This window comes from Cribrihabitans pelagius, from assembly GCF_048820915.1.
Lineage (GTDB): Bacteria > Pseudomonadota > Alphaproteobacteria > Rhodobacterales > Rhodobacteraceae > Cribrihabitans_A > Cribrihabitans_A pelagius.
The window spans coordinates 1-56,171 of sequence record NZ_JBMERR010000027.1; the positions used below are offsets into that span (position 1 = coordinate 1).

General features: G+C 65.7%; 53 protein-coding genes (1 of these 53 running past the window's edge). 13 read left to right on the forward strand and 40 right to left on the reverse strand.

Going from position 1 to position 56,171, the window contains the following annotated elements:
* Positions 1-255: 255 nt before the first annotated feature.
* Positions 256-621: a BrnA antitoxin family protein gene (locus ACOHX0_RS19270; protein WP_420678805.1), complete on the reverse strand. Its 366-nt coding sequence runs from the start codon at positions 619-621 to the stop codon at positions 256-258.
* Positions 622-938: 317 nt separating this feature from the next.
* Here ACOHX0_RS19270 and ACOHX0_RS19275 point away from each other — a divergent pair, with 317 nt between their 5' ends.
* From ACOHX0_RS19275 to ACOHX0_RS19290, 4 genes are all read left to right on the forward strand, one after another.
* Complete coding sequence (locus ACOHX0_RS19275) at positions 939-2,546, forward strand: peptide chain release factor 3 (protein ID WP_420678806.1); 1,608 nt, start codon at positions 939-941, stop codon at positions 2,544-2,546.
* A gap of 33 nt (positions 2,547-2,579) precedes the next feature.
* Positions 2,580-3,326 (forward strand): hypothetical protein, encoded by a 747-nt coding sequence (locus ACOHX0_RS19280; RefSeq protein ID WP_420678807.1) that lies wholly within the window; start codon positions 2,580-2,582, stop codon positions 3,324-3,326.
* A gap of 371 nt (positions 3,327-3,697) precedes the next feature.
* On the forward strand, positions 3,698-5,146 hold the full coding sequence (locus ACOHX0_RS19285; protein ID WP_420678808.1) for a DEAD/DEAH box helicase: 1,449 nt from the start codon (positions 3,698-3,700) through the stop codon (positions 5,144-5,146).
* 256 nt (positions 5,147-5,402) lie between these two features.
* A complete protein-coding gene (locus ACOHX0_RS19290) occupies positions 5,403-5,582 on the forward strand; it encodes an RSP_7527 family protein (RefSeq protein WP_420678809.1) in 180 nt (59 codons plus the stop codon).
* 196 nt (positions 5,583-5,778) lie between these two features.
* Here ACOHX0_RS19290 and ACOHX0_RS19295 read toward each other — a convergent pair whose 3' ends face one another.
* The 29 genes from ACOHX0_RS19295 to ACOHX0_RS19435 all read right to left on the reverse strand — a co-directional run bounded on the left by ACOHX0_RS19295 (position 5,779) and on the right by ACOHX0_RS19435 (position 34,545).
* On the reverse strand, positions 5,779-6,456 hold the full coding sequence (locus ACOHX0_RS19295) for a hypothetical protein (RefSeq protein WP_420678810.1): 678 nt from the start codon (positions 6,454-6,456) through the stop codon (positions 5,779-5,781).
* Positions 6,457-6,620: 164 nt separating this feature from the next.
* Positions 6,621-8,288, reverse strand: a complete 1,668-nt coding sequence (locus tag ACOHX0_RS19300) for a ribonuclease J (protein ID WP_420678811.1) — start codon at positions 8,286-8,288, stop codon at positions 6,621-6,623.
* On the reverse strand, positions 8,285-9,067 hold the full coding sequence (locus ACOHX0_RS19305; protein ID WP_420678813.1) for a type III pantothenate kinase: 783 nt from the start codon (positions 9,065-9,067) through the stop codon (positions 8,285-8,287). Before ACOHX0_RS19305 ends, ACOHX0_RS19300 begins: the two co-directional genes overlap by 4 nt.
* Positions 9,068-9,079: 12 nt before the next feature.
* Entirely contained in the window at positions 9,080-9,826 is a 747-nt protein-coding gene (locus ACOHX0_RS19310; protein ID WP_420678815.1) for a biotin--[acetyl-CoA-carboxylase] ligase, read from the reverse strand.
* Between the two features lie 71 nt (positions 9,827-9,897).
* On the reverse strand, positions 9,898-11,337 hold the full coding sequence (gene nuoN / locus ACOHX0_RS19315; RefSeq protein WP_420678817.1) for an NADH-quinone oxidoreductase subunit NuoN: 1,440 nt from the start codon (positions 11,335-11,337) through the stop codon (positions 9,898-9,900).
* 15 nt (positions 11,338-11,352) lie between these two features.
* A complete protein-coding gene (locus ACOHX0_RS19320) occupies positions 11,353-12,903 on the reverse strand; it encodes an NADH-quinone oxidoreductase subunit M (protein WP_420678819.1) in 1,551 nt (516 codons plus the stop codon).
* Positions 12,903-14,996 carry an NADH-quinone oxidoreductase subunit L gene (nuoL, locus tag ACOHX0_RS19325; RefSeq protein WP_420678821.1) on the reverse strand — a complete coding sequence of 698 codons (2,094 nt, stop codon included), beginning with the start codon at positions 14,994-14,996 and terminating at the stop codon, positions 12,903-12,905. Before nuoL ends, ACOHX0_RS19320 begins: the two co-directional genes overlap by 1 nt.
* A gap of 6 nt (positions 14,997-15,002) precedes the next feature.
* Complete coding sequence (gene nuoK, locus ACOHX0_RS19330) at positions 15,003-15,308, reverse strand: NADH-quinone oxidoreductase subunit NuoK (protein ID WP_008553673.1); 306 nt, start codon at positions 15,306-15,308, stop codon at positions 15,003-15,005.
* Positions 15,309-15,387: 79 nt separating this feature from the next.
* Positions 15,388-15,990 (reverse strand): NADH-quinone oxidoreductase subunit J, encoded by a 603-nt coding sequence (locus ACOHX0_RS19335; protein ID WP_420678823.1) that lies wholly within the window; start codon positions 15,988-15,990, stop codon positions 15,388-15,390.
* Positions 15,987-16,373, reverse strand: coding sequence for a carboxymuconolactone decarboxylase family protein (locus tag ACOHX0_RS19340; RefSeq protein WP_420678900.1), 387 nt, complete (start codon positions 16,371-16,373; stop codon positions 15,987-15,989). Before ACOHX0_RS19340 ends, ACOHX0_RS19335 begins: the two co-directional genes overlap by 4 nt.
* Before the next feature lie 96 nt (positions 16,374-16,469).
* Positions 16,470-16,964 carry an NADH-quinone oxidoreductase subunit NuoI gene (nuoI, locus tag ACOHX0_RS19345; RefSeq protein ID WP_420678825.1) on the reverse strand — a complete coding sequence of 165 codons (495 nt, stop codon included), beginning with the start codon at positions 16,962-16,964 and terminating at the stop codon, positions 16,470-16,472.
* Positions 16,965-16,967: 3 nt separating this feature from the next.
* On the reverse strand, positions 16,968-18,005 hold the full coding sequence (nuoH, locus tag ACOHX0_RS19350) for an NADH-quinone oxidoreductase subunit NuoH (protein WP_420678827.1): 1,038 nt from the start codon (positions 18,003-18,005) through the stop codon (positions 16,968-16,970).
* Between the two features lie 6 nt (positions 18,006-18,011).
* On the reverse strand, positions 18,012-18,398 hold the full coding sequence (locus tag ACOHX0_RS19355) for a hypothetical protein (RefSeq protein ID WP_420678829.1): 387 nt from the start codon (positions 18,396-18,398) through the stop codon (positions 18,012-18,014).
* Entirely contained in the window at positions 18,395-20,413 is a 2,019-nt protein-coding gene (gene nuoG / locus ACOHX0_RS19360) for an NADH-quinone oxidoreductase subunit NuoG (protein ID WP_420678831.1), read from the reverse strand. The genes ACOHX0_RS19355 and nuoG overlap by 4 nt, the downstream gene beginning before the upstream one ends.
* A gap of 3 nt (positions 20,414-20,416) precedes the next feature.
* Positions 20,417-20,845 carry a DUF5333 domain-containing protein gene (locus ACOHX0_RS19365; RefSeq protein WP_420678901.1) on the reverse strand — a complete coding sequence of 143 codons (429 nt, stop codon included), beginning with the start codon at positions 20,843-20,845 and terminating at the stop codon, positions 20,417-20,419.
* Positions 20,846-20,946: 101 nt separating this feature from the next.
* Complete coding sequence (locus ACOHX0_RS19370) at positions 20,947-21,324, reverse strand: hypothetical protein (protein ID WP_420678833.1); 378 nt, start codon at positions 21,322-21,324, stop codon at positions 20,947-20,949.
* The gene (locus ACOHX0_RS19375; RefSeq protein ID WP_420678835.1) at positions 21,324-21,740 is read right to left on the reverse strand and encodes an MAPEG family protein; all 417 of its coding nucleotides are present in this window, start codon (positions 21,738-21,740) and stop codon (positions 21,324-21,326) included. Before ACOHX0_RS19375 ends, ACOHX0_RS19370 begins: the two co-directional genes overlap by 1 nt.
* 5 nt (positions 21,741-21,745) lie before the next feature.
* Complete coding sequence (gene nuoF / locus ACOHX0_RS19380) at positions 21,746-23,044, reverse strand: NADH-quinone oxidoreductase subunit NuoF (RefSeq protein WP_420678837.1); 1,299 nt, start codon at positions 23,042-23,044, stop codon at positions 21,746-21,748.
* A 6-nt stretch (positions 23,045-23,050) separates the two neighbouring features.
* Positions 23,051-23,278, reverse strand: a complete 228-nt coding sequence (locus tag ACOHX0_RS19385; protein WP_420678839.1) for a DUF5337 domain-containing protein — start codon at positions 23,276-23,278, stop codon at positions 23,051-23,053.
* 44 nt (positions 23,279-23,322) lie between these two features.
* Positions 23,323-24,525, reverse strand: a complete 1,203-nt coding sequence (locus ACOHX0_RS19390) for an NADH-quinone oxidoreductase subunit E (protein ID WP_420678841.1) — start codon at positions 24,523-24,525, stop codon at positions 23,323-23,325.
* 82 nt (positions 24,526-24,607) lie between these two features.
* On the reverse strand, positions 24,608-25,843 hold the full coding sequence (locus tag ACOHX0_RS19395; protein WP_420678902.1) for an NADH-quinone oxidoreductase subunit D: 1,236 nt from the start codon (positions 25,841-25,843) through the stop codon (positions 24,608-24,610).
* Positions 25,843-26,448 carry an NADH-quinone oxidoreductase subunit C gene (locus ACOHX0_RS19400; RefSeq protein ID WP_420678903.1) on the reverse strand — a complete coding sequence of 202 codons (606 nt, stop codon included), beginning with the start codon at positions 26,446-26,448 and terminating at the stop codon, positions 25,843-25,845. The genes ACOHX0_RS19395 and ACOHX0_RS19400 overlap by 1 nt, the downstream gene beginning before the upstream one ends.
* A gap of 20 nt (positions 26,449-26,468) precedes the next feature.
* A complete protein-coding gene (locus tag ACOHX0_RS19405) occupies positions 26,469-27,002 on the reverse strand; it encodes a NuoB/complex I 20 kDa subunit family protein (protein WP_420678843.1) in 534 nt (177 codons plus the stop codon).
* Positions 26,993-27,358 (reverse strand): NADH-quinone oxidoreductase subunit A, encoded by a 366-nt coding sequence (locus tag ACOHX0_RS19410; protein WP_420678845.1) that lies wholly within the window; start codon positions 27,356-27,358, stop codon positions 26,993-26,995. Before ACOHX0_RS19410 ends, ACOHX0_RS19405 begins: the two co-directional genes overlap by 10 nt.
* 233 nt (positions 27,359-27,591) lie before the next feature.
* Positions 27,592-28,374, reverse strand: a complete 783-nt coding sequence (locus ACOHX0_RS19415; RefSeq protein ID WP_420678847.1) for a crotonase/enoyl-CoA hydratase family protein — start codon at positions 28,372-28,374, stop codon at positions 27,592-27,594.
* Positions 28,375-28,377: 3 nt separating this feature from the next.
* The gene (locus ACOHX0_RS19420) at positions 28,378-29,244 is read right to left on the reverse strand and encodes a hydroxymethylglutaryl-CoA lyase (RefSeq protein ID WP_420678849.1); all 867 of its coding nucleotides are present in this window, start codon (positions 29,242-29,244) and stop codon (positions 28,378-28,380) included.
* 66 nt (positions 29,245-29,310) lie between these two features.
* Entirely contained in the window at positions 29,311-31,248 is a 1,938-nt protein-coding gene (locus ACOHX0_RS19425; protein ID WP_420678851.1) for an acetyl/propionyl/methylcrotonyl-CoA carboxylase subunit alpha, read from the reverse strand.
* An 86-nt stretch (positions 31,249-31,334) separates the two neighbouring features.
* Complete coding sequence (locus ACOHX0_RS19430; protein WP_420678853.1) at positions 31,335-32,939, reverse strand: carboxyl transferase domain-containing protein; 1,605 nt, start codon at positions 32,937-32,939, stop codon at positions 31,335-31,337.
* 76 nt (positions 32,940-33,015) lie between these two features.
* Complete coding sequence (locus ACOHX0_RS19435; protein ID WP_420678855.1) at positions 33,016-34,545, reverse strand: AMP-binding protein; 1,530 nt, start codon at positions 34,543-34,545, stop codon at positions 33,016-33,018.
* Positions 34,546-34,694: 149 nt separating this feature from the next.
* On the opposite strand from ACOHX0_RS19435, the gene ACOHX0_RS19440 reads away from it, so the two are divergent.
* Positions 34,695-35,297 carry an OmpW/AlkL family protein gene (locus ACOHX0_RS19440; RefSeq protein ID WP_420678857.1) on the forward strand — a complete coding sequence of 201 codons (603 nt, stop codon included), beginning with the start codon at positions 34,695-34,697 and terminating at the stop codon, positions 35,295-35,297.
* A gap of 97 nt (positions 35,298-35,394) precedes the next feature.
* On the opposite strand, the gene ACOHX0_RS19445 is transcribed toward ACOHX0_RS19440, so the two are convergent.
* Positions 35,395-36,555 carry an isovaleryl-CoA dehydrogenase gene (locus ACOHX0_RS19445; RefSeq protein ID WP_420678858.1) on the reverse strand — a complete coding sequence of 387 codons (1,161 nt, stop codon included), beginning with the start codon at positions 36,553-36,555 and terminating at the stop codon, positions 35,395-35,397.
* A 206-nt stretch (positions 36,556-36,761) separates the two neighbouring features.
* Here ACOHX0_RS19445 and ACOHX0_RS19450 point away from each other — a divergent pair, with 206 nt between their 5' ends.
* A complete protein-coding gene (locus tag ACOHX0_RS19450) occupies positions 36,762-37,217 on the forward strand; it encodes a CreA family protein (protein ID WP_420678860.1) in 456 nt (151 codons plus the stop codon).
* Here the strand turns inward: ACOHX0_RS19450 and ACOHX0_RS19455 are convergent.
* Both ACOHX0_RS19455 and ACOHX0_RS19460 read right to left on the reverse strand, forming a co-directional pair.
* Positions 37,202-38,398, reverse strand: coding sequence for a DegT/DnrJ/EryC1/StrS family aminotransferase (locus ACOHX0_RS19455; protein ID WP_420678862.1), 1,197 nt, complete (start codon positions 38,396-38,398; stop codon positions 37,202-37,204). The genes ACOHX0_RS19450 and ACOHX0_RS19455 overlap by 16 nt on opposite strands.
* 79 nt (positions 38,399-38,477) lie before the next feature.
* Positions 38,478-39,140 carry an HAD-IA family hydrolase gene (locus ACOHX0_RS19460; RefSeq protein WP_420678864.1) on the reverse strand — a complete coding sequence of 221 codons (663 nt, stop codon included), beginning with the start codon at positions 39,138-39,140 and terminating at the stop codon, positions 38,478-38,480.
* 133 nt (positions 39,141-39,273) lie between these two features.
* Here ACOHX0_RS19460 and glmU point away from each other — a divergent pair, with 133 nt between their 5' ends.
* From glmU to ACOHX0_RS19475, 3 genes are read left to right on the forward strand one after another with little or no spacing between them, the layout of a single operon-like run.
* The gene (glmU, locus tag ACOHX0_RS19465) at positions 39,274-40,629 is read left to right on the forward strand and encodes a bifunctional UDP-N-acetylglucosamine diphosphorylase/glucosamine-1-phosphate N-acetyltransferase GlmU (RefSeq protein ID WP_420678866.1); all 1,356 of its coding nucleotides are present in this window, start codon (positions 39,274-39,276) and stop codon (positions 40,627-40,629) included.
* Positions 40,629-42,452, forward strand: coding sequence for a glutamine--fructose-6-phosphate transaminase (isomerizing) (gene glmS, locus ACOHX0_RS19470; protein WP_420678868.1), 1,824 nt, complete (start codon positions 40,629-40,631; stop codon positions 42,450-42,452). Before glmU ends, glmS begins: the two co-directional genes overlap by 1 nt.
* Positions 42,449-43,144 (forward strand): DNA alkylation repair protein, encoded by a 696-nt coding sequence (locus tag ACOHX0_RS19475; RefSeq protein ID WP_420678870.1) that lies wholly within the window; start codon positions 42,449-42,451, stop codon positions 43,142-43,144. The genes glmS and ACOHX0_RS19475 overlap by 4 nt, the downstream gene beginning before the upstream one ends.
* Positions 43,145-43,203: 59 nt before the next feature.
* On the opposite strand, the gene ACOHX0_RS19480 is transcribed toward ACOHX0_RS19475, so the two are convergent.
* Positions 43,204-43,650 (reverse strand): hypothetical protein, encoded by a 447-nt coding sequence (locus ACOHX0_RS19480; RefSeq protein ID WP_420678873.1) that lies wholly within the window; start codon positions 43,648-43,650, stop codon positions 43,204-43,206.
* 90 nt (positions 43,651-43,740) lie between these two features.
* On the opposite strand from ACOHX0_RS19480, the gene moaA reads away from it, so the two are divergent.
* The 3 genes from moaA to ACOHX0_RS19495 are packed head-to-tail and all read left to right on the forward strand — an operon-like array spanning position 43,741 to position 47,120.
* Positions 43,741-44,748, forward strand: a complete 1,008-nt coding sequence (moaA, locus tag ACOHX0_RS19485; RefSeq protein ID WP_420678875.1) for a GTP 3',8-cyclase MoaA — start codon at positions 43,741-43,743, stop codon at positions 44,746-44,748.
* Position 44,749: 1 nt separating this feature from the next.
* A complete protein-coding gene (locus ACOHX0_RS19490) occupies positions 44,750-46,075 on the forward strand; it encodes a 3-deoxy-D-manno-octulosonic acid transferase (protein WP_420678877.1) in 1,326 nt (441 codons plus the stop codon).
* Complete coding sequence (locus tag ACOHX0_RS19495; RefSeq protein WP_420678879.1) at positions 46,062-47,120, forward strand: glycosyltransferase family 4 protein; 1,059 nt, start codon at positions 46,062-46,064, stop codon at positions 47,118-47,120. The genes ACOHX0_RS19490 and ACOHX0_RS19495 overlap by 14 nt, the downstream gene beginning before the upstream one ends.
* 156 nt (positions 47,121-47,276) lie before the next feature.
* On the opposite strand, the gene ACOHX0_RS19500 is transcribed toward ACOHX0_RS19495, so the two are convergent.
* From ACOHX0_RS19500 to ACOHX0_RS19525, 6 genes are all read right to left on the reverse strand, one after another.
* Entirely contained in the window at positions 47,277-48,440 is a 1,164-nt protein-coding gene (locus ACOHX0_RS19500) for a M20 aminoacylase family protein (protein WP_420678881.1), read from the reverse strand.
* A gap of 70 nt (positions 48,441-48,510) precedes the next feature.
* The gene (locus ACOHX0_RS19505; protein ID WP_420678883.1) at positions 48,511-49,674 is read right to left on the reverse strand and encodes a M20 aminoacylase family protein; all 1,164 of its coding nucleotides are present in this window, start codon (positions 49,672-49,674) and stop codon (positions 48,511-48,513) included.
* Between the two features lie 11 nt (positions 49,675-49,685).
* Positions 49,686-50,852 carry a M20 aminoacylase family protein gene (locus ACOHX0_RS19510; protein WP_420678885.1) on the reverse strand — a complete coding sequence of 389 codons (1,167 nt, stop codon included), beginning with the start codon at positions 50,850-50,852 and terminating at the stop codon, positions 49,686-49,688.
* Positions 50,853-50,955: 103 nt separating this feature from the next.
* Positions 50,956-51,420, reverse strand: coding sequence for a MarR family winged helix-turn-helix transcriptional regulator (locus tag ACOHX0_RS19515; protein WP_420678887.1), 465 nt, complete (start codon positions 51,418-51,420; stop codon positions 50,956-50,958).
* A 28-nt stretch (positions 51,421-51,448) separates the two neighbouring features.
* Positions 51,449-52,615: an acetylornithine deacetylase gene (argE, locus tag ACOHX0_RS19520; protein ID WP_420678889.1), complete on the reverse strand. Its 1,167-nt coding sequence runs from the start codon at positions 52,613-52,615 to the stop codon at positions 51,449-51,451.
* A 2-nt stretch (positions 52,616-52,617) separates the two neighbouring features.
* Complete coding sequence (locus ACOHX0_RS19525) at positions 52,618-54,438, reverse strand: ABC transporter ATP-binding protein (protein ID WP_420678891.1); 1,821 nt, start codon at positions 54,436-54,438, stop codon at positions 52,618-52,620.
* 363 nt (positions 54,439-54,801) lie between these two features.
* Between ACOHX0_RS19525 and ACOHX0_RS19530 the strand changes: the two genes are divergently transcribed.
* Positions 54,802-56,171: the 5' portion of a peptide ABC transporter substrate-binding protein gene (locus ACOHX0_RS19530; protein WP_420678893.1), read on the forward strand. It continues 331 nt past the right edge of the window; only the first 1,370 of its 1,701 coding nucleotides appear in the window; its start codon is at positions 54,802-54,804; its stop codon lies off the right edge, out of view.

A 56,171-nucleotide genomic window follows, 5' to 3' on the forward strand; every position in this document is an offset into this window, starting at 1 on the left:
GCGAATGACGTTCTGGCTGGTCAGCTCCCGGACGCCATCAGGAAGCGGAAACACCGACTTCGTAGAGAACCAGGACCCCGAACGGCAATAGAACCCGCACTTGACGATCCCGCAAACAGAGAACAGCACTTGGGACGCTGCCATGCAGCGGCAAGACGCTTCCCGCAAGTCTGACATGGGCCGTCGGGTCCTCTCGCGGCCTCTCCAGACCAAGACTTCGCAAAGGCCGCAACCGGCTCAGAACCGCCTCCCCCCTCACTCCCGCTCCGTCCCGTCCGCATTCTTCCCCATCGCGATATACCGGGCGGCGAGGCTGAGGCGGAGGATGGTGTTGTCTCCGTCATGGGCCTGGATGCGCCCCGCCATCAGCGCCATCCAGTAGGTGCGCAGGATCGAGTTGATGCGGCGGCTGTAGTTGGGGCCAAGCTTGCGGAACCATTTCACCATGTCCGCGTCGAGCCGGATCGTCACCCGGGTCTTCGGCTTCTCCAGCCGCTCCCAGCTGTCCATGCCGTCCCACTCCTTCGGCAGGCTCTTGTCGAACCAGTCGCGGCGCAGGGATTCCTGCAGGTCGTCCAGTTCCAGCTGCATCTCGTTGTCGTAATATTGCTTGCTGGGCATCGGCGGTGTCCTTCGCGGCTTGGGGAGGTGCCCTCCACCCTGCACAGGCCCGGTTAAGGTGCGGCAAGCGGGGCGTGTGGCGAGTGTGCAACGTTTCTTCAAAGGGCAGCGCCCGGCCGCGGGTGGGGGTGAAGCCTCCGCCCCGTTTTGCCGGAGGCAAACCTGCGGTTTGACAGGGCGGCCCAGGGCTGCCCGGCGGTGCCCGCCGGACCAAAGTGATATACAGCAAGCCGGTGCACAGGCGGTGCACGGGGGGTGCACGCGTGTCACCCCCTGTTTTTCTTGCCTCGCCCCGCATTCCTGCTATACGCGCGCACATGCTGGAAACCGTCACAAACCGCCCCGACCTGCCGCCCGAAATCGCGCGCCGCCGCACCTTTGCGATCATCTCGCACCCGGATGCGGGCAAGACCACGCTGACCGAGAAATTCCTGCTTTATGGCGGCGCGATCCAGATGGCCGGCCAAGTGCGCGCCAAGGGCGAGGCGCGGCGCACGCGGTCGGACTTCATGCAGATGGAGAAGGACCGGGGCATCTCCGTCTCGGCCTCGGCAATGTCTTTTGATTTCAGCGGCTTCCGCTTCAACCTTGTGGACACGCCGGGCCACTCGGACTTCTCCGAGGACACCTACCGCACGCTGACGGCGGTGGATGCGGCGGTGATGGTGATCGACGGCGCCAAGGGCGTGGAAAGCCAGACCCAGAAGCTGTTCGAGGTCTGCCGCCTGCGCGACCTGCCGATCCTGACCTTCTGTAACAAGATGGACCGCGAGAGCCGGGACACCTTTGATATCATTGATGAAATCCAGCAGAATCTGGCGATCGACGTGACCCCGGCGAGCTGGCCCATCGGCGTGGGTCGCGATTTCATCGGCTGCTACGACATGCTGCGCGACCGGCTGGAGCTGATGGACCGCGCCGACCGCAACAAGGTGGCGGAAAGCATCCAGATCAACGGGCTGGACGATCCCAAGCTGGCCGAACACGTGCCGGAGCACCTGCTGGAGAAGCTGCTGGAGGAGGTCGAGATGGCGCGCGAGCTGCTGCCAACGCTCGACCCGCAGTCCGTTCTCGAAGGCCACATGACCCCGATCTGGTTCGGCTCCGCGATCAACTCCTTTGGCGTGAAGGAGCTGATGGACGGCATCGGCACCTACGGCCCCGAGCCGCAGCCGCAATCGGCCGAGCCGCGCCAGGTCTCGCCCGAGGAAAAGAAGGTCGCAGGCTTCGTCTTCAAGGTGCAGGCCAACATGGACCCCAAGCACCGCGACCGGGTCGCATTTGTGCGGATGGCCTCGGGCCATTTCAAGCGCGGCATGAAGCTGACCCACGTGCGCACCAAGAAGCCGATGGCGGTCTCCAACCCGGTGCTGTTTCTGGCCTCCGACCGGGAGCTGGCGGAAGAGGCTTGGGCGGGTGACATCATCGGCATTCCGAACCACGGGCAGCTGCGCATCGGCGATACGCTGACCGAGGGCGAGGCAATCCGGGTGACCGGCATCCCGTCCTTCGCGCCGGAACTGCTGCAGGGCTTGCGGGCGGGCGATCCGATGAAGGCCAAGCACCTGGAAAAGGCGCTGATGCAGTTTGCCGAGGAAGGTGCAGCCAAGGTCTTCAAGCCCTCGATCGGCTCAGGTTTCATCGTCGGCGTGGTCGGCCAGCTGCAATTCGAGGTTCTGGCCTCAAGGATCGAGATGGAATACGGCTTGCCGGTGCGGTTCGAGGCGAGCCAGTTCACCTCGGCCCGCTGGGTCAGCGGGGACAAGGCGGCGGTGGACAAGTTCATCAACGCCAACAAACAGCACATCGCCCATGACCACGACGGCGACATCGTCTTCCTGACCCGCCTGCAATGGGACATCGACCGCGTCGTGCGCGACTATCCGGACTTGAAACTGACCGCGACCAAGGAAATGATGGCGTAACGCGCATTTTCCTTAAGGCTTTAGACACTCGCCATGGATTTCACCGACGAAAACTACCCTGGCGGGTTCTACCGGCTGATGCGCAGGCTCGAGCGCAAGGAGACGCCTTTCCTCGAGCCGCGCGCCGCCCTGCCTGCGGCGGATACCGACTTGGCCGCACTGTGGGAACGCAAGGTCCCGGCAGAGCCGGCGCCGGAACCCGCGGATGCCAGACCAGGGCATGTGCTGGGCAAGCTGGCCTCGATCCGCGAGGAATTCGCAGGCCAGCCCGAAATCTTCCCCGTGCACGGCATCTGCATCGCCATCCTGCGCCGCCGCGACCCGCCGCCCGAGGCACAGCAGCTATTCCTGAGAATCTGGGGGGAACACGGCACCCGCATGGCCGAAGAACTGCCGGTGCGCTGGCTGATCTCGGCCGCGACCACTTTTGCCGATCACGGCGCTTCGGCCGACCAGCGGCTGGGCGGTCAGGGGCTTTCGATGCTGTTTGACCTGATCAAGCTGCATGACAGCGAGCGCCGGCTGAGCGGGCGCGGCAATAAGGACGCCTTCTCCCGCAAGACCGGCGCGGAGCTGGACCGGCTGGGGCTGGGTCTCACCCCCTACATGCTGACGGGCGGGGATCTCGACATGCATATGCTGGCGCGGCTGTGGCGCCATGCGGAAAGTGACCCGGTCTTTGCACCGCTGGGGATGCACATGCTGCGCATGGTGATGCGCGACCCGCGCAGCATCTTCGGCCGCATCCAGCACTACAAGAAGCGCAGCCGCAAGGTCTGACCGCGCGGCCGGAGCCGAATCGGCACCGGTGCCGGCGTTCCCGGGCATCCCCCAGTGCGTTTTCCTGACGGAGGCGCGGGCGCTCGCGGGTTGCGCGGCACACATGGGCACACCGTGCCGCAAGCCAGCCATGCATGGCCGCAGAGGCCCACAGCGCCCACAGCGCCGCCCACAGGGCGCAGGCAGTCCAGGTTTGCCGGTTGCACCGCCGCCGCAGGGAAAATACTGCCAAATCCGCCTTTAATTGACGATGCTGCCGGATTTTGTTATGCCCCCGCAAGAACCGGAAACTGCCAGCCCGCATGACCCTGCGGGGCCGGGACGAACCAGACACGCGCGGGCCAGGTCAGTGTCCGCAATGACGGACACATATGACAAAATTCACCGATCTGAATCTGAACCCGAAAGTCCTCAAAGCTATTGAGGAAGCCGGATACGAAACCCCCACGCCGATTCAGGCGGGCGCGATTCCGCCCGCTCTGGAAGGACGCGACGTTCTTGGCATTGCCCAGACAGGCACCGGCAAGACCGCGTCCTTCACGCTCCCGATGATCACGCTTCTGGCCCGCGGCCGCGCCCGCGCCCGGATGCCGCGCAGCCTGGTGCTCTGCCCGACCCGGGAACTCGCCGCGCAAGTGGCAGAGAACTTCGACACCTACGCCAAGCACGTGAAGCTCACCAAGGCGCTGCTCATTGGCGGTGTCTCGTTCAAGGAGCAGGACGCGCTGATCGACAAGGGCGTCGATGTGCTGATTGCCACCCCCGGCCGCCTGCTTGACCATTTCGAGCGCGGCAAGCTGCTGCTGACCGGCGTGCAGGTGATGGTGGTGGACGAAGCCGACCGCATGCTGGACATGGGCTTCATCCCCGATATCGAGCGGATCTTCTCGCTCACCCCCTTTACCCGGCAGACGCTGTTCTTCTCGGCCACCATGGCGCCCGAGATCGAGCGCATCACCAACACCTTCCTCTCGGGTCCCGAGCGCGTCGAAGTGGCCCGCCAGGCCACCGCGTCCGAGACCATCGCGCAGGGTGTTGTGCTGTTCAAGGGCTCCCGCCGCGACCGCGAGGCCAGCGAAAAGCGCCGTGTGCTGCGCGCGCTGATCGACGCCGAGGACGACAAGCTGACCAACGCGATCATCTTCTGCAACCGCAAGACGGATGTGGATATCGTCGCGAAATCACTGAAGAAATACGGCTATGACGCGGCGCCGATCCACGGCGACCTGGACCAGAGCCAGCGGACAAAGACGCTCGACGGCTTCCGCGACGGCTCGTTGCGCATCCTCGTGGCGTCCGATGTGGCCGCACGCGGGCTCGACGTGCCGAGCGTGAGCCATGTGATCAACTTCGACGTGCCCGGCCACCCCGAGGATTACGTGCACCGCATCGGCCGCACTGGCCGTGCCGGGCGCGAGGGCAAGGCGATTACGATCTGCGTGCCCAAGGACGAAAAGGCGCTGGATGCGGTGGAGAAGCTGGTCCAGAAGGAAATCCCTCGCCTGGAAAACCCCGTGGAAGCCGCGCCCAAGCCGGAAAAGGACCAGACGCGCGAGAAGCCGGCCCGCCGTGAGCGCCGTCCGGCCAAAAAGGACGAACAGCTCGCCGAGCAGGCAGAGCCCAGGACTGTGAGCCGCGCAGCCGAGGCCGCACCCGAGCCGGACGCCGCGCCCAAACCGGAACGCAAGGCAGACAGGCCCGCGCCGAAATCCAGCCGCCGCGGCGGCAAGGGTGGCCGGGACGACAGGACCGTGGTCGGCATGGGCGATCACCTGCCCAGCTTCATCGCCCTCAGCTTCGCCGAACGCCGCGCCAGCTGAGCTGGCATATCAGATAAGGCCAAGGGCCGCTCCCGCAGGGGGCGGCCCTTTTCTTTTGCCCGGACCTGCGCGCCCGCGCCCTGCGCCCTTGTACCCTCCCGCTTATGCAATGCCCGCATGTCCCGGGATCTGAGCTTTGCAGTTGCAGCATGGCGGCCTTTCGAACTTGGCCGGCGTAAACCCCGGCAGAGAGGCGTAAATACCGTGGCAGATGAGAAACGCGCCATTGAAATGGCGCAACACATTGGGCATCACCATGAGCACCACCGAAACCGGCACCCTGTCCCCTGTCAACCTCCGCGAGATCGAAGCCCGCGCCCATCAGCTGCGTGCGGAAGCCTTCAACAGCATGCTGCGCGCTCTGTTCCGCGCCGTGTTCAATGCCCCGCGCAAGATGGTCTCCTGCCCCGCCTGCGCCCGCCCGCTGCGCGGCTGAGCCCTCCGCCGGACTCCGGCGAGCAGCATGGACTGCAAAACGCCGCGTGCCCTCAGGGGCCGCGGCGTTTCCTTTTGACACCCTATGTCACTGCTCCCGTTTCAGGAACTCAACGGGATTGAACACGTCCTCATAAGTCCCTGCATCCGCATACCAGCCCTCAAAGAAATTCTCTGGCCTAGCCATTTCTAGCGCTCTATCTGTCATGGCGATGATGGCCACCGTACCATCGAGACTCCAAGACATCATCACTCCGGGATCTGAAAGATGCAGCCCCCCAAACGGCCAAACTCGTGATGCCTTGCGGTAGCCAGTAGCAGGGCTCAGCTCTTCTAAACACCGAGAGCGGCACCATGTCACTGTGGTGCCTGAACTCATCCCGGGCCGTCACCTGCCGACAGCCGAGACAGGAGAGGAACTCCTGCACAGCGGGCTCCAGAATGGCCGGCAGCCCGTCGTCCTCTGGCAGATACAGCCGGCTTTCCTGGCAATAGGCGGCCAGCCGCTTCTGCAGGTCGACGCCGGCACGGTCCTGATAGCCGATGCAGGCCAGCAGCCAGATTGCCAGGTAAACCTCACTCCGCGGCAGCTCAGGCGCGACAGCCTGATGAACCTCCGCCCAGGAGACCGCTTCTCCGTGCCGTTTGACAGTGTCTTCAAAATCTTCAGGCCGGACGTCATTGAACAATGGCCGCTGGCTGTAAGACAGGAGGTTCTCGTCCCCCCCCTCCTCCAAGGTATGTGCAGAACCGGTAACCGCCCGGACCCGGAAAAAGGGATACAGCGCGACAAACACCTGGTCATAGATCCCTTCCCACCACGTCAACATAGACACTTTGCGGCTGGGATGCTGGATTGCTCTATTGCCCGTCATGAAATCTGCACTTCGGAAACACTTCTCGAGGAAGTTTAATTGGCCCGCTGCCAGATGCAACGGCGCCGCGGGCCCGTCAGGGTCCGCGGCGCCTGGCCCAACCGGGCCTGTTGCATCTTCGATGCGGCTTGGGCCGGGCGGGAGCGCCGCCCTGGCCTGGAGGTTCAGCGCATGCGGCTGACGACCACCGTCACTTCCGGCTTCTTGCCGATCTCGGACTGCGCGCTCTGGCGGGCGATGCGGCGCAGTTCCTGCTCCAGCTTGTCGTCGTCGCGCAGGGTCTTGGCGCCCGCCCGCATCAGGAACTGGTTCAGGTCCTCTTCCATCACCTCGACCAGCGCCGCGCCCGAGCTGCCGGTTTCCGGCAAGCCCTTGATGTCGCACCAGGGCTCGCCCAGCGGCTCGTCATCCTCGTCGAGAATCGCGGTCACCACCACATGGCCGTTGAGCGCCATCCGCATCCGGTCGCGCACCACCCCATCCAGCGCGCCGATCTTGACGCTGCCATCGAGATAGGTGCGGCCGGTATCGATGTAATCCGCCACCTTGGGCGCATCGCCGGTGATGTCCATCATCATGCCGTTAACCGCCACGGCCGAGGCGATGCCCTTCTGCTCACCCAGCCGCGCGTGCTGGCGCAGGTGGCGGTGCTCGCCGTGCATCGGGATCAGCATCTTCGGCTTCAGGAGCGCGTGCACCTGCTCCAGGTCCGGCCGGTTGGCGTGGCCCGAAACGTGATAGAGGCCGGAGCTGTCGTCGACCACATCGACGCCTCGTTCCGAGAACTGGTTGATGATCCGGATCACGCCCTTCTCGTTTCCCGGAATGGTCTTGGAGGAGAAAAGGAACAGATCGCCTTCCTTCAGCTCCAGCCCGCGGTACTTGCCGCGCGCCAGCTGGGCGGAGGCGGCGCGGCGCTCGCCCTGGCTGCCGGTGGTGATCAGCATCAGGTTTCCGCGCGGCACATCGCCCGCGTCTTCGGGGCTGAGCACCTTGGGGAAATCCACCAGCACGCCGGTTTCCACCGCGGCTTCGATCATCCGCCGCATCGCGCGGCCCAGCAGCACAACCGAGCGGCCCGCCCGCTCCCCCGCCTGCGCCAGCGTCTTCACCCGTGCCACGTTGGAGGCAAAGGTGGTCGCGGCCACCATACCCCTGGCCTCGGAAATCAGCCGGGTGATCTCCCCCGGCAGTTCCGATTCCGAACGGCCCGGGTGGGTGGAGAACACATTGGTGGAATCGCAGACCAGCGCCTGGATGCCCTTCTCTGCGATCCCGCCCCACATCTGCGGATCGAAAGCTTCGCCGACCAGCGGTTCCGGGTCCAGCTTGAAGTCGCCGGTATGCACCACCCGGCCTGCGGGGCTGTCGATCACCAGACCGCCGCTTTCGGGGATCGAGTGGCTCATCGGGGCAACCCCGATCGAGAACGGCCCGAGCTTGGTGACTTCGGGCCAGGCGGAGACGGTGGTGATCGCAGCCGGGTCGTGGCCTGCTTCCTCCATCTTGCGCCGGGCCAGGTTTGCGGTGAAGGCACGCGCAAAGATCGGCACGTTCAGGTCGCGGTACATATGCGCGATGGCGCCGATGTGGTCCTCGTGGCCGTGGGTGATGAAGATGCCCTCCAGCCGGTCCACGCGCTCCTTCAGCCAGGTCATGTCGGGCATGATGAGGTCGACACCCGGGGTGCCGTCCATGTCGGGGAAGGTCACGCCCAGGTCCACCAGCACCAGGCGTTCCTGATCCGGTTTGCCATAGCCGTAGACATAGGCATTCATGCCAATTTCACCCGCCCCGCCGAGGGGCAGATAGATCAATCTTTCACTGCTCATGCGTCAGTACCATTATCCTTGTTGTATTTATGGATGATCTGAAGCCCATGCATGGTGAGATCATCCTCATATGCGTCAAACAGATCGGCCGTTTGCTGGAACAAAGGCGCCAGCCCGCCTGTAGAGATAACTTTCATCGCAACTCCGCGTTCCGCCTTGATGCGGCTGCAGATCTCGCGGACGAGCCCGACATAGCCCCAGAACACGCCGGACTGGATGCAGGCCACCGTATTGGTGCCGATCACGTTCTGCGGTTTGGTGATGTCGACATGCGGAAGCGCCGCGGCGGCCTGGTGCAGCGCCTCGAGGCTGAGGTTCACACCGGGCGCAATCACGCCGCCGGTATAGGCGCCGTCCTCGGCCACCACGTCGAAGGTCGTGGCGGTGCCGAAGTCGACGATGATGAGATTGCCGCCATGCTGGTCGAAGCCCGCTACCGTGTTGACCAGCCGGTCGGGGCCGACCTGGGTGCCTTCGTCCACCCGCACCGCGACGGGCAGCAGGCAGTCGGGCTTGCCGACGACGAAAGGCCGGGTGTGGAAGTAGCGGTCGGCCAGGACGCGCAGGTTGAACACCACCCGCGGCACGGTGGAGGAGATGATCATGTCGGTGATGTCCGCCTCGATCCCCTGCAGCCGCATCAGCGTGCTGAGCCAGACGTAATACTGGTCAGCCGTGCGCCGCCAGTCGGTGGCGGTGCGCCACATGGCGATGAACTCTTCCCCGTCGTAGATCGAGAAGACGGTATTGGTGTTGCCGCAGTCGACTGCCAGAAGCATTGCTGCCCCTTCCTAGAAATAGATGTCCGCCGCCGGGATGCTGACGCGGCCCTTGGCGGTGTTTAGGACAAGGTTGCCGCCGGCGTCCACCGTCTCGAAGGTGCCCTCGGTTTCCGAGGTTGCGGTGCGCGCCGTGATCACCTCGCCCAGTTTGGCCGCGCGCGCAAGCCATTCGGTGCGGATCGGCTCGAAACCGTAGGCGGCGAACTGCGCCTCGTAGCGGGCGAAAGCCCCGGCCAGGGCTTCGAGGAAGGTTTCGGGGCTGACCTGGACGCCGGTCTCGGACAGCAGGGAGACGGGCCAGACAGCGCCGGGCTCCAGCCACTCCTGCATCGGAGTTTCCACCAGGTTCACGCCAATGCCGACGAAGAGGTGGTTCACGCCCTTGCCGCGGCCTGCACTCTCCAGCAGGATGCCCGCCAGCTTGCCGCCTTTCAGCAGCACGTCGTTGGGCCATTTCAGCGACAGGCCCTCGCTGCGGCCGGTGACCGCAACGCAGGCGTCGTAGACCGCAAGTGCTGCCACGAAGCTGCGCAGTGCCGCCTGATCGGGCGCGCCTTCGGGGCGCATCACCAGAGTGGCGGCGAAGTTGCCCTTTGGATCCTTCCACTCGCGCCCGCGCCGGCCTCTTCCTTGCGTCTGGCGCAGCGCCAGGATCCACTCCGGGCCTGCAAGCTCACCGGCGATGCGGGCGGCCTCGTTGAGGGTGCTGTCCACCTCGGTCAGCACCCGTTTTCCATATCCAGCTGGCCAGCTCATTTGCGCTCCTTAGAAAGTGCGAAAAGGCCCGGTCGCGTGACCGGGCCCTGTCAGCCTGCCTGAAAAGCAGATCACTTTACAAGCGTCGCGGCGGCGGCGGTGGCGGCCTCGGCCACGCCGAACTGATAGACCACGCCGATCAGCATCATCGCCGCCGAGACCGTCAGCGCCAAGCTCAGCACCGGGGTTGCGCGGGCATCGATCTCCTCCTCGGCGGTGCCGAAGTACATGTAGAAAACGATCCGCAGGTAATAGTAGGCGCCGATCACCGAGGCCACGGCCGAGGCCACCACCAGCCCGGTAAGCCCGGCGTCCACGCCCGCTTTCCACACGCCGAACTTGGCAAAGAAGCCCAGCATCGGCGGCACGCCCGCGAGCGAGAACATCAGCACCAGCACCGCCAGCGCCTTGCCCGGGTGGCGGGCGGCGAACTGGTTCAGCGCCAGGATGTCGGTGACCGGCTTGCCGTCCTTCTCCATCATCAGGATGAAAGAGAAGGTTCCGATGTTCATGGTGACATAGATCGCGAGGTACACCAGCATGGCGGAGATGCCCGCTTCGGTGCCCGCGGCCAGGCCAATCATCGCATACCCCATGTGGGCGATCGAGGAGAACGCCATCAGCCGCTTGATGTCCCGCTGGCCAATGGCGGCAAAGGCGCCGAGGTACATCGACAGCACCGAAAGCACCACCACAATCTGCTGCCAGTCTGCCACCGCACCACCGAAGGCGTCATGCAGTACGCGGGCAAACAGCCCCATCGCCGCGACCTTGGGGGCGGTCGCAAAAAAGGCGGTCACCGGCGTGGGCGAACCTTCGTAGACGTCCGGGGTCCACATGTGGAAGGGCACGGCGGAGACCTTGAAGGCCATCCCGGAGATCATGAAGACGAGGCCGAACAGCATGCCCAGGGACATCTCTCCCTGCCCGGCCACCTGGATGATGCCCGCAAACTGGGTGGTGCCGGCAAAGCCGTAGACCAGCGACGCTCCGTACAGCAGCAGGCCCGAGGACAGCGCGCCCAGCACGAAATACTTAAGCCCCGCCTCTGTCGACTTCACGCTGTCGCGGCGCAGCGCCGCCACCACGTAAAGCGCCAGCGACTGCAGCTCCAGCCCCATGTAGAGCGACATCAGATCGCCCGCGGAGACCATCATCATCATCCCCACGGCGCTGAGCGCCACCAGGATCGGGTATTCGAACCGCAAGAGCCCGCGGCGCGCCATGTAATCGCGGCCGACCAGCAGCACGGCAGAGGCGCCCAGAAGCAGCGCCACCTTGGCAAAGCGGGCAAAGCCGTCGTTGATGAACATGCCGTCAAAGGCGATCCGGGTGGCCGAGCCGCTGGTCGCGATCCACAGCGCCAGCACCGCCATCAGCGCTGCGGTGGACCAGACCAGCGCATCGGCCAGCTTGTCCTTGGTGGTGTAGACCGCCCCCATCAGCGCCGCCATGGCATAGAGCGCCAGAACGATCTCTGGCAGGATTACAGCAAGATCTGCTTCGATCATCTGCCTTGTGCTCCCTTAGTGCGAAGCAATCCGGGTCGCCGCGGGCGCAGTGTCCGCAGCAGCCAGAGATTGGTTGAAATTAGCCAGCAGCGCCTCGGTCGAGGGGCCGATAATGTCGGTGACCAGGGCCGGGTAGACGCCCAGGATCAGGGTCATCGCCACAAGCGGCGCAAAGATGAAGCGCTCGCGCGGGGTCATGTCCTGGATGGTCTTGAGGCTGCCCTTGATCAGGTCGCCAAACACCACACGGCGGTAGAGCCACAGCGCATAGCCGGCCGAGAAGATCACCCCGGTGGCGGCCACCGCGGTCACCCAGGTGTTCTTCTGGAAGGCGCCCATCAGGGTCAGGAATTCGCCGACAAAGCCAGAGGTGCCCGGCAGCCCGACGTTGCCCATGGTGAAGAACATGAAGACCAGCGCATAGGCAGGCATGCGGATCACCAGACCGCCATAGGCGTCGATCTCGCGGGTGTGCATGCGGTCATAGATCACGCCCACGCAAAGGAAGAGCGCGGCGGAGATGAAGCCGTGGCTCAGCATCTGGAAGATCGCGCCGTCAACGCCCTGCTGGTTGGCGGCAAAGATGCCCATGGTGACAAAGCCCATATGCGCGACCGAGGAATAGGCGATCAGCTTCTTCATGTCCTCCTGCACCAGCGCCACAAGCGAGGTGTAGACCACGGCAATTGCCGACATCCACAGGACGACATCGGTCATCACATCCGAACCCACCGGGAACATCGGCAGGCTGAAGCGCAGGAACCCGTAGCCGCCCATCTTCAACAGGATCGCCGCCAGCACCACGGAACCCGCAGTTGGCGCTTGCACGTGCGCATCGGGCAGCCAGGTGTGCACCGGCCACATCGGCATCTTCACCGCGAAGGAGGCAAAGAACGCCAGGAACATCAGCGTCTGCGCCCCGCCCACGATATGCAGCCCGAGGAAGTCGAACGACGCGGCCGAGAAGCTGTGGGTCAGCAGCGCCTCGATATCGGTGGTGCCGGCATCGACATACATGAACACCATGGCGACCAGCATCAGCACCGAGCCGAAGAAGGTGTAGAGGAAGAACTTGAAGGACGCATAGATCCGGTCCCTGCCGCCCCAGATGCCGATGATCAGGAACATCGGGATCAGCCCGGCCTCGAAGAACAGGTAGAACAGCACCAGGTCCAGCGCCATGAAGACGCCCAGCATCAGCGTCTCCAACAGCAGGAAGGCCACCATGTACTCCTTGACGCGGGAGGTGACGTTCCAGCTCGCCAGGATGGTCAGCGGCATGATGAAGGTGGTGAGCAGCACAAACAGCACCGAGATACCGTCGACACCCATCTTGTACTTCAGGCCGAACACCCACGCGCGCTCTTCCACGAACTGGAAGCCGGTATTGGCAGGGTCGAAGCCGGAATAGATCGCCAGGCTCACCAGGAAGGTGATCGTGGTGGCCAGCAGCGCCATCATCTTGGCATTGCGCTGTGCCGCCGCGTCATCGCCGCGCAGGAACAGGGCCAGGATGCCTGCCGCCAGCGCCGGGATGAAGGTGACGATTGAAAGGAGATTGTCCATCAGTGCGCTCCTCCGCCGATCGACATCCAGGTGACCAGGGCAGCAATGCCGAGCACCATCCAGAAGGCATAAGTAAAGATGTAACCGGACTGCGCCCGGCCCGCGAGGCGGGTGAAGAAGGGCACAATGCCCATGGCGACGCCGTTCAGGAATCCGTCGATGGTGCCGCCGTCGCCCTTCTTCCAGAAGAAGCGCCCGATGGCCACCGCCGGTTTCACGAAGATCGCGTCGTAGAGCTCGTCAAAATACCACTTGTTGAGCAGGAACAGGTAGAGGGGGCGCTGCTGCTCGGCCAAGCGCTTGGGCAGCGACGGGTTCCAGATGTAGAACCACAGCGCCAGCAGGAGACCGCCCAGCATCGCCGCGAAGGGGGAAACCTTCACCCATACCGGCGCCGCGTGCGCGTCTTCCAGCACGTGGTTGTCCGGCGCGATGTAAAGCGCGCCTTCGCCCGGCTCGCCTGCAAAGACGTAGTGATGCCCGCCACTGCCAGCCTCGGCGTCCTGGGCCGCCTCTTCGCCATGGCCCGCGTCCCCGCCATGGGCTCCGGCCGCGGCTTCTGCCACCGGGATGCCGTAGAACTTGCCGACCTGATCGGCGTGGCCGAAGAAGCTGCCGTACCAGATCATGCCCGCGGTGATCGAACCCACCGCCAGCACGCCCAGCGGCACCAGCATGGTCCAGGGGCTTTCATGCGCGTGGGCGTGCGTGTGCTTGTCGCCGCGCGCCTCGCCGTAGAAGGTCATGAACATCAGGCGCCACGAGTAGAAGGAGGTCATGAAGGCCGCGAGCACCAGCGCCCAGAAGCCGAACATCGACCCGCCCGCATAGGCGCTTTCGATGATCGCATCCTTGGAGACGAAACCGGCAAACCCGATCCAGCCGCTCAAGGGGATACCGACGCCGGTAATGGCCAGGGTGCCGATCATCATCGCCCAGAAGGTATAGGGGATCTTCTTGCGCAGGTTGCCGTAGTGGCGCATGTCCTGTTCGTGGTGCATCGCGTGGATCACCGACCCCGCGCCCAGGAAGAGCATCGCCTTGAAGAAAGCGTGAGTGAACAGGTGGAACATGGCGGCCGAATACATGCCGACGCCCGCAGCCACGAACATGTAACCCAGCTGCGAACAGGTCGAATAGGCAATCACCCGCTTGATATCGTTTTGAACCAGCCCCACCGTGGCGGCAAAGAAGGCCGTCGCCGCGCCGATCACGGTAATGAAGGCGGCGGCATCGGGCGCGAACTCGATCAGCGGGGACATCCGGCAGACCAGGAACACGCCTGCGGTCACCATGGTGGCGGCGTGGATCAGCGCCGACACCGGGGTCGGGCCCTCCATCGCGTCCGGCAGCCAGGTGTGCAGCAAAAGTTGCGCCGATTTGCCCATCGCGCCGACAAACAGCAGGAAGGCCAGGAGGTTCGCGGCATTCCATTCAGCCCACAGGAAGGAGACCTGAGTCTCCGCAAGCTGCGGCACGGCAGCAAAGATGTCGGAGAGGTTGATGCTGTCGGTCAGGAAGAACAGCCCGAAGATCCCCAGCGCAAAGCCGAAGTCGCCGACCCGGTTCACGATGAAGGCCTTTATCGCCGCCGCATTGGCGGAGGGCTTGCGGTAGTAGAACCCGATCAGCAGGTAGGAGGCGACGCCCACGCCTTCCCAGCCGAAGAACATCTGCACCAGGTTGTCCGAGGTCACCAGCATCAGCATCGCGAAGGTGAAGAAGGACAGGTAGGCAAAGAAGCGGGGCTTGTAACTCTCGCCCTCTTTCCACTGCGGGTCATGGTCCATGTAGCCGAAGGAATAGAGGTGCACGAGCGAGGAAACGGTGGTGATCACGATCAGCATGATCGCGGTCAGCCGGTCCAGCCGGATCGCCCAGTCGGTCGCAAGCGAGCCGCTTTCGATCCAGCGCAGGATCTGAATGGTCTCGGTGGTGCCGTCAAAGCTGAGGAAGGTGATCCAGCTGAGCAGCGCCGAAAGAAACAAGAGCGCCGTCGCGGTGACGATTGCAGCCTGCTCGCCGATGAATTTCCAGCCGAAGCCGCAGATCACGGCCCCCGCCAGCGGGGCAAAGAGAAGGATGGTTTCCATGTCGGCTTAGCCCTTCATCACGTTGACGTCTTCCACGGCGATGGTGCCGCGGTTGCGGAAGAAGCAGACCAGGATCGCAAGGCCGATGGCGGCCTCGGCGGCGGCCACGGTCAGCACGAAGAGGGTGAAAACCTGCCCCACCAGATCGCCCAGGAAGGAAGAGAAGGCGACCAGGTTGATGTTCACCGCCAAGAGCATCAGCTCGATGCTCATCAGGAGGATGATCACGTTCTTGCGGTTCAGGAAAAGCCCGAAGATGCCGATGACGAACAGCGTCGCCGCGACGGTAAGATAATGTTCAAGTCCGATCATGCGTTCATCCTGTGCATCCAGCGGGCGCCGAATTCCTGCAAGGAATTCGGGCCGAATTTTTTGCAAAAATTCGCAGCCCTCATAGGCCCTGCCCCGGTTTCACGTCCCTAAGCTCCATCGCGGCGGCCGGGTCGCGCATCATTTGCGCGATCACGTCCTGGCGCTTGATGTCCTGGCGGTGGCGCAGGGTCAGCACGATGGCGCCGATCATCGCCACCAGCAGGATCAGCCCTGCCAGCTGGAACAGAAGGAAGTATTGGTCATAAAGAATGAGGCCAAGCGCCTCGGTGTTGTGGCGGTCCAGCGGCACCGGCTGGGCCAGCAGGTCCGGCGCCCCGGGCGCGCTTTCCCAAACCCCGAAGGCCATTACGAACTGCATCAGGATCACGAGGCCAATCAGCAGCGCCAGCGGCATGTAGCGCGCCATCTCCGCCTTCAGTTCGGCAAAATCCACATCCAGCATCATCACCACGAAGAGGAACAGCACCGCAACCGCCCCCACATAAACGATGATCAGCAGCATCGCGACAAATTCCGCCCCCAGCAGCACGAACAGACCGGCCGAGGACAGGAAGGCCAGGATCAGCCACAGCACCGAATGCACCGGCTGGCGGCTGATCACCGTGAACAGCCCGCCGGTGATGGCGCTGACGGCGAAGAGGTAGAAGGCAAATACGCTCATGTCTCATCGTCCTTGTTGCCGTCGAGGACCTCCTGCGCCAGTTCCAGCGCGCGGGTCATGGCCGGAATGCCGGCAAAGACCGACATCTGTCCGATCGTCTCGACGATCTCTTGTTTCCTGGCGCCCGCCGCGAGGGCGTGGCGCACGGTCTGGCGCACCGCGGTCTCGGCCTGGGCGCCGTGCACGGTGAGCCCGGCCAGCGTCAGCAAGAGCCGGGTCTTGGCATCCAGCCCGTCCTTGTTGACGGTGTTGCCGAACATCATCTCCATGACCTCTTTCGGCATGGTGGGCCACAGCGCCTCGAACCCCTTGAAGGCCTCCGCGGGGGAGAAGCTCTCCAGGTTCGGGTTCATCGCCTTGGCCATCTGCTGGGCCTGGGCCATCATGGCCTCAAAAGGGTTGGGGGGCGTCTTGGTCACGTCATGTCCTCCGGCCAAGGCTCTTTCTAAAAGTCTTGGCAAAAGTTTTGCGGGTCGCGCTCATCGGTACGGCGCGTCGATTTCGAGGTTGCGGGCGATCTCGGCTTCCCAGCGCTCGCCGTTCTCCAGGAGTTTCTCCTTGTTGTAGAACAGCTCCTCGCGGGTCTCGGTCGCGAATTCGAAGTTCGGGCCCTCGACGATGGCATCCACCGGGCAGGCTTCCTGGCAGAAGCCGCAGTAGATGCATTTGGTCATGTCGATGTCATAACGCGTGGTGCGGCGGCTGCCGTCTTCGCGGGGTTCCGCGTCGATGGTGATCGCCTGCGCCGGGCAGATCGCCTCGCACAGCTTGCAGGCAATGCAGCGCTCCTCGCCGTTGGGATAACGGCGCAGCGCGTGCTCGCCGCGGAAGCGCGGGCTGAGCGGGCCCTTCTCGTGCGGGTAGTTCAGGGTCGCCTTGGGGGCGAAGAAATACTTCAGCCCCAGTTTGAAGCCGACCCAGAAATCCTGCAGCAGGAAGTATTTGGCGGCGCGGGTGTAGTCGATGTTCGCCATAGATCAGCCTCCCACGGTCCAGCGGGCGAAGATGCCCCAGAACCAGTCAAATTTTGCGGCAAAGGACACGAAGACCACCCAGACCAGCGAGAACGGCAGGAACACTTTCCAGCCCAGCCGCATCAGCTGGTCGTAGCGGTAGCGCGGGGTGATCGCCTTCACCATCGCGAAGAGGAAGAAGAAGAACGCCATCTTCAGCACCATCCAGAACACGCCATCCGGCAGCCCCGGGATCGGCGACAGCCAGCCGCCGAAGAACAGCAGCGAAGTGAGCGCGCACATCAGGAAGATGGCGATGTATTCACCGGCCATGAACAGCAGGAACGGGGTCGCGGAGTATTCCACCTGGTAGCCCGCAACCAGTTCGGATTCCGCTTCCGGCAGGTCGAAAGGCGGGCGGTTGGTTTCCGCCAGCGCCGAGATGAAGAACAGGAACACCATCGGAAAATGCGGGATCCAGTACCAGTTCAACAGCCCCAAATCGCCGTCCTGCGCGCGCACGATGTCGCCGAAGTTCATGCTGCCGGTGGAGATGATGATGCCGATGATGATGAGCCCCAGCGAAACCTCGTAGGAGATCATCTGCGCCGCAGAACGAAGCGAGCCGAGGAACGGGTATTTCGAGTTCGACGCCCAGCCGCCCATGATGACGCCGTAGACCTCCAGCGAGGAGACCGCGAAGACATAGAGGATGGCGACGTTGATGTCCGAGAGCACCCAGCCGTCGTTGAAGGGGATCACCGCCCAGGCGATCATCGCCAGCACGAAGCTGGTCAGCGGCGCGAGGATGAACACGGTACGGTCGGCGCCGGCGGGGATCACCACCTCCTTCACCACGTATTTCAGCGCATCCGCCACCGATTGCAGCAGGCCGAAGACGCCCACCACATTGGGGCCGCGGCGCATCTGGACCGCGGCCCAAACCTTGCGGTCGCCATAGACGAGGAACAGGAGCGAGATCATCACAAACGCGACAACGGCCAGCACCTGCGCCAGGATCAGAACAGCGATGCCGCCCGGAGTTGTAAAGAATTCAGCCATGGGTCCTCACACCGTAGGTATTCCGTTGGCCTCGCAATCCGCGACCACGACTTCGGCGTCGATGGTGCGCAGGCCGCGCGGCAGGGAGGGCGAAATCAGATAGACCGCATCGCCGATGCGGCTGCCCCCCGACTGTTTCACTGTCGTGCGCACGTGGCGCGCAAAGCCGTAGCCCCGGATCAGCGCATATTGCGCGGCGGCGCATTGGGCGTAATCGTCCAGATCGCCCGGCACCCGCGGCCCGCGCATGGAGACGCGGAACTGCACCAGATCGCCCTCCAGCAGGCTGGTCTCCACCCCCTCGTAGACGGGGGCGGGCCGCTCGCCGCCAGTGCCGGGCGCCATCGCGCAGGCCGCCAGCAACAGGGGCGTTATGAGGGCGAAGCGCTTCATTCGGCAGCCAGTTTCCCGTTTGCGCGCGCCCCTGCGCCTGCCGACAGCTCGGCCATCAGCTGGGAGGCGCGGGCAATCGGGTTGGTCAGGTAGAAGTCGCGGATCGCTGGCAGGAAGGCAGCATCCCCCAGCGGGCCGGGCTCCAGCGGCGCGCCTTCTTTGGCGGTGATCTCGTCAATGCGGGCGAGATAGGGCGCCTCGGCCACCAGCGCGGTGCGCAGCTGCGTGAGCGAGTCGTAGGCCAGCTTGGCGCCCGCCTCGGCGCTGAGTGCGCGCAGGATGGCCCAGTTTTCCTTGGCCTCGCCCGGTGCGAATGCGGCGCGCAACGCCAGCTGCGGGCGGCCCTCGGTGTTCACAAAAAGGCCGTTTTCCTCGGTGTAGGCGGCGCCGGGCAGGATCACATCGGCGCGGTGCGCGCCGCGGTCGCCGTGGCTGCCCTGGTAGATCACGAAAGCGCCGGGGGTGATCTCCACCTCGTCAGCGCCGAGGTTGTAGATCACTTCCGCCCCATCGAGCGCCGCGTCCATGCCGCCTTCGGTGACGGCGCCGATGTCCATCGCGCCGACGCGGGACGCGGCGGTGTGCAGCACCAGCAGTTTCGAGCCGGTATCCGCGGCCAGTTTCTGCGCGGCGGCCAGAACCGCCAGGCCGTCGGCTTCGCGCAGGGCGCCCTGCCCCACTATCACCAGCGACGGCGCGTCTTTCACCTCACCGTAGTCCCTGTCCAGCAGGCTTTGCAGGGCATCGCGGCCGCTGCCCACGTGAGCATAGTCGTAAGTGAGATCCGCGGCCGGACCCACCAGCCCCACATGGGCGCCGTTCAACCAGGCCTTGCGGATCCGGGCGTTCAGCACCGGCGCCTCTTCGCGCGGGTTGGTGCCGATCAGCTGGATGAATTTGGCGCTGTCGATGTCCTCGATCGTGGCGGTGCCAACGTAACCTGCACGGTTGCCGATCGGCAGGCGGGCATTGTCGGTGCGGCACTCGACCTTGCCGCCCAGCCCCTCGACCAGCTGCTTCAATGCAAAGGCGGCCTCGACCGGGACCAGATCGCCGATCAGCCCCGCAACCGTCCGGCCTTTCATTGCGCTGGCGGCAGCAGACAGCGCCTCGCCCCAGGTGGCGGGCTTCAGCTTGCCATTGACGCGCACATAAGGCCGGTCCAGCCGCTGGCGCCGCAGCCCGTCCCAGACGAAGCGGGTCTTGTCGCTGGTCCACTCCTCGTTCACGCCGTCGTGGTTGCGCGGCAGGATGCGCATCACTTCGCGGCCCTTGGTGTCGACCCGGATGTTCGACCCCAGCGCATCCATCACGTCGACGGTTTCGGTCTTGGTCAGCTCCCAGGGGCGCGCGGTGAAGGCATACGGCTTCGAGGTCAGCGCGCCCACCGGGCAGAGGTCAATGATATTGCCCTGCAGGTTCGATTGCAGGGTTTGGTTGAGGTAGGAGGTGATCTCCGCATCCTCGCCGCGCCCCGTCTGGCCCATCTGGGTGATGCCCGCGACCTCGGTGGTGAACCGCACGCAGCGGGTGCAGGAGATGCAGCGGGTCATCGCGGTATCGACGAGCGGCCCGAGATCCAGGTCATCGACCGCGCGCTTCGGCTCGCGGAAGCGGGAGAAGTCGACGCCGTAGGCCATCGCCTGGTCCTGCAGGTCGCATTCGCCGCCCTGGTCGCAGATCGGGCAGTCGAGCGGGTGGTTGATGAGCAGGAACTCCATCACCCCTTCGCGGGCCTTCTTGACCATCGGCGAGTTGGTGCGCACCTGCGGCGCCTGGCCTTCCGGGCCCGGCCGCAGGTCGCGCACCTGCATGGCGCAGGAAGCGGCGGGTTTCGGCGGGCCGCCCACGACCTCAACCAGGCACATGCGGCAATTGCCCGCGATGGACAGGCGCTCGTGATAGCAGAAGCGCGGGATCTCGACGCCGGCCTCCTCACAGGCCTGGATCAGGGTCATTGCCCCGTCCACCTCGATCTCGGTTCCGTCAATGTTGATCTTGCGGAGGTCAGACATGGTCTACTTCGCCCTCAGTAAAACGCCGATCGCGCTGTTTTTCTCAATCTCCGCGCGGCCATAGGCGCAGAAGGTTTCCGGCTCGCCGTATTCCACACCATTCTGCGCCAGGAGCTTTTCGCCCTTGGCGCGCATGCGGTCCTTCTCGGCATCGGCTTCGATGTAGGCGCGGATTTCCGCGTCGCTGTAGCCAAGCGCGTTGGCGCGCGCCTTGAGGCGGCGCAGCTCGCCAAGGCCCCGGAAATAGCGCGGCGCCAGGCTGCCGCAATGGTCCGCGACTTCCTTGGCAATGGCCACCGCGAACAGCGGATCCTCAATCTCCCGCACGTCGCGCAGCGACGGCTTGGCGGCAGGCGCCGCTGCCTTGGCATCGGAGGCAGCAGCAGGCAGCGCCAGCATGGCGGTCACGGCGGCGGCAATCAGGGTACGCATCATCGGAGACTCCTTGTTGAAGAAGCCTTCAGTGCGCGCAGCCCCGGCGCCGCTATGCAATAGCGGCCGCGCCAGGCGGCAGGGATATGCCGGTTGCCGGATCACGGATCGCAAGTGCCCCAGAAGACCGCATTGCTGCCGCTGAGCGCCAGGGGCGCGGTTTCGTCCCGCGGGTCGGCGCGCCAGTCGATGCGCGAGGAGCCGTAGTTCACCACGCAGTAGGTGGTGCCCGCATGATCCGCCGCCAGCCGCGCGCCGGTGAGCGAGCGGTTGGCGTTCCTGATCGTCACGCTGAAGGCCGCGCGCGAGGTCCGCTTGTCCACCGGCTTCGCCTTGGCGCGGAAGGCGACGCCATCGTAGGTGGTGCGCCCTTCGGTCACCGCACCGCAGGCGGTGAGCGCCGCGGCGGCGGCAAGGCACAGCGCGGGCAGCAGCCTGCGGGCGCCCGCGGGACGGAGGGAGGAGAACCGCGCCATCATCAGAACACCGCCAGAAGCGCGAGCAGCGCCAGAACGATCATGCAGGCCCAGCCCGCCACGTAGAAGACGGTGCGCAACCCGGTGTGCGGCTTGCCCGCGCCGGTCAGATGCACGGCGAGCATGGCGATCCGCGTGACCAGCACCAGCGACGCCAGCAGGTTCACCCAGAATGGTGCCGCGCCCGCCAGCATCGCCGCCACGGTGACGGTGAGAAAGGCAGGCAGCGTCTCGCAGCCGTTGAGGTAGGCGCGGTTCAGGCGGTAGGACCGGTCGGAATAATCCTCCGCCGGGGTGGCGCCGGGGGCGAGCCCGCGGTTCTGCTTGGCGAGCGCCGAGAACGGCGACAGCGCCAGCACGATCAGCGCAAAGGCAATCAGTGCGGCCAGAGCGTGGGAATATGCGGCAAGGGCCTCCATCCCGCTCACTCCGCCGCCATCGCGCCGATGCGGCCCGATTTCTGCGCCTTGATGCGGTCTTCGATTTCCCCGCGGAAGTTCTTGATCAGGCCCTGGATCGGCCAGGCCGCCGCGTCGCCAAGGGCGCAGATGGTGTGGCCTTCGACCTGCTTGGTCACGTCCCAGAGCATGTCGATCTCTTCCAGCTCGGCCTCGCCGCGGACAAGGCGGTCCATCACCCGCATCATCCAGCCGGTGCCTTCGCGGCAGGGTGTGCACTGGCCGCAGCTTTCATGCTTGTAGAACTTGGACAGGCGCCAGATCGCCTTGATGATGTCGGTCTGCTTGTCCATCACGATCACAGCCGCGGTGCCAAGGCCGGAGCCCAGCTCGCCGCGCAGGTAGTCGAAGTCCATGATCGCGTCGCGCATGTTCTCGCCGCGCACGCAGGGCACCGAGGAGCCGCCCGGGATCACCGCCAAGAGGTTGTCCCAGCCCCCGCGGATGCCGCCGCAGTGCTTCTCGATAAGCTCTTCAAACGAAATCGACATCGCCTCTTCGACGACGCAGGGGTTGTTGACGTGGCCGGAGACCGCAAACAGCTTCGTGCCCGCGTTGTTCTGGCGGCCGAAGCCTGCAAACCAATCGGCGCCGCGGCGCAGGATGGTGGGGACGACAGCGATGCTTTCCACGTTGTTCACCGTTGTCGGGCAGCCGTAAAGGCCCGCGCCCGCCGGGAACGGCGGCTTCATCCGAGGCATGCCCTTCTTGCCTTCAAGGCTTTCGATCAGGGCGGTTTCCTCGCCGCAGATATAGGCCCCTGCCCCGTGGTGCAGGAAGACGTCGAAATCCCAGCCAGAGCCGGCCGCGTTCTTGCCCAGGAGGCCCTGATCGTAAGCTTCGTCGATCGCCGCCTGCAGCGCCTCGCGCTCGCGGATGTATTCGCCGCGCAGGTAAATGTAGCAGGTATGCGCGTTCATCGCGAAGGAGGCGATCAGGCAGCCTTCGATCAGCGTGTGCGGATCGTGGCGCATGATTTCGCGGTCCTTGCAGGTGCCGGGCTCGGATTCATCCGCGTTCACCACCAGATAGGCCGGGCGGCCGTCGCTTTCCTTGGGCATGAAGGACCATTTCAGCCCCGTGGGGAAGCCCGCGCCGCCGCGGCCGCGCAGACCGGAATCCTTCATCGTCTGGATGATCCAGTCGCGGCCCTTTTCGATGAGCCCTCCGGTGCCGTCCCAGTGGCCGCGCGCCTTGGCGCCAGCCAGCGTGCGCTCGTGCATTCCGTACAGGTTGGTAAAGATCCGGTCCTGATCCTTCAGCATATGTGCCTACCTTTGGCTGTCCTGGCGCATGCGCCAGAGTTGATAGATGTTGACCAGGGCATAGATCATGCCTGCCAGCGCCAGGAAATCGAACAACAGCGCGTAGCGCCCGGGCAGCCCCAGAACCGGACCAGCGACCAGCGACAGCACCACCCACAGCGAGATTGTCCCGGCAATCACCAAGGCGATATGCCGGCCCTTCGCTGCGATGGCCTGTTCCTGCTCTTTGCTCATCTGTTCCAATTCTCCAGGCCGCGGCGGAAGGTGCCGCGACTGATTCAGTCGTCGTCGTAGGTGCCGTCTTCCCTGGCACGGCGGGCAAATTCGGTCTCGTCGCCCACTTGCAGACGCTTGGCCTGTTCGATCCAGCCATCCCGCTCGATCCGGCCCTTGAAGGACAGGCGCGCATCCACCCAGGCCACTTCCCCTTCTCCCCATTCGGCGATCTGGTCGAAGTGGTAGATGCCCAGCTCGTTGAGCCGCGCTTCAAGCTTGGGGCCGACGCCCTTCAGCAGCTTCAGGTCATCCGGCAGGCCGCCGCGGGCTTCCTTCAGCGTCTCCGGCGGGCTTTCCCGGGACGGACCGGCTGTCTCGCTTTTCCCGGACTTCTCGGTCGCTTCGGCAGCGCCGCCTTCGGGGGAGGACGGCTCGGACACGTCCGACTTCTTGGGCGGCGCTTCCTTCACTGCCTCGGCCTGACGGGCGGCGGGAACCGGATCCTTCGGCGGCTCCGGCGGCCGCTCGGCGGCGGCGCGGCCTGCAACCACGCCATCCTTGCCGATCCACGGCGTCAGCAGCGGCACCTCGCCGCCCTTGATGCGCTTGACCCCGTCGCCGAGGTCCACCGCCAGCTGCACCGAGGCGTTGTACTGCTGCTTGCCGCTGTCGAAATCGGTGAGCGTTGTGAGCCCGGGCTTGGGCTCGGCGGCATAGCGGCCGTTCTGGGGCCCGGGCGCGACCGGCTTGCCCGCGGCCAGATCATCCAGCAGCCTGGCAAAGCCCTCAGCCGTCAGGTCCTCGTAGTAGTCCTTGCCGATCTGCGCCATCGGCGCGTTGGTGCAGGCACCGAGGCATTCGACCTCTTCCCAGGAGAACTTGCCGTCCGCCGACAGGGTATGCGGCTTGCTGGCGATCTTTTCCTGGCAGACCGCGATCAGGTCCTCGGCGCCGCAGATCATGCAGGAGGTGGTGCCGCAGATCTGGACATGCGCAACGGACCCAGTGGGTTGCAGCTGGAACATAAAGTAGAAGGTCGCAACTTCCAGCGCCCGGATGTAGGCCATCCCCAGCATCTCGGCGACGTGCTCGATTGCAGGACGGCTGAGCCAGCCCTCCTGTTCCTGGGCGCGCCACAGAAGCGGGATGATGGCCGAGGCCTGGCGGCCTTCCGGGTATTTGGTGACCTGCGCTTCGGCCCAGGCCTGGTTCTCGGCCGTGAAAGCGAAGCTTGCGGGTTGCTCGGGGTGCAGACGGCGGAGCATCAGTTCACCTCTTGGTGGGTGTCGCCCGGGCGGATGCCTCCGGCGGGAGTATTTTCACAAAGAAGAAGCAGGGCGGTCAGGCTCAACGGTCGATCTCCCCGAACACGACGTCCATGGTGCCGATGATGGCGGCGACGTCGGCGAGCTGGTGGCCCTTGGCGACGTAGTCCATCGCCTGCAGATGCAGGAATCCGGGTGCGCGCAGCTTGGCGCGGTAGGGTTTGTTGGTGCCGTCGGCCACGAGATAGACGCCGAACTCGCCCTTGGGCGCCTCGACGGCGGCGTAGACCTCGCCCGCGGGGACGTGGAAGCCTTCGGTGTAGAGCTTGAAGTGGTGGATCAGGCTCTCCATCGAGGTTTTCATGTCGGCGCGCTTGGGCGGGGTGATCTTGCCGCGGGCCATCACCTCGCCGGTGGCCTCGCGCAGCTTGTGGATCGCCTGGCGGATGATCGAGGTGGACTGGCGCATCTCCTCCATCCGGCAGAGGTAGCGGTCGTAGCAGTCGCCGTTCTTGCCGATCGGGACCTGGAACTCGAACTCGTTGTAGCACTCGTAGGGCTGGGCGCGGCGCAAATCCCAGGCGAGGCCCGAGCCGCGCACCATGACGCCGGAGAAGCCGTATTGCTGGATGTCTTCCTCGGTTACTACGCCGATGTCGCAGTTGCGCTGCTTGAAGATTCGGTTTTCCGTCAAGAGCCCGTCGATGTCATCAAGCACCTTGGGGAACTCGATCGCCCATTCCTCGATATCGTCCAGGAGCTCGTCCGGCAGGTCCTGGTGCACGCCGCCGGGGCGGAAATAGGCCGCGTGCAGGCGGGCGCCGCAGGCGCGCTCGTAGAAGACCATCAGCTTCTCGCGCTCCTCGAAGCCCCAGAGCGGCGGCGTCAGCGCGCCGACGTCCATCGCCTGCGTGGTGACGTTGAGGAGGTGGTTCAGCACCCGGCCGATTTCCGAGTAGAGCACCCGGATCAGCTGCGCCCGGCGCGGCACCTCGACGCCGGTCAGCTTCTCGATGGCGAGGCACCAGGCGTGTTCCTGGTTCATCGGCGCCACGTAATCGAGCCGGTCGAAATAGGGCAGGTTCTGCAGATAGGTGCGGCTCTCCATCAGCTTTTCGGTGCCGCGGTGCAACAGGCCGATGTGCGGGTCGCAGCGCTCCACGATCTCGCCGTCAAGCTCCAGCACGAGGCGCAGAACGCCGTGCGCCGCCGGGTGCTGCGGGCCGAAGTTGATGTTGAAGTTGCGGATCTTCTGCTCGCCGCTCAGCGCATCGACGCTGCCGTCGTCATATTTGGCGTCAAATTTGGAGCCGTCCATCATTTCGCGCCTTCCTTTTCGTCGCCGGGCAGGATGTAATCGGCCCCTTCCCACGGGCTCATGAAGTCGAACTGACGGTATTCCTGCACCAGGTTCACCGGCTCGTAGACCACGCGCTTCTGCGCCTCGTCATAGCGGACCTCGGTATAGCCGGTGGTCGGGAAATCCTTGCGCAGCGGGTAGCCGCGGAAGCCGTAGTCGGTGAGCAGGCGGCGCAAGTCCGGGTGGCCGGTGAAAAGGATGCCGAACATGTCGAAGACCTCCCGCTCAAACCAGTTGGCCGAAGGGTGGACCTTGACGATCGAGGGCACCATCTCGTCCTCGCGCACCGCGGCGCGCAGGCGGATGCGCTGGTTCCGGTACATCGACAGGAAGTGATAAACCACGTCGAACCGCTTGGGCCGGTCGGGGTAATCCACCGCGGTGATGTCGACGAGGGTGGAGAACTTACAGTTCGCATCACCCTTCAGGAAGTCAGCCAGACCCGCGATATTGGCAGGCGCCACATCCACGTTCAGCTCGTCATGGGTCACGTCCCAGGACAGCACGCATTCCGGGCGGCGCGCCTCGATCTGGGCGCCAAGCTCTTTCAGTGCGTCAATCATGCTCATCTCTGCCGCCCTCCTCAGCGCACCAGGGTGCCGGTGCGGCGGATCTTGCGCTGCAGCTGCATCAAGCCATAAAGCAGCGCCTCGGCGGTCGGCGGGCAGCCGGGCACGTAAATGTCCACCGGCACGATGCGGTCGCAGCCGCGCACGACGGAATAGGAATAGTGGTAGTAGCCGCCGCCATTGGCGCAGGAGCCCATGGAGATCACGTAGCGCGGCTCGGGCATCTGGTCATAGACCTTGCGGAGCGCGGGCGCCATCTTGTTGGTGAGGGTGCCGGCCACGATCATCACGTCGGACTGGCGCGGCGAGGCGCGCGGTGCGATGCCGAAACGCTCGGCATCATAGCGCGGCATCGAGGTGTGCATCATCTCCACCGCACAGCAGGCGAGGCCAAAGGTCATCCAGTGCAGCGAGCCGGTGCGGGCCCAGTTGATGATGTCCTCGGCCGAAGTCAGCAGGAAGCCCTTGTCCTGCAACTCCGCATTCAGCGCCTGCGTGGCGGTTTCGCGGTCAACCGCCGCGGTATTGGCTCCGGTCATCACTCCCATTCCAGAGCCCCCTTCTTCCACTCATAGGCAAAGCCGATGGTCAGCACGCCGAGGAACACCATCATCGACCAGAAGCCAAGATCGCTCACCTCCTTGAAACCAACCGCCCAGGGAAACAGGAAAGCGATTTCGAGGTCGAAGATGATGAACAGGATCGACACCAGGTAGAAGCGCACGTCGAACTTCATCCGCGCATCGTCAAAGGCGTTGAAACCGCATTCGTAGGCGCTCACCTTCTCCGGATCCGGGCTGCGCACGGCAAGGACGACGGCCGCCAGGATCAGCACGATGCCGAGGCCCGCGGCAACTGCCAGAAAGACCAGGATCGGCAGGTATTCCCTCAACATCTCTTCCAAGAGCAGCTCCTTTCCCCGGCGGTTTCCCGCGCGACGTCAATTGGCGTGTTGATTTTGACCGTGTCTACTCCGCTGCCCCGTAAGCGTCAACTAAGGCAAGGTTAAACACGGCCGCTTTATGAGGGAAAAACGGCGCTTTGAGGCGCGGTATATCTTACTGTTTACATAGGAAAGGCGGCGACGGGGTGACCCGCCCGCCGCTGACCTGAAGGAACATCTGAAATGCCGGTGTCTTACGCCTGCCAGGAGGGACGCCGCTTCTCGAAAAAGGCGCTGATGCCCTCCTTGGCCTCTGCCCCTTCCCAGCGTTCGACCAGAGCCGCGATGGTGTGGTCGATCACCGTATCATCGAGCCGCGGGCCGAGGCCGCGGGCGAGCTGCTTGGCCGCGGCCACTGCCCCAGGCGCGCAGCTGAGGTAGGGCGCCACCTCAGCTTCCACCGCCTCGGCTAGCTGCTCCGCGGGCACCGCCTTGGCCAGAAGCCCCAGCTCCACCGCCTCGGCGGCGCCGAACAGGCGGGCCGACATGAAGACCCGGCGCGCCTTGGCCTCGCCCATGCGGGCAATCACATAGGGGCCGATAGTGGCGGGGATCAGGCCCAGTTTGGTCTCGGTCAGCCCCATCTTCAGATGGTCCGCGCCGACCGCGGCATCACAGACCGAGGCCATGCCGACGCCGCCGCCAAAGGCATTGCCCTGGATCGCGCCGATCACCGGCTTGGGCAGCGTATTGAGCGCCATCAGCATCTCCGCCAGCACCCGCGCCTCGCGGCCGCGGGTCTCGGGGTCGGCGTCCATCTGCTCGCGCATCCAAGCCAGGTCGCCGCCGGCGCAGAAGCTCTTGCCCGCACCGGTCAGCACCACCACGCGGACAGTGTCGTCCTCGGCCAGGCGCTTGGCCGCCAGCGTCAGCTCCTGCAGCATCTGGCCGGACATGGCGTTGTGCTTTTCCGCGCGGTCCAGCGTAAGGGTGCAGACGCCGCGGGCGTCAGTTTCCAGGGTGATTGTCTCGAACATCGTTCACTCTCCGTCTTTGCCTTGACGCATGGCGCGCGCCATCTCCGCCGCCTCATCCAGCACCGCCGCATCGAGCCCGGTCTCATAGCCCCGCGCCACCAGATGCGCGTTCACCGCTTCGGTTGCGACATTGCCTGCAGCACCCGGCGCGTAAGGACAGCCGCCCAGCCCGCCAACGGCAGCATCGAACACCCGCACACCCTGCGCCAGCGAGGCGTCGACATTGTCGAGCGCCCGGCCCGCGGTGTCATGATAGTGTCCGGCAAGATTCTCCGCCGGAACCCGCGCCGTCACCGCCTTCAGCATCGCGCTGATGCTCTCCGGCGTGCCCTGCCCCACGGTATCCCCCAGCGAGATCTCGTAGCAACCGAGCTCGAACAGCCGCGCGGCCACCGCCGCCGCCTGCTCCGGCGCGGTCGGCCCGTCGAACGGGCAGTCGGTCACGCAGGAGACATACCCCCGCACCGGCAGGCCGATTTCCCGCGCCGCATCGAGGATCGGCAGAAAGCGAGTGATACTCTCTTCGATGGTGGCATTGATATTGGCCTTGGAAAACCCTTCCGAGGCCGAGGCAAACACCGCGATCTCATCCGCCTTCGCCGCCACCGCATCCTCGTAGCCGCGCATATTGGGGGTAAGCGCCGCATAGCGCACGCCGGGCGCGCGGCGGATGCCTGCCAGCACCGCGCCCGACCCCGCCATCTGCGGCACCCATTTCGGCGAGACGAAACTCGCCACCTCGATGCGCGAAAACCCCGCCCGGCTGAGGCAATCGGTCAATGCCACCTTCTCGGCCACCGGGATGGCGCGTTTTTCATTCTGCAGCCCGTCGCGCGGGCCCACCTCGAAAATCTCGACGCGCTCAACCATCGCAGAACCTCCTGTCACTTTCTGACCCTAAATACCCAAATCCCCAAGCCTGCCGCAGGCGCGCGCTCAGCCGGTTTCCTCGTCCAGCCGCACCAGGGCAGCCCCGGCCTCGACCTGATCGCCGGCACTGGCCAGCACCTCGGCCACCACGCCATCGCGCGCCGCCAAGAGCGAATGCTCCATCTTCATGGCCTCCAGCACCGCCAGCCGGTCGCCCTCCTTCACGGATTGCCCCGCTTCGGTGAAGACTGCCTTCACCAGCCCCGGCATTGGCGCCTCGATCACGTTGAGATCGCCCCCAGCCGCGGCATCGCGCTCCAGCGGGTCAATGACGGTGAACTCCTGACCATAGGCATCATGCACCGTGATCAGCGCCCCCGATTGCGATACCGCGGGCATCCGCCGCTCGCCGATGCGCCATTCTCCCTGGCTGCGCTCCGCCAGCACGGTTTTGCCATCGATGTTCCACAGCTGCCGGTCCGGCCCGTCCACTTGCACATCGGCCTCGAACACCTCTCCGCGGTGGCTGAGACTCACGGCCCGGTGCAGCGGTGCCCAGAGGGTGAAGCCGGTCTCGGCCGAGGCCTCCACCAGGTCCAGCGCCACCATGCCGGCGGCCGCCTTGTGGCGCAGTTCCGCCGCGGGAGCGGCCACCAGTGCGTCCAGATCGCGGCCGATCAGGCCGGTGTCGACCTCGCCCGCGGCAAAACCCTCATGCGCGGCCAGCGCGCCGAGGAAAGCGAGGTTGGTGACGGTGCCGCCCACCTCGGTGTCCTCCAGCGCCCGGGCCAGCCGCGACAGGGCCACCTTGCGGGTGGAGCCATGCACGATCACCTTGGCGATCATCGGGTCGTACCACGGGCTGATGGTATCGCCCGCGCGCACGCCGCTGTCGGCGCGGCATTCCTGGGGGAAGGCCAGATGGGTGAGCGTGCCGGTGGCAGGAAGGAAGCCCGCGGGCACGTCCTCGGCATAAAGCCGCGCCTCGAAGGCGTGGCCGGTGATGGTCAGGTCTTCCTGCCGGGCGGGCAGGCTTTCACCCGCAGCAACGCGCAGCTGCCATTCGACCAGATCGACACCGGTAACCAGCTCGGTGACCGGATGTTCCACCTGCAGGCGGGTGTTCATCTCCATGAACCAGAAGCCGTCCGTCCGCAGCCCGTCCGAGCCATCGACGATGAATTCCACCGTGCCCGCGCCCTTGTAGCCGATCGCCTCGGCCGCGCGCACGCCCGCCTCGCCCATCGCGGCGCGCATCTCGTCCGTCATGCCCGGCGCGGGGGCTTCCTCGATCACCTTCTGGTGGCGGCGCTGCAGCGAGCAGTCGCGCTCGAAGAGATGCACCGCATGGGTTCCGTCGCCAAAGACCTGAACCTCGATATGGCGGGGCTGCTGGATGTATTTCTCGATCAAGACATCCGGGTTGCCGAAGGCGGTGGCCGCCTCACCTTGCGCGCTTTCCAGTGCGGAGGCGAAATCCGCAGGCTGCTCCACCAGCCGCATACCCTTGCCGCCGCCGCCGGCAACCGCCTTGATCAGCACCGGGTAGCCGATTTCACCCGCCCGTTCGGCGAGGAAGCCCAGGTCCTGGTTGGCGCCATGGTAGCCCGGCACCACCGGCACGCCTGCTTCTTCCATCAGCGCCTTGGCGGCGTCCTTCAGGCCCATCTTGCGGATCGCTTCCGCCGAGGGGCCGATGAAGGCAAGGCCCGCCGCCTCCACCGCGTCCACGAAACCGGGGTTTTCCGACAGGAAGCCGTAGCCCGGGTGGATCGCCTGGGCGCAGGTGGCTTGCGCCGCACGGATAATCTCGTCGCCCTTCAGGTAGCTGTCCTTGGGCGCCGGGCCGCCGATGTGCACGGCCTCATCCGCCAGCGCCACGTGTTTCGCCGCCGCATCGGCATCGGAATAGACCGCCACCGTGCGCACGCCCATGGCGCGGGCGGTTTCCATCACGCGGCAGGCGATTTCGCCGCGGTTGGCAATCAGGATCTTGTCAAACATGGGGTTGGTCCTTTGTCTGGATCGCTGGACCGGGGGCGCTGCCCCCGGACCCCCGGGATACTTCTGGCCAGAAGAAGCCTGCGGGCTTACATCCGGAAGACGCCGAATTTCGTCTCTTCGATGGGCGCGTTCAGTGCCGCGCTGAGCGACAGCGCCAGCACGTCGCGGCTCTTGCGCGGGTCGATGATGCCGTCGTCCCAGAGCCTTGCGGAAGCATAGAGCGGGTGGCTCTGCTCCTCGAACATCTCGATGGTGGGGCGTTTGAACTCGGCCTCTTCCTCGGTGCTCCAGCTGCCGCCCTGGCGTTCGATGGCGTCGCGCTTGACGGTCGCGAGCACACCGGCCGCCTGCTCGCCGCCCATCACCGAGATGCGGGAGTTCGGCCAGGTCCAGAGGAAGCGCGGCTGGTAGGCGCGGCCCGACATGCCGTAGTTGCCCGCCCCAAAGGAGCCGCCGACCAGCATGGTGATCTTGGGCACGTTGGTGGTGGCCACCGCGGTCACCATCTTGGCGCCGTGGCGGGCGATGCCTTCGTTCTCGTATTTGCGGCCGACCATGAAGCCAGTGATGTTCTGCAGGAAGACCAGCGGGATCTTGCGCTGCGAGCAGAGTTCGACAAAATGCGCGCCCTTCTGCGCCGCTTCGGAGAACAGCACGCCGTTGTTGGCGATGATCCCGATCGGGCAGCCCTTGAGGTGGGCAAAGCCGGTCACAAGCGTCTCACCGAACCGCGGCTTGAACTCGTCGAAGCGGGAGCCGTCGACCAGCCGCGCGATCACCTCGCGGATGTCGTAGGGTGTGCGCAGGTCGCCGGGCACCACGCCGAGGATCTCCTCGGGGTCATAGGCGGGGTCTTCCGGGTTGGCCCAGTTCACGGTGAGGGGCTTGGTGATGTTCAGCGACTGCACCGCCCGCCGGGCCAGCGCCAAAGCGTGGGCGTCATCCTCGGCCAGGTAGTCGGCCACGCCGGAGAGGCGCGTGTGCACATCGCCGCCGCCCAGGTCCTCGGCGCTGACCACCTCGCCCGTCGCAGCCTTCACCAGCGGCGGGCCTGCGAGGAAGATGGTGCCCTGCTCCTTAACGATGATGGTCACATCCGACATCGCGGGCACATAGGCGCCGCCCGCGGTGCAGGAGCCCATCACCACGGCGATCTGCGGGATGCCCTTGGCCGACATCCGCGCCTGGTTGTAGAAGATGCGCCCGAAGTGGTCGCGGTCGGGGAAGACCTCGTCCTGCTGCGGCAGGTTGGCACCGCCGGAGTCGACCAGGTAGATGCAGGGCAGGCGGTTCTCCTCGGCGATCTCCTGCGCGCGCAGGTGTTTCTTCACCGTCATCGGGTAATAGGTGCCGCCCTTCACGGTGGCATCATTGCAGACCACCATGACCTCTTGGCCCTGCACCCGGCCGATGCCCGCGATCACGCCTGCGCTGGGGGCATCGCCGCCGTACATGCCATGCGCCGCGGTGGCGCCGATCTCCAGGAAGGGAGAGCCCGGATCCAGAAGGTTTGCCACCCGGCGGCGCGGCAGCATCTTGCCGCGGCTTTCGTGCCGCGCGCGGGATTTCTCGCCGCCGCCCATGCGCGCGGCCTCAGCCGCCTCGCTGATCTGCGCCAGCGCTTCGAGATGCGCCTCGCGGTTTTGCTTGAAGCCGTCCGAGGAGGGTATCGCCTTGGAATTGAGTTTCATGTCCACTCTCCCGTCATTGGGTTGAGGTCTGTTATGCTGATAATCCCGGACCGGGCCGGCTGCTGGGCCAAACTGGTCATGTGCCGCGCTCCGCCGCAGCCCGCGCCTTCAGCGCCTTGCGGATAACCTTGCCGGTCACCGTCATCGGCAGCGCCTCAAGGAATTCCACCTCGCGCGGGTAGGAGTAATGCGCGAGGCGGTCCTTTACGTAGTCCTGCAGCTCCTGTTCGGAGGCCTCCTCCCCCGGCTTCAGCACCACATAGGCTTTGACGATCTCGGTGCGCAGCGGGTCGGGCTTGCCGACCACGCCCACCGTCGCCACCGCAGGGTGGGTTAGCAAGCAGTCCTCGATTTCCGCCGGACCGATGCGGTAGCCGGCCGAGGTGATCACGTCATCCTCGCGGCCGACAAAGCGCAGGTAATCGCCCTCCCAGATGCCGCGGTCGCCGGTCACCAGCCAATCGCCGCGGAACTTGGCGGCGGTCTCCTCCGGGCGGTTCCAGTATTCCAGCAGCATCGAGGCCGAGCCGCGGCGGATGGCGACGTCGCCCTCGCCTTCGGTGGGGGTGCCGTCCTCGTCGATCACCGCAAGCTCGTGGCCCGGCACCGCCTTGCCGATGCAGCCCGGGCGCGGGTCGAAATCCGCCGAACAGGAAGAGGCCACCATGTTGCACTCGGTCTGGCCGTAAAATTCGTTGATGGTCACGCCCAGCTGCCGCCGGCCCCAGGCGAGCATTTCCGCGCCCAGGGGCTCTCCGCCGCTGGCAACAGAGCGCAGGCCGTCGAGCCCCTGCCCCGCTGCCTTCAGCATCCTGAGCGCGGTGGGCGGGAAGAAGATGTTGCGCACACCGGCCTTGGCGATCAGATCGGCGCAGGCTTCGGGAGTAAACTTGTCGAGCCGCGCGGCCGCCACCGGCACGCCCAGCGCCAGGCCCGGCATCAAGACATCGAACAACCCGCCGATCCAAGCCCAATCCGCGGGTGTCCAGAGGCAGTCGCCCGGCTGGCCGAGGTGGTCATGGCTCATCGCGACGCCCGGCAGGTGGCCGGTCAGCGCCCGGTGCCCGTGCAGTGCGCCCTTGGGGCTGCCGGTGGTGCCGGAGGTGTAGATCAGCACCGCGGGCGTGTCGGGGGTCGTGTCCGCGAAGGGCACGGGCGCGCCCGCCAGCCCGGCGCTGTCCACCATCACCGCCTCGGCCAGATCGCCCAGCAGCTGCGCGCCCTCCGCGTCGGTGAAGACAAAGCGCACGCCCGCATCGCCCGCGCGGGAGGCCAGAGCGTCGCGTTTGAACAGCTTGAACAGCGGCACCGAAATACCGCCCGCCTTCCAGACCGCCAGATGCGCCGCGGCGCACCAGGGCGACTGGCTGAGCAGCACGCCCACCCGGTCGCCCGGCCGGATGCGCGTGAGCAGGTATCGCACCAGGCCGTCCGTCATCGCGGCCAGTTCGCCAAAGGAGATGCCGCGCCGTGCCGCACCGGTCATGTCGACCAGCGCAGTGGCGTCTTCGGGATGCGCCAGGCATTGCGCAGCCATGTTCAGCCGCTCGGGAAGGTCCCAGCTGCCATCGGGCCGCAGCCCAGGAATGTTACAGTTCTGATGCATATTTAGACATTCCTGAAACGAATAACGGATATGCGTTTTTCGACTGATTTTTCAAAGGGAAAGCGAGCCCTCGCTTGATCCAGATCAGAGAGCGGCGCAGCGTCAGAGTGCACCACGGCCGGGCAAACATAAGAAAAGGGACGCACCCCATGAAACGCATGGTTTCCGCTCTGGCACTGACTTCCGCCCTCGCCGCCCTGGCCACCCCCGCGCTTGCGCAAGCGCAGGGCGACTGGACCGTTGGCGTGGGCATCGCCAACGTGAACCCCAAGTCCGGCAACGGCACTCTCGCCGGCGCTGCCGCCGATATCGACGACGGCACCGCGCTGACCCTGACCGCGGAATACTTCTTCCGCAACAACTGGGGCGTCGAGCTGCTGGTGGCCTCGCCCTTCGAGCATGACGTCAATCTGAACGGCGCCTTTGCGGCTTCGGCGAAGCAGCTGCCGCCGACGCTGTCGGTCAACTACCACTTCCCCGCCGCGGGCAAGGTGAAGCCCTTTCTCGGCCTCGGCGTGAACTACACCACCTTCTTCGAGGAAGAGACCGCGCTTGGCACGCTGGAGCTGGATGACAGCTTCGGCCTCGCCCTGAACGCCGGTGCCGACTACCAGATCACCGACAAGGGCGCGCTGCGGTTCGATGTCCGCTACATGGACATCGACACCGATGCGACGCTCAACGGCGCCGGTATCGGCACCGCCGAAATCGATCCGTTCGTGGTGAACCTCGCCTACGTGCACCGTTTCTGATCCCCTGATCCGATTGCAGCCGGGCCGCCACTGGCCCGCTGCGTCCCAAGAACACCAGGCCCGCGCCCCATCCGGGTCCGCGCGGGCCTGATGCCGTTTACATGGTGCCCATCAGCTCGCGGCCGATCAGCATACGGCGGATTTCCGAAGTGCCCGCGCCGATCTCCATCAGCTTGGCATCGCGGAAGATGCGGCCGACCGGGTTGTCGGACAGATAGCCCGCGCCGCCGAAGGCCTGCACCGCCTGATGCGCCTGGGTCATCGCCACTTCCGAGGCATAAAGGCAGCAGGCCGCCGCATCCTGGCGCGTCACCGTGCCCTTGTCGCAGGACTTGGCGACTTCATAGACATAGGCCCGGGCCGAGTTCATCGCAGTGTACATGTCGGCGATCTTGCCCTGCATCAGCTGGAAGTTCCCGATCGGCTGGCCGAACTGCTTGCGTTCCTTCATGTAGGGCATCATTTCGTCCATGCAGGAAGCCATGATGCCGGTGCCGATACCCGCGAGCACCACGCGCTCGTAATCGAGCCCGGACATCAGCACCTTCACGCCCTTGCCTTCCTCGCCGAGGATGTTCTGGAAAGGCACTTCGACGTCTTCAAAGACCAGCTCGGCGGTGTTGGAGCCGCGCATGCCCAGCTTGTCGAAATGCTTGGAGGTGGAGAAACCCTTCATTTCCTTCTCGATCAGGAAGGCGGTGATGCCCTTGGAGCCCGCTTCCGGATCGGTCTTGGCATAGACCACCAGCGTGTCGGCGTCGGGGCCGTTGGTGATCCAGTATTTGTTGCCATTCAGGCGGAAGTGATCGTTGCGCTTCTCGGCGCGCAGGGACATCGAGACCACGTCGGAGCCCGCGGCCGCCTCGGACATCGCCAGCGCCCCCACGTGCTCACCCGAGATCAGCCGCGGCAGGTATTTCTGCTTCTGTTCGGCATTGCCGTTCAACTTGATCTGGTTGACGCAGAGGTTGGAATGCGCGCCGTAGGACAGCGACACAGAGGCGCTGGCGCGGGCGATCTCCTCCACCGCGACGGTATGGGCCAGGTAGGACATGCCCGCACCGCCGAACTCTTCCGGAACGGTGATGCCCAGCAGGCCCAGCTCGCCCATCTCCTGCCACAGCCCGGCCGGGAACTCGTTCTTCTGGTCGATCTCCTGGGCCATCGGCTTGATACGGTCCTGCGCCCAGCGGTGCACCATGTCGCGCAGGGCGTTCACGTCCTCGCCCAGATCGAAGGTCATGCTTGCGTTGAACATCTCGCGGGTCCTCCCGAATTCGGATGGTTATATGAACAGTTGTTCAATTCAATAGACGACCGCACGATTCGCGTCAATTGCGATGAGCGGCGGGAGGGTCTGAGCCCCCCCGGCAGAAATGTTTCCGCAACGCAATTCCCTCAACGGCGCGCAAATGTTGCATAAACGGGGGCAGACCCCGCCCCGAACGGAAACAGGAGATGCTGATGAAACGACTGCAATGCGCCATGGCCGTCCTCTGCCTTACGGGCCTGCCTGCCGCCGCCGAGGAGATCGGACAGATCGGCGTCGACTGGGTGGGCAACGACATCGTCATCGAGGCCATCGCCGATCCCAAGGTGGAAGGCGTTACCTGCCATATCGCCTATTTCGAGCGCGGCCTGATCGACCGGCTGTCCAAGGGCAACTGGTTCGAAGACCCCTCGAACGCCTCGCTGGCCTGCCGCCAGACCGGCCCGATCACGCTGGGCGACATCGACCGGAGCAGGGACGGCGAGGACGTGTTCCGCGAATCCCGGTCCATCGTCCTCAAGTCGCTGCGGGTGAAACGCCTTTTCGACGAGGCCAACCAGACGCTGATCTATGTCGCCCACGCGGCCGAGCTGACGGACGGTTCCGCCAAGGTTTCGATCTCCACCGTGCCGCTTTACCGCTCTGACTGATGGACGGCAGACACTTCGGCACGGATGATGCGGGCGATCTGGGCGCAGTCTTCGAGGCTGAAGGTCAGCGGCACCCGCATGTCGATGATCCCGGCCAGGATGCGGTCGCTCTGCGGCAGGCGCGGCGTCCCGGCATAGCGCCAGCTGTCATAGCGGGAGGTGAAGGCGACAGGCTCAGGCGTGCCGAACCACTTCAGCTCCACGCCGCGGGCGGCACAGCGGCGCAAGACGTCCTGTACCGCATCGGCGCTCCAGCCGAGCAGCAGGAACTGGATTGAGGAGCCCACAAAAAATTCCTTGGCAGGCCGCTCCACCACAGTGAGGCCCGGCGTGCCGCGCAAGCCATCCTCCACCGTGCGGTAGCATTCGTTCCACCGCGTCACCTGGGTGTCCAGATCGCGCAGCTGCGGGCGCAGGATGGCGGCGCGCAGGTTGTCCATACGGCCCGAGATATTCGGGGTCTCGTATTTCACCCGCTCGAAGACCTCCGGCCCCGGCGCCGCCAGATGGCGGCTATAGAGCATGTAGGAGCCCGACAGCATGATCGCCCGCGCTGCGATCTCTTCGTCGTCGGTGATGAGCAGCCCGCCCTCGCCCGCGTTCACGTGCTTGTAGGTCTGGCAGGAATAGCAGCCGACAGCGCCGTGGCGGCCCGAAGGCACGCCGTTCCAGGCCGCGCCCATCGTGTGGGCGCAATCTTCGATCACGGTGATGCCCGCGGCGTTGCAGGTCTCCATCAGCCGGTCCATGTCGCAAAGATGCCCGCGCATGTGCGACAGCATCAGGACGCGGGCCTGGCCCGCCTTGGCGGCAAGGTCATCAAGGTCGATGGTGAGCGCCTCGGTCACCTCCACGTAAACCGGCTCCGCCCCGACCGAGGCGATGGACCCCGGCACCGGCGCCAGGGTGAAAGCGTTGGTCAGAACCCGGTCGCCGGGCTTCACCCCGACCGCCCGCAGGGCCGTCGCCAGCGCGTAGCCGCCCGAGGCCACGGCAAGGCAGTATTTTGCCCCCATCTGCGCGGCGAATTCCTGCTCCAGAAGCGCGGTCTCCCCCGCCTCATCGCCCGCGAGGTTGTAGCGGTGCAGCCGCCCGTGGCGCAGAACCGCAAGGGCTGCCTCGATCGCGTCTTCGGGAATTGCTTCCTGCTGGGTGAAGGACCCGGTGAAAATCTCGCTCATGGCGCATTAGTGTGCCGCGCCCGGCACCGGGTCAAGAGACAACAAAAGCGCCTCAGATTTCCGGAACAAGTTTGCGATTTCACGCAATCAGCCGGGCGGCGACCTCCGGCAGGTCCTCAAAACAGTGCAGCAGCGCCTCGGGCGCGAGCGCCGCCATATCCTCGCCCGAGGGACCGAAGGTGACCAGCACAGACGGCACGTTTGCGGCGGCCGAGGTCTTGCGGTCAGTGTCGCTGTCGCCCACCAAAAGGGTCCGGGCCGGATCGCCGCCGGCCCGGCGCGCCGCTTCGCGCAGCGGCTGGGGGTCGGGCTTGCGCACCGGCAGCGTGTCGGCGCCGACCAGCGATGCAAAGGCTTCGCGCACGCCGAGCCTGCGCAAGAGCAGATCGGCCAGCGCCTCGGGCTTGTTGGTGCAGATGCCAACCGCAAACCCCGCCATCTTCAGCGCCTCGACCGCGGCCATCGCTCCGGGGTAAAGCGTGGTGTGTCGGTCGATGCCGGCGCGGTAGGCCTCCAGCAGCACCGGATAGAACTCATCCACAATGCGCGGATCATGGCGGCCCGCCCGCTTCAGCCCGTGGTCCAGCATCATCCGGCCGCCGCGCAGCGCAACGCCTGCATCATCGGGGTGGCTCAGCACATCCCCCAGGCCCATCTCCCGGAAGCAGCTATTGGCCGCCGCCAGCAGATCGCCCGAGGTATCGGCCAGGGTGCCGTCCAGATCGAAGATGACCGTGCGCATAATCCGCTCCCCTTCGGCGTGTTTCCGCCACGCCGTATTGCAGCCCGCAATCTTGTGTGATGGCGCCAAGCCTTGCGCCCCGCCCCCCAGCGGATAAAACGGAAGCGCAAAAAAGACAAAGAGAAAAGCCATTATGAGCATTGCCCTCGTCATTCTCGCGGCCGGGAAAGGCACCCGGATGCACTCCGATCTCCCCAAGGTTCTGCATCCGGTCGCCCAGGCGCCGATGCTGGCGCATGCAATGGCGGCGGGCCGGGCGCTGGACCCGGAGCGCACTATCGTGGTGGCCGGTCATGGCGCGGAAGCGGTGCGCGCGGCGGTGGCCGGTATCGACGAGACCGCCGAGGTGGTGATCCAGGAAGAGCAGCTTGGCACCGCACATGCCGTGGACCAGGCACGCGCGGCTCTGGAGGGCTTTGACGGCGACGTGGTTGTGCTTTACGGCGACACACCCTTTGTCAGCGCCGAAACGCTGGAACGCATGGTCGCGGCCCGCCAGCGCGCCGATCTGGTGATCCTGGGGTTCGAAGCCGCCGATCCGGCCCGCTATGGCCGCCTGGTGATGGAGGGTGACAGCCTGGAGCGGATTGTCGAGTTCAAGGACGCCAGCGAAGCCGAGCGTGCCATCCCTTTCTGCAACTCCGGGCTGATGGCCTGCGGCGCGCAGGTGATGTTCGGCCTCATCGCCAAGGTCGGCAACGAAAACGCCTCGGGTGAATACTACCTGACCGATTTGGTCGAGCTGGCCCGTAACGAAGGAAAGAGTGTCACTGCTGTTTCCTGCGGCGAAGCCGAAACGCTGGGCATCAACTCCCGCGCCGACCTCGCGCAGGCGGATGCCGTGTTCCAGGCCCGCGCACGGGCAGAACTGCTGGATCTGGGCGTCACGCTGATGGCGCCCGAGACCGTCTATCTTGCCTTCGACACGGTGATCGGCCGCGACACGGTGATCGAGCCCAACGTGGTCTTCGGCCCCGGCGTCACGGTGGAAAGCGGCGCGCTGATCCGGGCGTTTTCGCATCTGGAAGGCTGCCACGTGAGCCGCGGCGCCAAGGTCGGGCCCTACGCCCGCCTGCGTCCGGGCGCCGAGCTGGCCGAGGACACTCATATCGGCAACTTCGTCGAGATCAAGAACGCCGAGATTGCCGAAGGCGCCAAGGTGAACCATCTGAGTTACATCGGCGATGCCACGGTCGGCAAGGCAAGCAATATTGGCGCGGGCACAATTACCTGCAACTATGACGGGGTGATGAAGCACCGCACCGAGATCGGCGCCCGCTCCTTCATCGGCTCCAACACCATGCTGGTGGCGCCGGTGAAGGTCGGCAGTGAGGCGATGACGGCGACCGGCGCGGTGATCACCAAGGACGTGGCAGACGGCGAGCTGGCAATCGGCCGCGCCGAGCAGACCAACAAACCGGGCCGCGCGCGCAAGCTGATGGAGATGCTGCGCGCCAGAAAGGCCCGCCTGGCGAAGGGAAGTGAGTGATGTGCGGCATTGTAGGCGTTCTGGGAAATCACGAGGCGGCCCCGATTCTGGTGGAAGCGCTGAAGCGGCTGGAATACCGCGGTTATGACAGCGCAGGCATCGCCACCGTCAGCGGCGGCAAGCTGGAACGCCGCCGCGCGGTGGGCAAGCTGGTCAATCTTTCGGACCTGCTGGTGCACGAGCCCTTGCGCGGCAAGGCGGGCATCGGCCACACCCGCTGGGCCACGCACGGCGCGCCCACTGTCAGCAATGCGCACCCGCACCGGGCGGGCGCGGTTGCGGTGGTGCACAACGGCATCATCGAGAACTACAAGGACCTGCGCGCCGAGCTGCTGGACTGCGGCATGGAGTTCCGCACCGAGACCGACACCGAAACCGTTGCCCTGATGGCCGAGCGCTATCTGCAGGAAGGGCAAACGCCGGTGGAGGCTGCCTTCAAGACGCTGGACCGGCTGGAAGGCGCGTTTGCGCTCGCGTTCCTGTTCGACGGCGAGGAAGACCTGATCGTGGCCGCCCGCAAGGGCTCACCGCTGGCGATCGGCCATGGCGATGGCGAGATGTTCGTGGGCTCGGACGCGATTGCGCTGGCATCGCTCACCGACCGCATCACCTACCTCGAGGAAGGCGACCGCGCCGTGGTGACCCGCGCGGGCGTTGAGCTGCGCAGCCCCGGCGGCGCCCTGGTCAACCGCGAGACCAAGACAATCCAGATCGATGCGGCCCAGGTCGACAAGGGCGGCCACAAGCACTTCATGGCCAAGGAAGTCGCCGAGCAGCCCTTTGTCATCGCCGAGGCGATCCGGTCCTACCTGCCAGTGGAGGAGGACATCGTCCGCCTGCCCGGCGCGGGCGCCGATTTCGCGGGTGTCGAGCGGCTGACCATGGTGGCCTGCGGCACCGCCTATTACGCCTGCCTCACCGCGAAATACTGGTTCGAGCAGATCGCCCGCCTGCCGGCGGAGGTCGATATCGCCTCCGAGTTCCGCTACCGCGAGCCGCCGGTGCCCGCCAACACGATGGCGCTGTTCGTTTCGCAATCGGGGGAGACCGCGGACACCCTGGCCGCACTGCGCTATTGCCGGGAGAAGGCGGACCGGATCGTCTCGGTGGTGAACGTGCCGGAAAGCTCCATCGCGCGGGAAAGCGACCTGGCGCTGCCGATCTTTGCCGGCCCCGAAATCGGCGTCGCCTCGACCAAGGCCTTCACCTGCCAGCTCACGGTGCTGCTGCTGCTCGCACTCAAGGCGGCGTCGGACCGCGGCGTGCTCGACGCGCAGGAGATGTCGGACTACGCCACCGCGATCCGCGGGCTGCCCAACGTGCTCTCCGCGGCGCTGGAGCAGAACGAGGCAATCCGCCAGGCCGCGCTGAAGGTGAGCGAAGCGCGCGACGTCTTGTTCCTGGGCCGCGGGCTGATGTTCCCGCTGGCGCTGGAGGGCGCGCTGAAGCTGAAAGAAATCAGCTACATCCACGCCGAAGCCTATGCCTCCGGCGAGTTGAAGCACGGCCCCATCGCGCTCATCGACAAGAACATGCCGGTGGTGGTGATGGCGCCCCGGGACGCGCTCTTCGACAAGTCGGTCTCCAACATGCAGGAGGTGCTGGCGCGCAAGGGCAAGGTGCTGATGTTCTCGGACCGCGACGGCATCGCCGAGGCGGGAGACGACGTCTGGTGCACCGTGGAGATGCCGCGGGTGAACCCGGCGCTGACGCCGATCCTCTATGCCATTCCCGCGCAGCTTCTGGCCTATCACACCGCTGTCGCCAAAGGCACCGACGTGGATCAGCCGCGCAACCTCGCCAAATCGGTGACGGTGGAGTGAGCACCGTCACGCTGGAAGACGCGCTGGCCGGGCTGCGCGCCCATGCGGAGCCCGGCCGCGCCGGACAGAAGGCCGCCTACCACAAGCAGGAGCGCGCGGTTCTGGGCACGCCCAACCCGGCGCTGAACGAGCTGTCGGCGGAGTGGCGGCAGACGCTGGACGCGGGCGCACGCTGCGACCTGGCCCGGCAGCTGTGGGACACGGACATCTTCGAGGCCCGCATCGCCGCCGCCAAGCTGCTGACCCAGGCCCGCATCCGGGACGATGCGGCGGTCTGGGATCTGCTCTGCTCCTGGGTGCCGCAGTTCGACAGCTGGGCGATTGCCGATCACGCCTCTACCGCGCTGCAAAAGCGCCTGCTGGCGGAGCCCGGACGGCTCGACACCGTAGAGGCATGGACGCAGGCGCCGCATATGTGGACCCGCCGCGCGGCGCTGGTCTCCACCCTGCCCTGGGCCAAGATGAACAACCTCAAACCCGCCGACCAGGCCCGGCGTAGGCGCATCCTGGGCTGGGCTGCCGCCTATGTGCCTGACCGCGACTGGTTCATCCAGAAAGCGGTGGCCTGGTGGCTGCGCGATCTCAGCAAGCACGACGCCGCCCTGACCCGCGCCTTCCTGGCGGAGCATGGCGCGGCGATGAAGGGGTTTGCCCGCAAGGAAGCGGCGAAACACCTCAGGGACGCCGGATAGCGCCCTGCAAACACCCCCGCGCCTTGCCTGCAAAGCGCGGGGGAATTGTTCCGGCCGCCTCAGCCGGCCGGCAGCACCTGGACGTTCGCCAGCTCCGTCAGCGGCAGGCCCAGCGCCCGCATCGCCTCGATCGACAGGCGGCTGCCGGCGGTTGCCGCGCCTACTGCGGGCTTAAGCGTCACCACCGCCTCGCTGCCTCGGGCAGAACGCACGCGGGCCTGCTGCTCGCTGGTAACCAGAGGGGTTTCCATCCACATACCCGGCACCGAAGGATCGCCGAGCGAGGCCACCGTGGCGGCCGAACTGTCAAAGGCGGGCGCGGAGCTGTCCGCGCCCCCCGCCTGTCGCGTCTCCTGGGGAGCCGCCTGCGGCTGCGGCCGCGTCTTGAAGGCGCCGGAGCCGCCCGAGCCGCCCGAACCGCCTTTCAGAACCGAGGAGTTGATCTGGACGGCGTCACAGGCCGCCAGCATGGAAACCGCAGAAAGGGCTATGATTGTCATACGCATGGGGCGACACTAGCTTTGCGCGAAACTGTTTGCCAGACGCAAAAGCCATCGCCTCTTGCCGGCGGCGGTGCCCCGCTTTACCTAGGAGGCATGACAGCTCCGCTTATCGATCCCTTCGCCCGCGCTATCACCTACCTGCGCGTCTCGGTCACCGACCGCTGCGACTTCCGCTGCGTCTATTGCATGTCGGAAAATATGACCTTTCTGCCCAAGAAGGACCTGCTGACGCTGGAGGAGCTGGACCGGATGTGTTCGACCTTCATCCGGCTGGGGGTGGAGAAACTGCGCATCACCGGCGGCGAGCCGCTGGTGCGCCGCGATATCCTGACGTTCTTCCGCTCGATGACCCGGCACCTGGACAGCGGCGCGCTGAAGGAGCTGACGCTGACCACCAACGGCTCGCAGCTGGAAAAACACGCCCAGGCGCTGTTCGACGCAGGCGTGCGCCGGGTGAATGTCTCGCTCGACACGCTGGAGGAGCAGAAATTCGCGGATGTGACCCGCTGGGGCCGCCTGCCTCAGGTGCTGCGCGGCATCGACGCGGCCCAGAAGGCGGGGCTGCGGGTGAAGATCAACGCGGTGGCGCTCAAGGGATTCAACGAACCCGAGCTGCCCGCCATCACCCGCTGGTGCGCCGAGCGCGGCATCGACCTCACCTGGATCGAGGTGATGCCTATGGGCGATCTCGGCAACGAGGACCGGCTGGACCAGTACTGGTCGCTGAAGGACGTGCGCCGGGAATACGAGAACCACTACACCGTCACCGACCTGGCCGAGCGCAGCGGCGGACCGGCCCGCTATGTGCGGCTGGAAGAGACCGGCCAGAAGATCGGCTTCATCACCCCCCTCAGCCATAACTTCTGCGAAAGCTGCAACCGGGTGCGGCTGACCTGCACCGGCGAGCTCTACATGTGCCTCGGCCAGGAGGACATGGCCGACCTGCGCGCGCCCCTGCGTGACCATCCGGACAGCGAGGCACCGCTGGAGAACGCCATCCGCGAGGCGATCACGCTCAAGCCCAAGGGCCACGATTTCGACTACTCCCGGCAGCAGGTCGGCGGCCAGATGAGCCGCCACATGAGCCACACCGGCGGCTGAGATGCCCGGACCCGGTGGCGCGCAGCCGACGCTGCTCTATTCGCTCTATCGCGGTGCCAGTGCACTGATCGCGCCGCTTGCCTGGCGCAGGGTGGCTGCCCGCTTGCGCGCCTATGGCCTGCCCGAAGAACGGGTCCGCGAGCGGCTCGGCCATGCCTCCCTGCCGCGGCCTCCCGGGCAGCTGATCTGGTTTCATGCGGCTTCGGTCGGGGAAAGCCTGTCGGTGCTGACCCTGATCCGCCGCATCGGCGAGCTGGCGCCGGATGCGGAATTCCTCATCACCTCCGGCACGCCGACCTCGGCCGAGCTGGTCGCCAAACGGATGCCGCCGCGCTGCCGCCACCAGTTCCCGCCGCTCGATACCGCCGCCGCGGTGGAGCGCTTCCTGGACCACTGGAAGCCCAATCTGGGGGTATTCGTGGAAAGCGAGCTGTGGCCGCAGATGCTGGTGCGGGCGCGCCAAACGGGCTGCCCGCTGGTGCTGTTGAATGCGCGCCTCTCCGACCGTTCGGTCGCAGGCTGGCAGAAACGCCCGGCCACCGCGCGCTTCATCCTCGGCCAGTTCGCGCTGTTTCTCACCCAGAACCGCAAGACAGCCGATAACCTGCGCGCCATCGGCGCCGCCCCGGACCGTATCCGCCCAGGCAGCAATCTCAAGGCGGTCTCTGCCCCGCTGCCGGTGGACCAGACCGCACTGGCCGAGGTTCGCAGCGCACTCGGAACGCGCCCGGTCTGGGTTGCCTCCTCCACCCACGCAGGCGAGGAGGAGGTGGTGCTTGCGGCCCACAAGGCGCTGCTTGCGCAGCATCCGGACCTTTGCCTGCTGCTCGCCCCCCGCCACCCGGAGCGCGGCAGCGAAGCAGAGGCGCTGATCGCGGAGGCAGGCCTCACCTCTGCCCGCCGCAGTCAGGGCGAGCTGCTGGCGCCGGAAATCCAGGTCTACCTCGCCGACACGCTGGGCGAAGTCGGAACCTGGTATGCGCTCACCCCCCTGGTTTTCCTCGGTGGCTCACTGCGCGAGATCGGCGGCCACAACCCGTACGAGGTGATGCAGGCCGGCGCCGCCGTAATCACCGGGCCGGGCCACTACAATTTCGCCGAAACCTACGCCGAGCTGACCCGCGAGGGCGCAGCGGTGGAGGTGGAGAATGCCGGGGGGCTCTGCCGGGAAATCACCCGCTGGCTGGCGGAGCCCGAGACGCTCGACACCGCGCGCCGCGCCGCCGCCGCCTTCATCTCGCGCCAGTCGGACCAATTGGACAACACAGTGGAGGCGCTGCTCAAGCTGCTGCCTGCCGCAGAAGGAGACCCCGATGGTCAAGGTTGACCCCCGCACGGTCGAAGTCATCGCCCCGAACTTCAAGCGCCGCCTGTCGGGCGTGACCGCCACCATCGTGCGTCTGGTGCCCCTGCAGCGCAAGCAGATCGCCATTGCCACGGCCGGCGCGGGCCTGCCGGATCACCTGCCGCATCTGGAGGCGGGCGAGCTTCTTTTGATGCCGCGCAACGGCCCCGCAGGCGCCCGCGTCTGGCACGCCCGCCGCAACACCGAAATGCTGGCCGGGCTGGCGCTGAAGTACATTTTCGGCAAGCGGCTGAAGCTGCTGTTCACCTCCGCCTCGCAGCGGCATCACTCGAACTATACCAAATGGCTGATCTCGCAGATGGACCGGGTCATCGCCACCTCGGCCAAGGGCGCGGCCTATCTGGAGAAACCGGCTCAGGTGGTGCACCACGGCATCGACACCGCCACCTTCGCACCGTCCGCGGACAAACCGGCGCTGCGGCGCGAACTGGGCCTGCCCGAAGACGCCCTGCTGATCGGCTGCTACGGCCGCATCCGCGCGCAGAAGGGCACGGATGTCTTTGTCGGCGCGATGCTCGACGTGCTGAAAGACCACCCCCGCGCCGCGGCCGTGGTGATGGGACGGGCGACCGAGAAACACATGCAGTTCGAAAGGGATCTGCGCGCGAGGGTGGAGGCCGCTGGCCTCAAAGACCGGCTGCTGTTCCCCCCCGAGGTGCCGGTCTGGGAAGTTGCGCGCTGGTATCAGGCGCTGGACCTCTACGTGGCACCGCAGCGCTGGGAGGGCTTCGGGCTCACCCCTCTTGAAGCCATGTCCTGCGGCGTGCCGGTGGTCGCCACCCGCGCCGGCGCCTTTGAAGAGATGGTCGCGCCGGGCGAAACCGGCCTGCTGATCGACCCCGGCGACACCGCGCAGATGGTGGAGGCCATCAAGGAGGTGCTGGGCACCGAAGGCCGGCTGCAAGCCTGGTCAAAAGCCGCGCGCAAACACGCGGTCACCAATTTCGCGCTCGAAAAAGAAGCCGGCACGCTGGTCGCGATCTACCGCGAGATGCTCGAGCACTAGACCCTGAATCGCCGCACTTTTGGGCTCCCACTGAAAGAAACCGGGCCAGCGCCCGCGCGCCGCCCGGCTTCTTCTGGCGGGAAATATCCTCGGGGGTGAATTGCCCCGGGCGTGCCCGGGGCAAGAGGGGGCAGACAGCCCCCTCCCCCGCGTGCCTCAGGCCGCAGGCATCCGCTGTTCTACGATTCCCGCCCACCAGCTGCAGCCGGCCGGTATGGCCTCGTCGTTGAAGTTGTACTCCGGATGGTGCACGGCGGCGGTGTCGCCATTGCCGACCAGGATATAAGCGCCGGGGCGTTCCTCCAGCATGAAGGCGAAGTCCTCGCCGCCCATGACCAGCGGTGCCTCGTCACAGTTGCCCGAGATATCTGCGGCCACCTTGGCGGCAAACTCGGTCTGCTCCTCGTGGTTCGCCATCACCGGGTAGCCGCGGTGGTAGGTGACATCGGCACTGCCGCCGAAGGTTGCGGCGACGCCCGCGCAGATCTCCTTGATGCGCTTCTCCGCCAGATCGCGCATTTCGCCCGACATGGTGCGCACGGTTCCCTTGATCTGCACCTTCTGCGGGATCACGTTGAACGCCTTCGAAGAGGTCTCGAACGACGTCACCGAAACCACGATCTGATGCACCGGGTCGGCATTGCGCGACGCGATGGTCTGCAGCGCCAGCACCGCCTGTGCCGCCATCACCGTGGTGTCGATGGTCTCCTGCGGCTTGGCGGCATGGCCGCCGCGGCCCTCGAAGGTGATGTCGAACTGGTCGGTGGCGGCAAAGAAGGCGCCCGGGCGGATCGAGAAGGAGCCCACGGGGCGGCCCGGCCAGTTGTGCATGCCGTAGAGCTCCTGGATGTTCCAGCGGTCCATCATGCCGTCGTCGCACATCTCCTTGCCGCCGCCGCCGCCTTCTTCGGCGGGCTGGAAGATCACCACCACGGTGCCGTCGAAGTTGCGGGTCTCCGACAGGTACTTGGCCGCGCCCAGCAGCATCGCGGTGTGGCCGTCATGGCCGCAGGCGTGCATCGCGCCGGGGGTCTTGGAGGCGTATTCCACCCCGGTCTGCTCGTGGATCGGCAGCGCGTCCATGTCGGCGCGCAGCCCGATCACCTTGCCCGAAGTGTCGGACTTGCCCTTGATCACGCCGACAACGCCGGTGCGGCCGATGCCGGTCACCACCTCATCGCAGCCGAATACCTTCAGCTTCTCCGCCACCAGCGCGCTGGTGCGGTGGGTGTCGAAGAGGATCTCGGGGTTTTCGTGGATGTCGCGGCGCCAGGCGGTGATTTCGTCCTGAAGTTCGGCAAAGCGGTTCTTGACCGGCATGATATGTACTCCTTGTGTCAGATTTGCCCGGAGGGTGCTGGCCCGCCCGGAGTATTCGGTTTTGTCTCGATCAGGCCGCGGGCATGCGGCGTTCGACGATCTCGGCGAACCAGCTGCAGCCCTGCGGGATGATGGTGTCGTTAAAGTCGTACTCCGGGTGGTGCAGCCCGGGGCCGAAACCGTTGCCGAGGCGGATCATCGCGCCGGGGCGGGCCTCCAGCATGAAGGAGAAGTCTTCGCCCCCCATGCCCAGCGGCGGCTCCACCGCGTGCCCCGCCACCGCTTCGGCGGCCTCACGCGCATGGGCGGCGGCCTCGGCATCGTTGATGGTGACCGGCACGCCGAGGGTGAAGGCAACTTCGGCGCTGCCGCCGAAGGCCGCGGCGGCGCTCACGGCGATCTCCTCCAGCCGCTGGCGCATCTGCGCGCGCACCTCGGGCGAATGGGTGCGGATAGTGCCGCGCAGCTCGGCCCGGTCGGGGATCACGTTGAACACCTTGGAAGACGTCTCGGCAGAGGTGACGGAGAGCACGCCCTCGCGCACCGGGTCCACGTTGCGGGCCACTACAGACTGCAGCGCGCAGATCAGATGCGCCATCATCACCGTTGTATCCACCGTTTCATGCGGCTTGGCGGCATGGCCGCCGCGGCCCTGCAGGGTGATGGTGAACTCGTCGACCGATGCGAGGATCGGTCCTTTCCGGATTGCGAAGGTCCCTGCCTCCAGCCCCGGCGCGTTGTGGATGGCGTAGATCTCCTGGATGCCGAAGCGTTCCATCAGCCCGTCCTTGCACATCGCCTCCGCGCCGTTGCCGCCCTCCTCGGCAGGCTGGAAGATCACCACCGCAGTGCCATCGAAATTGCGGGTCTCGGCGAGGTATTTGGCGGCCCCCAGAAGCATCGCGGTATGGCCATCGTGGCCGCAGGCGTGCATGGCGCCGGGAATGGCGGAGGCATGCGGGCGCGCGCCCTGCTCCTGCATCGGCAGCGCGTCCATGTCGGCGCGCAAGCCGATGGCGCGGCCCGCGGTATCCGAGCGGCCCCGGATCACGCCGACAACACCGGTGCGGCCGATGCCGGTCACCACCTCGTCGCAGCCGAACTCCGCGAGCTTCTCCGCCACCAGCGCGCTGGTGCGGCGGGTGTCATAGAGGATCTCCGGATGCCGGTGGATGTCCCGCCGCCAGACGGCCGCTTCATCGGAGAGTTCGGCAAAGCGGTTCTTCACGGGCATTCGGGTCCTCCTCAGGCCGCGGGCATGCGGCGTTCGACAAGCTCGGCAAACCAGCTGCAGCCGAGCGGTATGGCGTCATCGTCAAAGACATAAGCCGGGTGATGGCACATCGCGGTGTCGCCGTTGCCGAGGAAGATATAGGCGCCGGGCCGTTCTTCCAGCATGTAGGAGAAATCCTCCGACGGGGTGATCGGCGGCGTGTCGTCATCGACCCTGGCAGCCACCGCGCGGGCGGCTTCCACCGCAAACTCCGTCTCCGCCCCGGTGTTGATGGTGACCGGGTAGCCCGGCGTCCAGGTGACCTTGGCCGCCGCGCCAAAGGCCGAGGCAGTGTCCTCCGCCACCCGGCGCACGCGCGCCTCGGCCAGCTCGCGGCACTCGGGGTCGAGCGTGCGCACGGTGCCTTGCAGACGCGCGGTGTGGGCTATCACGTTCGACGCGGTGCTGTCGGTTTCAAAGGTGCCCACGGTCAGCACCACGCGCTTCAGCGGGTCGATGTTGCGCGACACGATGGAATGCAGCGAGACCACGATCTGCGAGGCGACCAGCGTGGTGTCGATCGCGTCATGCGGCGTCGCGGCATGGCCGCCCTTGCCGGTCACCTCGATCTCAAACTCGTCCGAGGAGGCCATCAGCGCGCCGGGCCGGGTGGCAAACTCGCCCACCGGCAGGCCCGGCATGTTGTGCAGCCCGTAGACCTCCTGGATGCCCCAGCGCTGCATCAGCCCGTCGTCGCACATCGCCTTGCCGCCGCCGCCGCCTTCTTCGGCGGGCTGAAAGATCAGCACCACCTTGCCGTCGAAGTTGCGGGTCTCGGCGAGGTATTTCGCAGCCCCCAGCAGGATCGCGGTATGGCCGTCATGGCCGCAGGCATGCATCACGCCCGCGGTCTTGGAGGCGTAGTCAACGCCCGAGGCTTCATGAATCGGCAGCGCGTCCATGTCGGCCCGCAGCCCGATGACCCTGCCCGAGGTGTCGGTCTTGCCCTCGATCACCGCAACCACGCCGGTGCGGCCGACGCCTTCGGTGATCCCGGTAATACCGAATTCCCTGAGCCGCGCGGCGACAAATGCGGCGGTCTCGTGGACCTCGTACATCAGTTCGGGGTGTTCATGCAGGTGGTGGCGCCAGGCGGTGATCTCACCATGCATCTCGGCAAATCTGTTCTTGGCCGGCATCGCGCTAACTCCTCTCATCTGAGACGATTGGTACAAAACTCACCCGCCTTTGTCTACGCCCAACAGCGCAGGCGCGCCCGGCCAGCCCGCGGACGCAAGGGGGTCACTCCGAACCGGGGCCTTCGGCGGTCAGGAAGGCAACCAGGCTGGCCTGCAACTCTTCGATCTGCGCGGCCGGCAGGCGGGCGCGCATCTCCTCCCGCACACCGGAGAGCCGTTCGGCCACGTCCTCGATATACGTCCTGCCCGCGGGCGTCAGGCGCAGGTGCACGGTGCGGCGGTCGGCTTCGGAGCGCTCGCGCTCCAGCAGCCCGCGCTTGGCCAGCTTTTCGACATAGCGGGCCAGGGTCGCGGTGTTGATCGCCAGAATACCGCCATAGGCGTTCTGCACCAGCCCGGGCTTGCGGTGTATCATGCCCAGAAGGCTGAGGTGCCCCGCCGCAAGGCCGCTTTCCTTGCCGATCGCCTCGACATACTGCGCGATCATCCGGCCGGCGATCTGCAACAGCACGGCGAAATCCACGTCTTCGTAGATACCGCCCGGAATGTCCGCGCCCGGCCGGCTCATCGCGGCCTGCCTGTCCGGCTGCGGACGCTCATCCAGCCAGACGCTCCACCAGCCGCCGCATGAAGCTGTGACCTGCTTCGAACTGTGCCACAGTAACATATTCGTTCGGCTGATGCGCCTGGGCAATGTCGCCCGGCCCGCAAACCACGGCGGAGTAGCCCGCCGCCTGGAACTGCCCGGCCTCGGTGCCGTAGCTGACCACATGGCGGCCGTTGTCGCCGGTGAGCGCGCGGGCCAGAGTTTCAGCGGCGCCGTCCTGTTCGGGCGCAAGCGCGGGCACGTCGAAGGTCTGAGTGACCTCGATCCGCGTCTCCGGGTGAACAGCCTGCATCCGCGCCTCAACCTGGCGGACCTGCTCCATGTAGCGCTCCCGCCAGCCTGCCGCGCTCTCCTGCGGCAGGATGCGCATGTCGAGGCTGAAGGTGCAGTCCTTGGCGGTGATGTTCTGCGCGGTGCCGCCTTCGATCACGCCCACATGCAGCGTCGTGAAGGGCGGTTCAAACAGGCTTGCCGCGGCATCGGGCTCTGCCGCCTGGTTTTCGGCGTTCATCGCGTTCACCCATTCGATCAAGGGCGCGGCATGCATCACCGCGCTGACGCCCGTATGCACCAGCGAGCTGTGCACCTCGAAGCCGTGCAGATGGGTGGAATAGCCGTAGCCGCCTTTGTGGCCGGTCACCACCTGCATCATCGAGGGCTCGCCTACGAGCACGGCCGCGCCCTTGGGAAGCTTCTCCTGCATTGCGGCGATCATCGGCGGCGCGCCGGTGCAGCCGATCTCCTCGTCAAAGCTGAGCGCCAGCTGCAAGGGACGCTTCACGCCCTGCACATGCGCCTCCACCAGGGCCCAGATGGCGAGCGCATCGAAACCTTTCATATCGCAGGTGCCGCGGCCGAAGTACTTGCCGTCGCGTTTCGTCACGGTGAACGGGTCGCTGTCCCAGGCCTGGCCGTCAACCGGCACCACGTCGGTATGGCCCGAGAGCACGACCGCGCCGTCCGTCAGCGGGCCGGCATGGGCAAAAACCGCCGCCTTGTGCGGCTGCTCGGGGCCGGTCCAGCGGTGGCTTTCGATGCCCTGCGACGACAGGTAACCCTGCACCCACTCCACCAGCGGCAGGTTGCTGTCCCGGCTGACCGTCGGGAAGGAGACCAGCTTTGCCATGATCTCCAGCGGGGTCAGCCGGGACGCCATGCTCAATACCCGCTGTCGGTGGTCAAAACGAAATGGCCGGGTTCAAGCTCCAGGTATTCCGACGGTTCCGGCTGGTAGTCCAGCCCGTGAATCGGCGAGGGGATCGGCTTGAAGTTCAGCTCCCGCTCCGATTTGCGCCGCCGCGGGTCGGCCACCGGCACCGCCTTCATCAAGGCTTGCGTGTAGGCATGAAGCGGGTTCTCGAAGACACGTTCACGCGGGCCAAGCTCGACGATGCGGCCGAGGTACATGACGCCGACTTGATGGCTGACGCGCTCCACCACAGCCATGTCGTGGCTGATGAACAGGAAGGAGAGTCCGAGTTCCGCCTGCAGCTCCATCATCAGGTTCAGAACCTGCGCCTGCACCGACACATCCAGCGCCGAGACGGCCTCGTCCGCGACGATCAGCTTGGGGTTCAGGGCGAGCGCGCGGGCGATGGCGATCCGCTGGCGCTGGCCGCCGGACATCTCGTGCGGGTAGCGGCGCATGAAGCTGCGCGGCAGGTGCACCCGGTCGAACAGGCTCGCGACGCGGTCGTGCAGCTCGGACCCCGAGGCGAGGCCATAGTTGCGCAGCGGCTCAGCCACCTGGTCGATCAGCTGCATCTGCGGGTTGAGCGATGCAAAAGGATCCTGGAAGATCATCTGCATGTCCTGGCGCGCCTTGTGCATCTGGCTGTGGCTGAAGCCCAGGACATCGCGCCCCTCAAACTCCACCTTGCCGGATTGCGGCTCCACCAGCCGCAAAAGGGAGCGGCCGGCGGTGGACTTGCCGCAGCCGGATTCGCCCACCAGCGACAGGGTCCGGCCCTTGAAGACCTTGAAGGACACATCCTCCACCGCGTGCACATTGGCCACGGTGCGGCGCAGGATGCCGCCCTTGACCGGGAAGCGGGTGACCAGGTTCTCGACGTTCAGCAGCACTTCGTCGGTGCCCTTGATCGGCTCGATCTTCTGATCCTCGACCCCCATCAGCTTCATCGGCTCGGGGTAGTGCTTGCCGCGCATTTCGCCCAGCTTGGGCACCGCCGCCAGCAGCGCCTTGGTGTAGTCATGCTGCGGATTCTCGAAGATTTCTTCGACGGTGCCTTCCTCGACCTTGTTGCCGCGGAACATCACCACCACGCGGTCGGCCATCTGCGCCACCACCGCCATGTCGTGGGTGATGAACATCACCGCCGTCCCCGTCTCGCGCTTCAATCGGTCCATCAGGGCGAGGATTTCGGCCTGGATGGTCACATCGAGCGCGGTGGTCGGCTCGTCCGCAATCAGGAGACGCGGCTCGCAGGCCATCGCCATCGCGATCACCACCCGCTGGCGCATGCCGCCGGACAGCTCGTGCGGATACTGCTGCAGCCGCCGTTCAGGTTCGGGGATGCGGACCTGGCGCAACAGCTCCAGCGCACGTTCCTCGGCCTGGGCCTTGGACATGTTCTTGTGGATGCGCAGGCCCTCGGTCAGCTGGCGGCCGACGGTGAACACCGGGTTCAGCGCGGTCATCGGCTCCTGGAAGATCATGCCGATCTCGTTGCCGCGGATCTGCTTCATCATGTCCTGCTGGGCCTTGGCCAGATCGGTCTTGCCGCCCTGGCGCCGGTCGAACACCAATTCGCCGCCCGCGATCTCGCCGCCGCCGAACTCCACCAGCCGCATCAGCGACAGCGAGGAGACCGATTTGCCGGAGCCGGATTCGCCCACGATGCAGACGGTTTCGCCCGGATTGACTTCGAACGAGACGTTTTCGACCCCCACGACCGGCCCGTCCTTGGTCTGAAACTCGACCCGCAAGCCCTTGATCTGTGCAATTGGCTGATCCAGCACCTTTGATCCCCTTCTGTCCGGCCAGGCGGCCCGCAGGCCTTGGCCCAAGATATTCCCGGCAGCATTTGCCGCTCATTGTTGCCGCGATGTAAGCCGATCGCGCCGGGCGCGTCAAACCCGGGCCTGGAATTACCCGACGCCAAGGCTTGCAATTTTCCCAAACTCTGTTTCGATACCGGCAGTCGCCGCCTGCCAGGCGCGGCCCGGCCGGGTCAGGGACAACCCCAGGGGTTTACTGATCTTCACCGGCGCGCACAGGCGATGATAGCTAAACTCCGCAGCGATGCGGCAAATCTCCGGGCCCGCTGAAGGCCCGCTCAAAACAAAAAAAAGACACGCAATGTGTCCGGCAAGGAGAGTGTGATGAAAATCAAATCCCTTTTGATGGGGGCTGCTGCCGCGGCCTCCCTGGCTTCTGCAGCTTATGCGGAACGGGGATCGGACGGCCAGGTCAACATTATCTACTGGCAGGCGCCGTCGATCATGAACCCGTTCCTGTCGGGCGGCACCAAGGACGTCGAAGCCGCCTCGCTGGTGATCGAGCCGCTGGCCCGCTACGACACCAAGGGCAACATGGTGCCGTTCCTCGCGGCCGAGATCCCGACCGTGGACAACGGCGGCGTCAGCGAGGACCTGAAGTCGATCACCTGGAAAATCGCCCCCGGCATCAAGTGGTCGGACGGCAGCGATTTCACCGCGCATGACGTGGTGTTCACCGCCAACTACTGCATGGATCCCGAAGGCGGCTGCGCCCAGGTGACCAAGTTCGAAGGCGTGACCGGCGTCGAAGCGGTCGATGACCTCACCGTCAAGGTGACCTTCGCCGAACCCACCCCCTTCCCCTATGGTCCCTTCGTGGGCGGCGAAAGCCCGATCATCCAGAAGGCCCAGTTTGAAAACTGCATGGGCGCCAAGGCCCCCGAATGCACCGAAGCGAATTTCGCGCCGCTGGGCACCGGCCCGTTTGTGGTGGACGAATTCAAGCCCAACGACGTGATCACCCTGTCGGCCAACGACAACTACCGCGACCCCAATAAGCCCGCCTTCGCCAAGGTGCTGTTCAAGGGCGGCGGCGACGCCACCGCGGCGGGCCGCGCAGTGATGGAAACCGGCGAGTTCGACTACGCCTGGAACCTCCAGCTGGCGCCGGAAGTGATCGCCCAGATGGAAGCAGGCGGCAAGGGCAAGCCGGTGGCAGGCTTCGGCCCGCTGGTCGAGCGCATCATGCTCAACAACACCAACCCTGACCCGGCGCTTGGCCCGGACGAGCGTTCGGTGATCCGCCCGCATCCGTTCCTGGGCGACCCGGCGGTCTACAAGGCGATGTCGATGGCCATCGACCGCCCGCTGCTGGTGGAAATCGGCTACGGCAAGGCCGGCAAGGTCGGCTGCAACTGGGTGCCCGCGCCTGAAGCCTTCGCCTCCGACACCTTCGACTGCTCCACCCAGGACATCGAAGGCGCCAAGGCGATGCTGGAGGAAGCCGGCTACAAGGACACCAACGGCGACGGCGTGCGGGAGACCCCGGACGGCAAGCCGATGAAGATCCTGTACCAGACCTCGACCAACGCCGTGCGCCAGGATTTCCAGGCGCTGATCAAGGAATGGTGGAGCCAGATCGGCATCGAGTCCGAGCTGCGCAACATCAACTCCAGCGTCTTCTTCGGCGGCGACCCGGGCTCGCCCGACACCTTCCAGAAGTTCTATGCCGACGTCGAGATGTACGCCAACAC

Coding starts and splice junctions, on each gene's coding strand:
- ACOHX0_RS19270 (WP_420678805.1), bottom strand. CDS start 621: ATGCCCAGCAAGCAATATTACGACAACGAGATGCAGCTGGAACTGGAC.
- ACOHX0_RS19275 (WP_420678806.1), top strand. CDS start 939: ATGCTGGAAACCGTCACAAACCGCCCCGACCTGCCGCCCGAAATCGCG.
- ACOHX0_RS19280 (WP_420678807.1), top strand. CDS start 2,580: ATGGATTTCACCGACGAAAACTACCCTGGCGGGTTCTACCGGCTGATG.
- ACOHX0_RS19285 (WP_420678808.1), top strand. CDS start 3,698: ATGACAAAATTCACCGATCTGAATCTGAACCCGAAAGTCCTCAAAGCT.
- ACOHX0_RS19290 (WP_420678809.1), top strand. CDS start 5,403: ATGAGCACCACCGAAACCGGCACCCTGTCCCCTGTCAACCTCCGCGAG.
- ACOHX0_RS19295 (WP_420678810.1), bottom strand. CDS start 6,456: ATGACGGGCAATAGAGCAATCCAGCATCCCAGCCGCAAAGTGTCTATG.
- ACOHX0_RS19300 (WP_420678811.1), bottom strand. CDS start 8,288: ATGAGCAGTGAAAGATTGATCTATCTGCCCCTCGGCGGGGCGGGTGAA.
- ACOHX0_RS19305 (WP_420678813.1), bottom strand. CDS start 9,067: ATGCTTCTGGCAGTCGACTGCGGCAACACCAATACCGTCTTCTCGATC.
- ACOHX0_RS19310 (WP_420678815.1), bottom strand. CDS start 9,826: ATGAGCTGGCCAGCTGGATATGGAAAACGGGTGCTGACCGAGGTGGAC.
- nuoN (WP_420678817.1), bottom strand. CDS start 11,337: ATGATCGAAGCAGATCTTGCTGTAATCCTGCCAGAGATCGTTCTGGCG.
- ACOHX0_RS19320 (WP_420678819.1), bottom strand. CDS start 12,903: ATGGACAATCTCCTTTCAATCGTCACCTTCATCCCGGCGCTGGCGGCA.
- nuoL (WP_420678821.1), bottom strand. CDS start 14,996: ATGGAAACCATCCTTCTCTTTGCCCCGCTGGCGGGGGCCGTGATCTGC.
- nuoK (WP_008553673.1), bottom strand. CDS start 15,308: ATGATCGGACTTGAACATTATCTTACCGTCGCGGCGACGCTGTTCGTC.
- ACOHX0_RS19335 (WP_420678823.1), bottom strand. CDS start 15,990: ATGAGCGTATTTGCCTTCTACCTCTTCGCCGTCAGCGCCATCACCGGC.
- ACOHX0_RS19340 (WP_420678900.1), bottom strand. CDS start 16,373: ATGGCCCAGGCCCAGCAGATGGCCAAGGCGATGAACCCGAACCTGGAG.
- nuoI (WP_420678825.1), bottom strand. CDS start 16,964: ATGGCGAACATCGACTACACCCGCGCCGCCAAATACTTCCTGCTGCAG.
- nuoH (WP_420678827.1), bottom strand. CDS start 18,005: ATGGCTGAATTCTTTACAACTCCGGGCGGCATCGCTGTTCTGATCCTG.
- ACOHX0_RS19355 (WP_420678829.1), bottom strand. CDS start 18,398: ATGAAGCGCTTCGCCCTCATAACGCCCCTGTTGCTGGCGGCCTGCGCG.
- nuoG (WP_420678831.1), bottom strand. CDS start 20,413: ATGTCTGACCTCCGCAAGATCAACATTGACGGAACCGAGATCGAGGTG.
- ACOHX0_RS19365 (WP_420678901.1), bottom strand. CDS start 20,845: ATGCGTACCCTGATTGCCGCCGCCGTGACCGCCATGCTGGCGCTGCCT.
- ACOHX0_RS19370 (WP_420678833.1), bottom strand. CDS start 21,324: ATGATGGCGCGGTTCTCCTCCCTCCGTCCCGCGGGCGCCCGCAGGCTG.
- ACOHX0_RS19375 (WP_420678835.1), bottom strand. CDS start 21,740: ATGGAGGCCCTTGCCGCATATTCCCACGCTCTGGCCGCACTGATTGCC.
- nuoF (WP_420678837.1), bottom strand. CDS start 23,044: ATGCTGAAGGATCAGGACCGGATCTTTACCAACCTGTACGGAATGCAC.
- ACOHX0_RS19385 (WP_420678839.1), bottom strand. CDS start 23,278: ATGAGCAAAGAGCAGGAACAGGCCATCGCAGCGAAGGGCCGGCATATC.
- ACOHX0_RS19390 (WP_420678841.1), bottom strand. CDS start 24,525: ATGCTCCGCCGTCTGCACCCCGAGCAACCCGCAAGCTTCGCTTTCACG.
- ACOHX0_RS19395 (WP_420678902.1), bottom strand. CDS start 25,843: ATGGACGGCTCCAAATTTGACGCCAAATATGACGACGGCAGCGTCGAT.
- ACOHX0_RS19400 (WP_420678903.1), bottom strand. CDS start 26,448: ATGATTGACGCACTGAAAGAGCTTGGCGCCCAGATCGAGGCGCGCCGC.
- ACOHX0_RS19405 (WP_420678843.1), bottom strand. CDS start 27,002: ATGGGAGTGATGACCGGAGCCAATACCGCGGCGGTTGACCGCGAAACC.
- ACOHX0_RS19415 (WP_420678847.1), bottom strand. CDS start 28,374: ATGTTCGAGACAATCACCCTGGAAACTGACGCCCGCGGCGTCTGCACC.
- ACOHX0_RS19420 (WP_420678849.1), bottom strand. CDS start 29,244: ATGGTTGAGCGCGTCGAGATTTTCGAGGTGGGCCCGCGCGACGGGCTG.
- ACOHX0_RS19425 (WP_420678851.1), bottom strand. CDS start 31,248: ATGTTTGACAAGATCCTGATTGCCAACCGCGGCGAAATCGCCTGCCGC.
- ACOHX0_RS19430 (WP_420678853.1), bottom strand. CDS start 32,939: ATGAAACTCAATTCCAAGGCGATACCCTCCTCGGACGGCTTCAAGCAA.
- ACOHX0_RS19435 (WP_420678855.1), bottom strand. CDS start 34,545: ATGCATCAGAACTGTAACATTCCTGGGCTGCGGCCCGATGGCAGCTGG.
- ACOHX0_RS19440 (WP_420678857.1), top strand. CDS start 34,695: ATGAAACGCATGGTTTCCGCTCTGGCACTGACTTCCGCCCTCGCCGCC.
- ACOHX0_RS19445 (WP_420678858.1), bottom strand. CDS start 36,555: ATGTTCAACGCAAGCATGACCTTCGATCTGGGCGAGGACGTGAACGCC.
- ACOHX0_RS19450 (WP_420678860.1), top strand. CDS start 36,762: ATGAAACGACTGCAATGCGCCATGGCCGTCCTCTGCCTTACGGGCCTG.
- ACOHX0_RS19455 (WP_420678862.1), bottom strand. CDS start 38,398: ATGAGCGAGATTTTCACCGGGTCCTTCACCCAGCAGGAAGCAATTCCC.
- ACOHX0_RS19460 (WP_420678864.1), bottom strand. CDS start 39,140: ATGCGCACGGTCATCTTCGATCTGGACGGCACCCTGGCCGATACCTCG.
- glmU (WP_420678866.1), top strand. CDS start 39,274: ATGAGCATTGCCCTCGTCATTCTCGCGGCCGGGAAAGGCACCCGGATG.
- glmS (WP_420678868.1), top strand. CDS start 40,629: ATGTGCGGCATTGTAGGCGTTCTGGGAAATCACGAGGCGGCCCCGATT.
- ACOHX0_RS19480 (WP_420678873.1), bottom strand. CDS start 43,650: ATGCGTATGACAATCATAGCCCTTTCTGCGGTTTCCATGCTGGCGGCC.
- moaA (WP_420678875.1), top strand. CDS start 43,741: ATGACAGCTCCGCTTATCGATCCCTTCGCCCGCGCTATCACCTACCTG.
- ACOHX0_RS19490 (WP_420678877.1), top strand. CDS start 44,750: ATGCCCGGACCCGGTGGCGCGCAGCCGACGCTGCTCTATTCGCTCTAT.
- ACOHX0_RS19495 (WP_420678879.1), top strand. CDS start 46,062: ATGGTCAAGGTTGACCCCCGCACGGTCGAAGTCATCGCCCCGAACTTC.
- ACOHX0_RS19500 (WP_420678881.1), bottom strand. CDS start 48,440: ATGCCGGTCAAGAACCGCTTTGCCGAACTTCAGGACGAAATCACCGCC.
- ACOHX0_RS19505 (WP_420678883.1), bottom strand. CDS start 49,674: ATGCCCGTGAAGAACCGCTTTGCCGAACTCTCCGATGAAGCGGCCGTC.
- ACOHX0_RS19510 (WP_420678885.1), bottom strand. CDS start 50,852: ATGCCGGCCAAGAACAGATTTGCCGAGATGCATGGTGAGATCACCGCC.
- ACOHX0_RS19515 (WP_420678887.1), bottom strand. CDS start 51,420: ATGAGCCGGCCGGGCGCGGACATTCCGGGCGGTATCTACGAAGACGTG.
- argE (WP_420678889.1), bottom strand. CDS start 52,615: ATGGCGTCCCGGCTGACCCCGCTGGAGATCATGGCAAAGCTGGTCTCC.